Genomic DNA, 45,511 nt, shown 5'->3' with positions numbered 1-45,511 from the left:
CATCCACCTGGCGTAGCGCCGTCGCGATCTGCTCTTCAGAAAACTTGCTCTTCTTCAGACCGCCCTCCTCGGTTAGAGGGCTGCAGCGTAGCAAATCGTTCCAGTTTTGGCTGGTCGAGTTTTCTGGGAGGAGGTCCCTACTTCATGACTCACTGAAAAGGTAGCCTAACAACTGGGGGGATTCAGCAAGACCGAGCTGAATGCCCTGTCCCTAGACCGATTGCCAGCTTCACCCGGCCGACGAGGCCAATCCCTATGGATAGTTTGGAGAGTTAGGGGATCGTCTTGTTCACTTCGTTTGAGGAGCAGCTTTCTGCCACGATGTTATAAGCAGTGACCGAGAAATAGTAGGTTGTCCCACTCTTGAGGGTTGAAAACGCATAGGTGGTGCTCAGATTCACATCAATCACCTGCTGATAGTTTCTCGACGCGGTGCCGTAATACACCTTATATCCCCTCACTGAAGGATCGGTAGAAGGGTCCCAGGTTAAGGTTGCCTGGACTGTATTTGAGGGCATAAGTATTTCGGAAGACGCAAGTGGCCCTGTGTCCCCGAAGCCCCCGGCAACTAAGACAGTTCCGTTCGGCAGGAGCGTGGCGGTATGGCCGGCCCGGGCGACAGTCAGGTTACCGGTCGCGGTCCATTGCCCAGTGGCCGGATTATAAACCTCGGCGGAGGTGAGCAGTCCATTGCTCCCGTTGCCGCCCGCAACCAAGACAGTTCCGTTCGGCAGGAGCGTGGCGGTATGGTAACCGCGCGCGGAAGTGAGGTTATTCGTCTGAGGCAAGCTACTAGCAATCGGAGGATTACAAGTTGAGGCCACCGTTGAGCTTGTTCCCGATGAGCTTCCCCCGGAACAAGCTGATAGGTATGTCAAAGTCAGGTGGATCAGTCCAACTAGTAGGACCAGCTGTGCGGTAGTGCGGCTTGGTGGCTGCGGATTTTGATACCCCCTCTGGCAAATAACAGTTTTTTCCAACAGAAGTATGCCCGTAAGATAAGTGCGATTCTTGGGAATATGGGCCAAGAATGCGGGGCGATGATGATGAAGAGAAGGGTAATCTAGGGAGGACTTCAATGTCGGTAGTTTAGTTGAGTGAGAAGCATACCGCCCGGGTTTCCCACTGAATAACGTAAGGGGAGCCCCGGAGAACCACCTGGTAAGGCTGCGTATGAGCATGGCATATGGAGCACCAAGACAGGTAGAACGACAATTCCTCCAAGGAGTAGTCCCCCCCTATAAGGGGGGATGGGTGCTACAAGATGGGAGCTCGACCTGGACTACAAAATCTTACCTGTAGCGCGCCGGACTAGGATGGGCAGGTAGCATTTCTGAAAATGGCTCATTTTGTGCTTGTATCTTCCCCACTCATGCCAATCCGATGCTATAGGTTCACGGAAACGGAATCCGGGAGAGGGTCGCCGTTTTGTGCCTGAGGCAGATTCGCCATCCTCACAATTGAAATTGGCGCCCTAGCCCAGTGTCTATTGCTCGCACGGTATCCCGAGGCGAGGTTCACATCCTCGTATGGACAAGCCTGAGCGTGGGCACCGGCTCCGAGGCTTCCGATTTCTCCCGTCAGAGAGGAGGCCTATGTGCATCGCCGGGATCGACATGGCTGTGGAGTCTCATCTGGTGGCGGTGGTTGAGAAGGAAGGCAGAGCCTCGGTAAGCCAGTGATCTTCCGGAAGAATGCGAAGGGGTATCGACGCTTGCGAGAGGTGCTGGGCGCGCCGCAGGATCTCTTTGTCGCGATGGAAGCCACGGGATATTACTGGCAGAACGTGTTCGCGTTCTTGACCGCCTAGGGCTTCGCCGTGGCGGTGCTCAACCCGCGGCGGACTCATCACTTTGCGGGCGAGGAAGTCGCCTGGGCCAAAACAGATGTCCTCGATGCGACGGCCATCGCTCGCTTCACGGCTCTAAAATGACCAGCTCTGACACCGTTGCCTGATTCGGTGACGCAGAAGCTTCGCGAGCTAGTCCGGCTGCGAGATCAACTCGCCCAAGATTGTGGCGATCGACTGCGTCAGCTCCATCGCCTGGGGGATGTGGGCTTCCCCGAATTCACCCAGCATGTGCAGAGGCTCGACAGCTAACTGACCACGATGATTCTTCGGCAGCATCCGACAGCGATCGCCTTCCGGACTGCCTCACTCAAACGGCTGACCAACCTTCGTTATAATGGCTGCCACAAGGTGGGCGCGGACCTGGCGCACACACTCATCGCTGCGGCTCAGACCTCAGTCGGTGGGCACCATGAGCCTGCCTCTCACTGACGTCCCCCCCGTTGTTAGGCCACCTTTTCAGTTAGTCAGGGCATTGTTGACCCGCCCGTGTCAATATCCCCACCTAAATTGCCAAGGGGGAAGGGGTCGATATCTCAAGGAAAGTGACCTATCCTAGAGGTGGGTCAAAACACACCCATATTATGATAAGGAATGGGATGAAGTTCTCTCATATTGCTGGTCCAAATGACCTTTCGACTAGTTTGTTGTACCAATAGTGCATCGCTGAACTAAAAAGGATGTATATGAGGGTTTGTTTGCTCATCAACGTCATCATGCTTCTTTTTCTCTTCGGCTGCGCTACCAAGCACAGCCTAATAGAGGGTGCAAGTTTCGAGGCTCGATGCCATGCTCCAGAAGTTGTCAGGTGTATTGGCTTCGACTCACAAGCTGAGGTGGACCGATACCTCTACCCTCCGTGGGGAACAACGCAAAAAAGAGGGGCGGTGGCGATAGATGTCAAGGCCTCAGGAGATGGAGCCTTGCGATTCGAGGTTCCCTCGCTTTCAGGGTCAGATACGTCGGGCAATTTCTCGTTGAACTTCGCAGATGATCTCTCAACGCAGTTTGGTGAAGGAGAAGAATTCTACGTGCAGTGGCGGCAGCGATTTTCTCCTGAGTTTCTCGGTACATACTACCTGAAAAGCGGCGGTTGGAAACAGATCACTATTGGAGAGGGAGATCGCCCTGGATTTACTGCACCAGGCTGCACACAACTTGAATTAGTTGTGGTTAACAGTTACCAGGCCGGATTTGTGCAGATGTACCACAGTTGTGGTGGGAAGGATGGCCAATTTGAAGGTCTTGGTGGCGGCGGTAGATATTATGCCGACGAATGGATGACCTTTCAGGTCCATGTCAAAATCGGGACATGGTACAGGAATGATCGTAATTATCATCACGATAGCACGATACAGCTTTGGGTCGCTCGAGAAGGGAGACCGTCTCAGCTTGAAGTAGATCTAAGTCCCGAGCCAGCTACCGTTTTTGGCATTCAGGTTCCCGGAAGTGGCACCGGATACGACCTCGCTAATGACAACCCTAGTGCGAAATATGGCAAGGTGATACTCACCGTCTACCAAACAGGGAAAGATCCAACCCAGAACCATCCTAACGGCTACGTATGGTACGACGAATTGATCATTTCAAGGGCGAAAATTCCAGATCCGCAATGACTTAACTTCCCTGCATCTCATAGTGTGATGAAACATTTGACCCAAAACCCGAAAAGTAGACCAGAGGGCACTTGAGGAATAAGCCCGCGGGGTGGTCTTCTACTCATCCAAGGAGGACCCGACGATGGGACGACGACGGGGGCATACGGAAGAGCAGATCCTGGCCGCCTTACGGCAAGCCGAGAGCGGCACGACGGTGGCAGAGGTGTGCCGGCAAGTGGGGATCGCCGAGCAGACGTTCTATACATGGAAGCGCAAGTATGCGGGGCTGGGCCTGAGTGAACTGCGCAAGCTCCGGCAGCTGCGCGAAGAGAACACCAAACTGAAGCGACTCGTGGCTGATCTCTCGCTCGATCACCATATGTTGCAGGAGATCGTGCGGAAAAAGATCTAAGGCCTCGGGACCGGCGGGCCCTGGCCCGCTGGGCGCAAGCGACGTATCAGGTCAGCGAGCGCTGGGTCTCGAGGCTGGTGCTGATGGCACGGGCCTCCTTGCGGTATCAGAGCCATCGCGATCCGCAGGAGGCGTTGCGGATGCGTCTGCGGGAGGTCGCCGCGGCGCGAGTACGCTTTGGCTATCGCCGACTCACGGTGTTGTTGCGCCGGGAGGGCTGGCGCGTGAATGCGAAGCGGATTTATCGGCTGTATACGGAAGAAGGGCTCACGGTGCGGACCAAGGTGCGAGTGAAGGCCGCCCGACGGCACCGCGTGCCACAGGCCGTGGCCACAGCGCCGAACCAGCGGTGGAGCATGGACTTCATGAGTGCACGGGTCGCCGATGGCCGCTGGTTTCGGATCCCGACCGTCGTGGACCAGTTCACGCGGGAATGCCTGTGTTTGGTCGCCGATCAGTCGCTCACGGGGGAGAAGGTGGCCGCAGCCTTGGAACCCCCTGGTGCTCCAACGTGGCGCCCCACGTGCGATCACCGTGGACAACGGGAGCGAATTCGCCAGTCGCGTCATGGATGCCTGGGCCTATCGTCATCGGATCCAGCTGGATTTTATTCGACCGGGGAAACCCGTCGAGAATGGTTTCATCGAGAGCTTCAACGGACGGCTTCGGGATGAGTGCCTGAAGGTCGAGGTATTCTTCACGCTCGAGGATGTGCGGGAGACGTTGGCTCGTTGGCAGGAGGACTACAACCTCCTGCGACCGCACAGCTCGCTTCAGGATCAGGCGCCAGCATTCGTCGCAGCTGAGTGGCCGGCGGCCGCTCAGCCCGTCCACGCTCCCCATGCATTATTGGAGACACTGACGTGAGCTATGGTAGGTTCGCATCGCCGCATCAGCGGCTTCAACCGACCACGCAGCAGGCCAAATCCTCAGGTCCCAACTGGTCTACATTCGCGGGGCGGGTCAGGTCAACTGCGCGCCTGCGAATTCTGCAGCAGATCTAGAGAGCGTGTCCAGCGGTGATGCGCGGCCCAACCCTCACAGATGAGCTGGACCCGTTTAAGACGGGGAGGTCAGTTAGGGGTGGTGTGGTGGAGAAAAAACTTTCTGGACTTCGCTCGAAACGCACTTGGCTAATGCTGCGTTCACATGTCCCGTAAAGTGATTACCACTCGGCACATATCGATGTGGATCCGGTACTTCGGTCACGCAACCCGACACATCTAGGAATGGAACTTGAGCGAGCCGTAATGTCTTTAGACTAAGCTCCGGCGTTCGATTCCCTCTTGGCACCAAAAGCAAGATCGGAGTGACACCCTCTTGAACCATCAAGTTTCTCATTTTGACAAACAGCCGAGCATTGAGTGTTACGATTGCATCTTCTGAAAACTGTGGGTCTGGGGGACTCCATCGTGGTGACAAAGCAGCGATAACGCGCAGGACGAGAGGTCCTCTCTCTATCCAGGATGTCCACCAATCCCTCTTACTCCACGGGTCGTATGCTAGGTATGGAAGCTCTCGTGCATATTTGATCGACATTATTTTCTCATGTGTGATCAGTGGAACGTTGATTAATTGCGATTTTGTTAGTCCATTGTCGAATCTTGGTTTTACGAGATATCCAGGCCACCCTAGACTCAAAAATGGATACACAATCATCGTACGCCAAAGATCATGTTCAACAAACACAACGATTACTACGTCAGGGTGCCACGGTCTCACGTCACGCTGATAACGCAAGTAAATCTGATCAATCCCATAACCGTCAACACCAAAGTTCAGTACTTGGATATCGGCTCCTAACAGCTTTTGGAGGTAATGAGCAAGAGACTCCTGATATGGCACTTCCAAAGAGAACGCATTCGAGTCTCCAATTATGGCCACTCTTGCGCGTGGTGCTGCATCCCTAAGCCGTTCACCAGGTGAGGCGCTGCGTAGCCCTTCTTCACTGCTAGCATACATACCGTCGGTGGTTACGCGACTCCTCCCAACAGTCCATCCAAGGTCTGAATCATAGACAAAGTAGGAATCCCGATCCCTGCCAGCGCGACTTATTCGGTCGATCGTGTGACGGCTTCGATCCAACAGTTCGCTCTCTCCATATGGGACCACAAGGTTAAGAATCCGCAAACCAGCATCACTCTCGCGTGCTGTTATTCTGAAAATGCCTTCCAAAACGGCTGCTGTTAGTAAGATGGTAACCAAGTTGGTCACGATCGCAGTCATCCACATTCGCCGCGCTTCAGCGCCAAAGCGAACGGATTCTTTTGCCATTCGAAATCCTGCTATGAGTACTACGAGTGAGCCAATCAGGATGATGAATCCAGCACGCGTCCAAAACATTGCCCATTTAACCTCGGGAGATTTGTAAAGGCCGAAAGTTACTAGTGCGACACCTAATTCACTTGCGTAGAGTAACGTCACTATGCGGCCAGCAAAGCTGTAGCGACTCTCAGATGTATGGAACATAAGATGTTTGGTAGGGGTTCAGGTTTAAACCTTTGACAAACACATTGTGACGGGATTGCCCAGTAGGATCAATGGGTACTGCCCCACTTAACTGTGGACAGGTGGCGTGTTCTATTTTGAAGACTCCCTCCGCATAGAACCTGGTTGAGGATAGCACGTCTGATCTTCTCCCAGTTGCTAGGCCACCCTCCTAGTTAGTTATGCCGGGCCGGGCACACCTGATAAGACAGAATCACAAGTGGTCATCTCGTTTCCTGCTGACACAGTTTACTTGTCGGATCATCAATAACCAACGGTCCCGACCTTCTTATACCAGGATAGTCGCTTGCGAACATGATGTGGTCAGAAACTGCTTCGGTTAAATGTCGTCTGCTACGGAAGTTTCGATAGAATCCCTCAAAACTTCCACCATTCTCTTCAATTCATGTAGAGAAAGTGAAAGCGGCGGGATCAACACGATGATATGGCCGAGCGGTCGGATCAGAAGTCCTCGCAGGCGGGCTTCAGCTGCGATGCGATGACCGATTCTGGCTTCGGGCGGATAGACCTCCTTCGTGGTTCGGTCCTTCACCAATTCAATGCCGACCATGAATCCCTGTTGCCGAATCTCGCCCACGTGAGGCAGCGTCGCAAGCGACTGCATCAATCGCTTCAGTTCGGCAATCTTCGGTCGGAGCTTTGTGAGCGTCCTTTCTTTTCGAAAAATGGCTAGGTTTGCCAGGGCGACAGCGCAACCGAGGGGATTCCCCGTATAACTATGGCCGTGGAAGAAGGTCTTGAACTCTTCATATTTGCCAACAAACGCGTTGTAAATTTCCTCGGTAGTCAATGTGGCGGCCAATGGCATATAACCGCCGGTTAGGCCTTTGCTGATGGCCATCAAGTCTGGCGTAACATCTTCATGTTGGCAGGCGAACAACTTTCCGGTTCGGCCGAACCCTGTTGCCACTTCATCGGCTATCAAGAGCACGTCGTATTTGGTACATAGCTCGCGGATTCGTCTGAGGTAGCCGGGCGGCGATGTAATCATCCCGGCAGCGGCTTGAACCAATGGCTCGATGACGAATCCCGCCAACTCACGATGCCGAGTCCTGAGCGTTTGTTCGATGGGCTCAAGGCAGGCCATCTGGCAGGAAGGATAGGCCAACTTCAGCGGGCAGCGGTAGCAGTAGGGTGGATCGGCGCTGAGTGTCGGGAATAGTAACGGTCTAAATCGAGCATGGAACAACTCAATGTTGCCGACGCTGACTGCGCCGATCGTGTCGCCGTGGTAGGCGAGTTTCAGGTGGAGGAAGGTATTCTTGGGCCCTGTGCCTGGATGCCGTTGCTGCCAATATTGGACTGCCATCTTGAGCGCAACTTCAACTGCGGTCGATCCATCATCGGAGTAGAACACGCGAGATAACCCTTTGGGTGCGATGCGAATAAGCTCGCGCGCCAGTAGAATTGCCGGAGGATTGGACAGGCCAAGAAGAGTTGAGTGCGCGATCTTCCCGAGCTGCTTCGTGACTGCCCGGTCAAGCGCTGGGTGGCGGTGACCGTGGAGGTTGACCCAGATGGACGACGTTCCGTCGAGGTATTTTCGACCCTCTGTATCGATCACGTAAGAGCCTTTTCCTCGTTCGATGATGAGAGGCTCTTCCTCTTCCCATTCCTGCATCTGGGTGAACGGGTGCCAGAGGTATTTCCGGTCCCAATCAGCCAATGTATCGGTACGGTTTCGTTTGGCCATGATACCGTGAAGTCCCCGGAAGGGAGAGTGAGAGATCCCTGACGAAAGTCGCGAATTATCCTGTCGCGGCGCGGATTATACGAGCAGGTGATTTCTTTGACAACCTAGGAGCCGGCTAATATAATGAACCGATTTTGTTCAGAAATGAGCTAGGATTTGCAAAGCCAGATACGAAACTTTTCTATTATCGCCCATATCGATCACGGCAAATCGACCCTCGCTGACCGGTTCCTCGAAGCCACGGGTGCTGTCACCGCTCGAGAGGCCAAAGAACAGATTCTCGATGCGATGGACCTTGAGCGTGAACGCGGCATCACGATCAAGGCGCATGCAGTGGCGATTCGGTATCAAGCGAAAGACGGGAAGACCTACGCCCTTCATTTGATCGATACGCCGGGGCACGTGGACTTTACCTATGAGGTTTCTCGCAGTTTGGCCGCTTGTGAGGGGGCTCTCTTGTTAGTGGATGCAACCCAAGGCGTACAGGCCCAGACGATTGCCAACGTCAACTTGGCGATGGCGAATAAATTAACGATCATACCAGTGATCAACAAGATCGATCTGGCCAGCGCGGATGTGGAGGGTACGAAGCATTCGATCGCTGAAGTGCTGACACTCAATGCTAGCGATGCGATGCCGATCAGTGCCAAGGAAGGCAGGGGTGTGCCGGAAGTGCTCGAGGCGATCATCGAACGTATTCCTCCGCCGTCGGGCGAACCGCTGGCGCCGTTAAAGGCGCTCATTTTTGATTCCTGGTTCGACAATTATCAAGGGGTGATCGTGCTCACACGGATTATCGATGGATCGGTCAGACCCGGCATGAAGATCAAGGTGATGTCGAACGGCCGGACCTTTGAAGTCATGGAAGTCGGGCAATTCACACCCAAGCGGACGAAGAAGAATGAGTTATTGACGGGCGAGGTCGGGTACCTCTGTGCCAACATGAAAGAGGTGGCCGACGTCAAGATCGGCGACACGATTACCGATGCCGTCAACCCGACGAACGAGCCGTTTCCTGGGTACAAAGAGGCCAAACCGTTGGTGTTCTGCGGGTTGTATTCGACGGATACGGCGAAATATGAAGACCTGCGGGATGCGTTGGTCAAGTTGCGGTTGAACGACTCGTCGTTTGTCTATGAGCCAGAAACCTCGATGGCACTGGGGTTTGGGTTTCGGTGCGGATTTCTGGGGCTGCTCCATATGGAAATCATTCAGGAGCGGCTTGAGCGCGAGTACGGGTTGACTTTGATCACCACGGCGCCCACTGTTGTCTATCGCGTGTTGACGACAAAGGGCGACGTGTTGGAAATCGACAATCCGGCGAAACTGCCACCTCCCAATAGTATCGAGTCGTTTGAAGAACCCTTTATTCTTGCCACGATCATCACGCCGGAACGTTACATGGGCGCCATCTTGCAACTCTGCCAGGAACGACGCGGCATTCAGCGGGACATTCACTACCTCGATCCCACCCGGGTGATGATCAGCTACGAGATGCCGCTCAACGAAGTGATTCTCGATTTTTACGATAAGCTCAAGTCTCGGACCCAAGGGTATGCGTCGCTCGACTACGAGCTGCTCGGTTATCGTGAATCTGATCTCGTGAAGCTCGATATTCTGCTCAACGGCGAAGCAGTCGACGCCCTCTCCTTTATTACCCATCGCGATCGGTCGTATCAACGCGGACGCCAGTTGGCCGAGAAGATGAAGGAGTTGATTCCGCGTCAGATGTTTGAGGTCGCAATTCAGGCCGCGATAGGAAACAAAGTCATTGCGCGAGAGACCATCGGGGCCATGAAGAAGAACGTCACGGCGAAATGCTACGGCGGCGACATTACGAGGAAACGCAAGCTCCTCGAGAAGCAGAAGGAAGGGAAAAAGCGGATGAAAGCAGTCGGCAGCGTGGAAGTTCCACAAGAAGCGTTCTTGGCTATTTTAAAGGTCGGTGACGAATGAGCGCAGGCTCTGATCGATCTAAAACCGACGATGTCAGGACTGCCTCGTCTCAAGATACGGTCGAGTCGGTGTCGTCCTCGGCATCGGTGGAGAATCGTGCCGTGACGACACAAGTCGGTCGAAAATCGATGTTCCGCGAGTATGCGGAAGCCATCGTGGTCGCCATGTTACTGGCCTTCGCGATTCGGGTGTTCGTCGTGCAGGCATTCAAGATTCCGTCCGGTTCGATGATCCCGACGTTGTTGATCGGAGACCACATTCTGGTGAGCAAACTCTCATATGGATTGCAGTGGCCGACGCTCTGTAAATTCCAAATGGCTCTTCCGCCGGTCAATTGCTACGCCTCTCAGACACTCATTGAGTTCGGAAAACCGCAGCGCGGTGATATCATCGTGTTCCGCTTTCCGGAAGATGAGGAGAAAGATTTCATCAAGCGAATCGTCGGAACACCGGGAGATACGGTGCAAATCCGTAACAAAGTCGTGCTGGTGAATGGGCGACCGTTGGACGACAAGGGGTTTACGCAACGGATCGACCCGGGAATCATCGATGGGATGATCAACCCACGGGATAATTTCGGGCCGGTGACCGTGCCTGAAGGGGCCTACTTCGTCATGGGCGATAACCGCGATCAGAGTTTGGACAGTCGATTTTGGGGCTTTGTGCGTGAGGAGAAGATTCGTGGCAAGGCGTTCAGGATTTACTGGTCCTGGAGCGGCCAGGGAAAGTGGACCGACTGGGTGCGATGGGAACGGTTCGGCAAAGCCATTCAATAGGCACGCGTCGTCGCCAGACGGTGTCTCGTCAGGGAGTCAGTGACCAGGGAGGTAAGGTGCCTGCGAAAGCGCTCCGGCAATATATTCAGCGGTTCCCACAGGCTTCGGTGTTGGTCATCGGAGACTTGATTCTCGACCATTACATCTGGGGACGCGTCAGCCGGATCTCCCCGGAAGCTCCGGTTCCGGTCGTACACGTGGATTCTGAATCTTTGAAGCTCGGTGGAGCAGCGAACGTGTTCAACAATATTCTCGCTTTGGGAGGCAAGGCGGATCTCTGCGGCGTGATTGGCTCGGACGAAACCGGCCGGTTGCTGCTGAAGGAACTGGGAACAAAGCGATCGGGTCGTGGCGGGGTAGTCATCGATCAGGAACGTCCGACGACCAGAAAATCGCGGGTCATCGCGCACAATCAACAGGTTGTCCGCTATGACGTGGAACAGAGAGACGAACTTAAAAAGTCTTTACAGCAACGTATCCTGCGCTATGTGGAATCGCGTGTACGAGAACTCTCCTGTCTCGTCGTCTCCGACTATGCGAAGGGAGTGGTGACGGCAGCCTTGATGTCAGAGCTTACGCGATTGGCATCGCTTCGGCGGATTCCCGTGGTTGTCGATCCTAAAGTGGAACATTTCGGCTATTACAAGGGTGCAACGGTGATTACACCGAACCATCTGGAGGCCACACAGGCTGCCGGCGTGCACGGGGATGACGACCAGGCGATCGATCAAGCCGGGGCGATCATCCGACAACGGCTTGGGTGCCAGTCTGTCTTGGTTACTCGTGGCGAAAAAGGAATGAGCCTGTACGAGGCCGATGGGGTCTCCTGGCATATTCCCACGCAGGCTCGACAGGTTTATGATGTGACGGGAGCGGGTGACACGGTGATCGGGACGTTGGCGTTGGCATTGTCGACGGGGGCAACAATGAAGGAGGCGGCACAGCTGGCGAACCAGGCAGCAGGAATCGTGGTAGGGATGGTCGGAACGGCGACAGTGTCTGCACAGCAACTGTCGGAGGTCCTGGATGACTAACGTCCGGTCGTCCGTGAGCGTGGTCATTCCAGCTCGCTACGGGTCGTCGCGTTTCCCAGGAAAACCACTGGTGAAACTGGGTGCCAAGCCGTTGATCCAGCACGTGTACGAACGAGCTGCGGCCTGCGCGGTGGTATCCGACGTAGTGGTAGCGACCGACGACGAGCGCATTAAACAAGCCGTAGAGCAGTTCGGTGGACGAGTGATCCTCATGACGGGAGACTATCGGACTGGGACGGATCGTGTAGCAGCCGTAGCCAGCACACTTCCGGGTGAATATTTTGTGGATTTGCAGGGGGACGAAATTCCGGTAGATCCTGATTTGCTCACCGATCTCATCGAGCCATTCATTGCGAGTGGAGCCGAAATAGGAACGCTGAAGCGGGCGATCGAATCCAGGGGGGAGCTGCAGAATCCCGCCGTCGTGAAAGTCGTGACCGACCAGCAGGGGAAGGCCCTATACTTTTCGCGGTCTCCGATTCCCATGGTGCGAGAGGATTCCGGCCGCTGCTCGACACAGGGTTTGGGCTATATTCATTTAGGGGTGTATAGCTACAGAAGGAATGCACTCCTGAAGTTTGCCGCGCTGCCGACTGGGGTGTTAGAAGATGGAGAAAAATTGGAGCAACTGCGCGCCTTGGAACATGGGATGACCATTCGAGTGTGGGAAACGAAACGAAGCTCGCTCCGCGTGGATACACCGGAAGATGCGGTTACGGTATCGGAGCAACTTCGGTTCGCCGAGACTACGGCACAGAGTATGACCTTCAATCGGGCGGTGCCTTCTTGCTGACTATGGTATGCGGGTTCGAATCATTCGATCGAAAGGGATGGAACGCACGATGAGCAAGTTCATTTTTGTGACCGGCGGGGTCGTCTCATCGTTGGGGAAGGGACTCGCGTCGGCCTCGATCGGGAACCTGTTGGAAAGTCGAGGCCTCAAAATCACGTTCTTGAAACTTGATCCCTACATCAATGTTGATCCCGGTACGATGAATCCCTATCAGCATGGCGAAGTGTACGTGACGGATGATGGGGCGGAGACGGACCTCGACCTGGGTCACTATGAGCGGTACACCTCGTTGACGCTGACAAAAGAAAACAATTACACCACGGGGCGAATCTATCACTCCGTCATCACCAAAGAACGTCGCGGCGATTACCTCGGCGGAACGGTCCAAGTCGTGCCGCATGTCACGGATGAGATCAAGCAATGCATCGTGCGGATTTCGAAAGGGATGGATGTCACGATCGTGGAAATCGGCGGCACCGTCGGCGACATTGAGAGCCTGCCGTTCCTCGAAGCGATTCGCCAAATGCCGTATGACGTGGGCCGTGACAATGTCCTGTACGTCCATCTCACGCTGGTGCCCTATATCGGGGCAGCGGGTGAATTAAAAACCAAGCCGACCCAGCATTCGGTGAACAAGCTGCGCGAAATCGGCATTCAGCCGAACATTCTCTTATGCCGGACCGACCGGTACATTCCCCCGGAGTTGAAGGCGAAGATTGCGATGTTCTGCAACGTGGAGAAAGACGCGGTCATTACAGCCAAGGATGTGGACACGATATATGAAGTCCCGATCGTATTTCGGAAAGAAGGCCTGGATGAATTGATCGTTCGCCAGCTTCGTCTGGAAACGGGTCCACCCAATCTGCGCGAATGGGACGCGATGGTTCAGAAGATCAAGCATCCCAAACACGAAGTCTCCATCGCGCTGGTAGGGAAATATGCGGGGCTGAAGGAGTGCTACAAGAGTCTGGCCGAAGCGTTGGTGCACGGCGGTATTGACCATGAAACGAGAGTCAACATCAACTGGATTGAATCGGAGGACGTCGAACGCCAGGGCACCGAACGGATTCTTCGTGACGCTGACGGGATTCTGATTCCTGGAGGATTCGGATCGCGGGGAATCGAAGGGAAAATCACGACGATTAGATACGCGAGAGAACATCATGTCCCGTTCCTTGGACTCTGTCTCGGTATGCAGTGCGCAACGATTGAATTTGCCCGCAACGTGGCCGGCCTTGCGGGGGCGAACAGCGCCGAATTCGACGAGCGGTCTCCCCATCCCGTGATTCATCTGATGCCGGATCAGCACAGTGTGAGCGACAAAGGCGGGACTATGCGGCTCGGGTCGTATCTCTGCAAACTGGGCGAGGGCACGTTGGCGCACAAGATGTATGGTGTGGACGAAGTCCGCGAACGACACCGACATCGGTATGAATTCAACAATGCCTACCGCGATGTCTTGACGGCGAAAGGGTTGGTGCTCAGCGGTCTCTCGCCAGACGGACGATTAGTCGAAATCGTCGAATTGAGGAACCATCCCTGGTTCTTGGCGACGCAATTCCATCCGGAATATAACTCGCGCCCGCACCATCCTCATCCGCTCTTCAGCGGATTTGTTGGCGCCGCGTTGCGGAACAAGCTTGGACACTGAGCGGCCATGGCGAACGTCGTCGACATCGGAACGTTCAAAGCCGGTCAAGGGCAGCGGCCGTTTCTGATCGCCGGCCCCTGTGTCATCGAAAGCGAACAACTCGTGTTGGAAACGGCCAGCCGCATCGCCGAGATCACCAAGGCGCTCGGCATTCCCTATGTCTTCAAATCATCGTTCGACAAAGCGAACCGAACGTCAATCAAGTCATTTCGTGGCCCCGGCATCGAAAAAGGCCTGGCCGTGCTCAAGAAGGTAAAAGATCAGTTAGGTATCCCAGTCTTGACAGATGTGCACACAGAGGAGCAGGCCACTGAAGCCGGTGAAGTCGTGGATATCCTTCAGATTCCCGCATTCCTTTGCCGGCAGACGGATCTCCTGGTTGCCGCAGCCAAGACCAGCAAAGTCGTGAACGTGAAGAAGGGCCAGTTTCTCTCGCCTCAAGAGATGGGCCATGCGGTGAAGAAGGTGGAAGAGTGCGGGAATCGCCGTATTATTCTCACTGAACGGGGATCTTCCTTCGGGTATAACAATCTTGTCGTCGATATGCGATCGTTCCCGATCCTGCGCAGCTTTGGCTATCCGGTCGTCTTCGATGCGACTCACAGCGTGCAACTCCCGGGCGGCGGTGGGACACAATCAAGCGGCCAGCGAGAATTCGTTGAACCGCTCGCCTGTGCAGCAGCGGGAGCTGGTGTCGATGGGTTCTTCATGGAGGTACATCCGAATCCCGATGATGCCCTCTCCGATGGTCCGAACATGGTTCCGCTGCATCAGTTGAAGACACTGCTTGAGCGGGTGATGCGGATATGCGACGCAGCAAAACCGAAAAACTGAAAAACCACTCCACTGCGAAAACCTCCGGCGGACAGACCAGCGCGAGCCTCAATGAAGGCCGCCGGGTGCTCCAGATTGAGGCCCGCGCGGTCCAGACTCTGGTCGATCGTCTGGACGAACGTTTTACGCAGGCGGTGGATTTGCTCTACAACTGCAAAGGGAAAGTCGTCGTTTCCGGTATGGGTAAGTCCGGCCTCATTGGGCAAAAGATTGCCGCGACGTTGGCCAGCACCGGCACGCCCGCCTTCTTTCTCCACCCGGCCGAAGGTGTGCATGGCGATCTGGGCATGCTGGCCCGTCGCGATACCCTCATTCCGATTTCGAACAGCGGCGAAACGAAGGAAATACTCCAGTTGTTGCCGTACATCGAGCGAATGGGCGTTCCCACTGTGGCCTTAACGGGAAAGATGGGTTCGACCTTGGCCAAGCACAGCGATGTCGTGTTGGACGTGTCCGTATCGGAGGAAGCCTGCCCGATGGGATTGGCCCCGACGGCCAGCACGACGGCGACCTTGGCGATGGGGGATGCGTTGGCCGTGGCGTTGTTGCAAAAGCGGGGATTCAAATCTGAGGATTTTGCGCAGTTCCATCCGGGCGGCACGCTTGGCCGGCGCTTGCTCATCAAGGTGCGTGATCTTATGCATGTCGGTGACGAAGTCCCACGAGTTCAAGAACAGGCGACCGGTTCGGCGGCGATTTCGGAGATTTCAGCCAAGAAACTGGGCATGACGACGGTGATTGATCGGACTGGCGCCCTTCTCGGCGTGATCACCGATGGCGATTTGCGCCGGTTCGTCCAGCAGGGCGGCGAAATCATCAAGGCGACGGCTGGAACACTGGCTTCTCGCTCGCCGCGAACGATCGGACCGGATGACTTGGCGGCGCGAGCCGTTGAAGTGATGGAGCGCTACTCGATCACGACGCTCGTGGTGACGGAAGGGGAGCAGCGGATCGTCGGCGTAATTCACCTGCACGACCTCTTGAAGAACGGGATCGTGTAAGCACTGAGGCGGGAGGGACGGTGAACTGGGTCATCGACATGTGGAAACAGGTGGGGCAGGAATCGATCAACGTCCCCAATCTGCTCACGCTCACGAGGATTCTCCTCATTCCGGTCTTTGTCATGCTGTTCGCGACGCCGGATCCACATCGATCCATCATCGCCGCGATCGTGTTTGTCGTGGCGGCGGTGACCGATCTGCTTGACGGCTATCTGGCGCGCCGGTCTGGGCAGGTCACCAAGCTCGGCAAGTTGCTCGATCCAATCGCCGATAAGCTGCTCGTCTTGTCGGCATTGATTCTGCTGGTCAACGTGGATCGCGTGAGCGCGCTGGTGGCGATTCTGATCATCGCCCGTGAGGTCGCGGTCACAGGCATCCGCGCCATTGCAGCGACCGAAGGGATGATCATCGCGGCAGAAACGAGCGGCAAATACAAGATGGCGTTGCAAGTGATCGCGATCGTGTTGCTGATTCTCGAGGGGACAGCCCTGTCTGCTCTGGGTAATCTCCACTTGGCCGGGATCGTCACCCTTTACCTGTCGCTCATCCTCGGGTATGCGTCCGGTGCTCAATATGTGTGGAGCTTCTGGAAGCAAGTGGCGACCAAGGGACTCTAGCCGTGCCTGACCGGATGCGTCGTTTCTCCAATACCTCTTGATCCATGGACGATCGGTTTCTCTGGATTCTTATGGCTGTAGCTGGGTATGGGCTCGGCGCCATTCCGTTCGGCCTTGTCGTGTCAAAGGCGATGGGTCTGGCCGATCCGCGTACGGTCGGCAGCAAGAATGTCGGCTTCACCAACGTGCTTCGCGCATCCGGCACGAAAGCCGGTGTTCTGACTCTGCTTGGCGACATGGGTAAAGGGTGGGTCATGGGTTGGGCCGCCATGCAGTGGCTCACCGATGAGCCTCTCATCATGGTGGTCGCGATCTCGCCGATTCTTGGTCATGTCTTTTCGCCATTCCTGAGCTTCAAAGGAGGCAAGGGGGTGGCAACGGCGCTGGGATCGGTACTGGGTCTCTCGCCATCGATGGGGGTACTCTTGTTGTTGATCTGGCTCGGAACGGTGGCAATCTGGCGCTACTCCTCTGCGGGGGCGCTCGCAGCATTCGGGGTGTTTCCGGTGGTGGCGATCGTCAACGAACAGCGACAGGAATTTCTCGTTTTCTCAGTGATCGTCAGTGCGCTGATTTGGTTCAAGCACAAGGACAACATCGTTCGGTTATGGAAGGGAACGGAAGGTAAAATAGGGCAGCAGACGCAAGAGTAGGAGCGGTTCGATCGGCGTTCTTTCTCACGGAGACCACACGATTGTCGAAGAATTGACTCTGTTTCACCCCCTCCATATAATGAATTTTCACGAGTGATTTCAGCCGTCCTTCCACACGGTTATGATCTCCTTCGCCAAAGCGTCGCTCGCACAGACATGGACCAGGGTTCGTCAGGGGTTCGCGCATGCCTTTTCAACGACAATCGAAACCGAAGTCTTCACCACCGAGGATCTGGCATTGCTTGAGCGGGTCGCGGATGCCGTGGTAAACGGGAAGATGGCGGCTCCGGCGACGGTGTTTCTTGAATCACTCGGTCCCATGAACTTTCTCGGTAGCCAAGCGCTGCATTTTTTTACACCCATCATCGAGATCGCTTTCAACGCCCAAGACGTTTCACAGATCGCTCATCTACTCGAACGGCGCGAGACGATCCCTCGCCTCCTTGCCTTGATCGAGACCCGCACTGCTCTGAAAGGCGCGGCGGCTCAATGACGCTCGGGCGTGAATCGTTACTCGTGAAGCGTATCCCGTTCCGAACTTCTTGTGTCTCACGACTCATGAAAGTCGAGCAACGCGGTCTTGGTCAGGTACGCTGCTGATGGCATCTGAACACCCGGCCAAGACCATCTCTCCGTTAAACGTCATCGTTGCGACCGACTGCGGCAGCACCACCACGAAAGCCATTCTCATCGAGAAAGTGGGCGAAGAGTACCGTCAGACGTATCGTGGTGAAGCGCCGACCACGGTTGAGGCACCATTTGAAGACGTCACGCGCGGCGTCTTGAATGCGATTGCCGAAATCGAGGAACTCTCCGGGCGCAAGATCCTCGACGGCGACAAGATTCTGACACCCAACCGGGCCGCTCAAGGCGACCCGAAAACCGGCGTCGATATGTACATTTCAACCAGCAGTGCCGGCGGTGGCTTGCAGATGATGGTGACCGGAGTGGTGCAGAACATGACAGGAGAGAGTGCGCAACGGGCGGCCCTTGGCGCCGGAGCCATCGTGATCGATGTGCTGGCGTCGAACGATGGCCGGCTGCCGCATGAAAAGATCGAGCGCATTCGTTCCATGCGACCGGACATGATTCTGATGTCCGGCGGGACGGACGGGGGTGCCGTTACACACGTGGTTGAGATGGCTGAATATGTCGCGGCGGCAGAACCACGGCCGCGGTTCGGTGCAACCTACAAGCTTCCGTTGATTTATGCAGGCAATAAGGATGCGCAGGAGCAGGTGAGGACGATTCTCGGAGAAAAGGCGGCCTTGGAGGTGACGGAGAACATCAGGCCGGTCCTTGAGCGTGAGAACCTCGCGCCAGCTCGCCATAAGATCCACGATTTGTTTCTTGAACATGTCATGCAGCAGGCACCAGGGTACAAGAAGCTGATCGAGATGACCGACGCGCCGATCATGCCAACTCCTGCGGCAGTCGGCGTCATCATGGAGACGATCGCGAAGCGTGAGCACCTGAACTTGATCGGCGTCGATATCGGCGGAGCAACGACCGATGTGTTTTCGGTCTTCGGCGGGGTGTTTAACCGAACGGTGAGCGCCAATCTCGGAATGTCTTATAGCGTCTCGAACGTGCTGGCCGAAGCCGGACTTCCGAATATCATGCGATGGGTGCCGTTTGGGATCGATGAACAGACCCTGCGCAATCGTATCAAGAACAAGATGATCCGCCCGACGACCATCCCGCAGACACTCGATGAACTGCAAATTGAGCAGGCTATTGCGCGCGAGGCTCTTCGGCTTGCGCTGATTCATCACAAATCGCTGGCGACCGGTCTCAAAGGCGTGCAGCAGGAACGGACGATTTCCGACGTCTTCGAGCAGCAGACGTCCGGCAAGACCCTCATCGACATGCTGAAGCTCGATCTGATCGTCGGCAGCGGCGGAATTCTTTCGCACGCCCCGCGGCGGGTTCAGGCGATGCTGATGATGGTCGATGCGTACGAGCCGCTCGGCTTCACTATGTTGTCGGTCGATAGCATCTTCATGATGCCGCACCTCGGCGTCCTGTCGACAATCGATGAGAAGGCGGCAACTGACGTTTTCGTGCGAGACTGCATGGTCTATCTTGGCACCTGCGTGGCTCCGATTGGTCGGGTAAAGGACGGCGAGCGTCTGGCGGATTACGGGATGACCTTTCCTGATGGTCGGGTGGTGAAGGACCAATTGAAGATGGGCGAACTGCGACACTTCCCGCTCGGGCTAAATCAGAAGGCCACAATCACCATGCAGCCGGCGAAGCAGGTCGATCTCGGAGCGGGCCCGGGCGTCTCGGTTTCACGAGAAGTGCAGGGCGGCGTGGTCGGCGTGATGCTCGACGGTCGTGGACGACCACTGCAGCTTCCAGTTGATGAGCAGACGAGGATCGCGGCGCTGATACAGTGGTTCAAAGCGGTGGATCTGTACCCGAAAGTATAGGCGAGGGGCGCGAGGCTAGAGGCGATAGGACGGATTGTGTTTCCTCTAGCCCCTTGCCTCGTGCCTCTAGCCAAAAGTTTTGATATGGCTCATTCCTACACACCAGGTTTGACCGTTACCGAGCAGGCCGTGATCCGCCGTCGGCGCCAATTGCCGATTCCCGGAAAGGTCTTAGTGCAGGCCGGCGACCGGGTGCAGGCGAATCAACCGGTGGCGAGAGCCGAATTGCCGGGAAAAGTCTATCCCCTGAATCTGGCGAATCAACTCAGCATCGCGCCGGAAGAAATCAAGGAGTATCTGGTCAAGAAAGAAGGCGAATCGATTCAGAAAGACGAAATCCTGGCGGAGAACAAGCCGCTGATTAAATGGTTTAAGACCGAGATTCGGTCTCCTGTCACCGGGACGGTGGAATCGCTGTCGATTGTCACCGGGCAGGTGTTGCTGCGTGAGCCGCCTCAGGTTCTCGATGTCCTCGGTTATGTGGATGGTTCGGTCGTGGAGGTGCAGCCCAAACAGGGCGTGACCGTCGAGACAACCTGCACGTTGATCCAAGGAATCTTCGGCATTGGCGGAGAAACCTGGGGAACCGTGTTCGTGGCAGCGAAATCGCCCGATGATGTGCTGACCCCGAACCATTTGACCGCCGACATGAAGGGCAGGATCGTGGTCGGTGGCTCGTTTCTCCCGGCTGAAACACTGACGAAAGCCAAACAATCTGGTCTTGCCGGGTTGGTCGTGGGTGGGATTCATGATAAGGATCTGCGCGCCCTCTTGGGCTATGACCTTGGCGTGGCGATCACTGGTACGGAGCAGGTGGGATTTACATTGATTCTGACGGAAGGATTCGGCACGATCCCGATGGCGCAGAAGACCTTTGCCCTGTTGTCGGCGCATGTGGGGCAGAAGGCCTCGATCTCCGGCTCGACACAGATCCGAGCCGGTGTGATCAGGCCGGAGATTATCATTCCCAAGGAGGCCGGGACTGTATCGGGGGCGGCGACAGCAACTGTCCAGCGCGAAGGGATACGCATCGGCGATCCGGTTCGAATCATCCGTGATCCTCTGTTCGGCAAGATAGGGCAGGTTTCCGCGCTTCCTCCGGACTTGCAAAAGATCCCGACCGAAAGCGAAGTACGGGTGCTCGAGGTGAAGTTCCATGACGGACAGACGACTGTCATTCCACGGGCGAACATTGAAGTGATCGAGGGTGCATAGCGGCATGATGAGACGGTTGACCAGCGTTCCGGTCTTCCTGCTTCCACTAACCGTCTCGCTTCTCTTTCCCTCAGTTCCCAACGCTCAGACTTCGCTTCCGCCGCCACAAAGTCTTGACCTGTACGATACTCCCAGCGATGGCGGAGGAAGTTTGACGGTCTTGTGGCCCGCCGCCTCCTATGACGGGCCAGACGTACGATACCAGGTGCTGATGGCGGAAGGGACGACAGTAACCGATCCCGCCGCGATGAAAGTAGTCGCTGAATTTCCTGCGAATAGAAGTTTAGTTCAACAGACTCGGCTTCCCTGGTGGACCCGTAAGGGAGAGCCGACGGACCACTTGTTTGTCATCAGGAGCGGCAAGGGGATCGAGCTCAAGGACGGCAATGGCTACTCCGTAGCGGTCGCGACGATCAGGGGGGACACACGCACCTTCTCTCCGGTGATGCACGCGACCCCGCAGCCAAATTGGTTTAATTGGAACGAAGTCAATAATCTCCTGATAGCCCTGTCCTTCGGCGGGCTGGTGTTTTATACGATCAGCCAAGCCAAGCGGCGTGACATTTTTCTTCGCCGGATTCCCGGCCTCGACGCGGTGGATGAAGCGATCGGCCGGTCGACCGAGTTGGGCAAGCCGATTCTGTATCTGACCGGTGCGCACGATATGAGTGATCCGTCTACCATTGCGGCGGCCGTGATCCTGGGCCGGGTTGCAAAACGGACCGCCGCCTATGAAACGGAATTGATGGTGCCGCATCGTGATCCGATTACCATGGCTGTCTGCCAGGAAATCACCAAGCAGGCCTATCTCGAGGCAGGCAAGCCGGACCTCTTCAAGGAAGATGCCAACTTCTTTATTACCTCCGACCAGTTCAGCTATACCGCGGCTGTCGACGGCATCATGCTCCGTAAGAAACCGGCGGCGAATTTTTTCATGGGGGCGTACTTTGCCGAATCGCTGCTGCTGACGGAGACAGGGGCCAGCACCGGAGCGATTCAGATTGCAGGGACCGACTCTGATCATCAACTGCCATTCTTCGTGACGACCTGCGACTATACGTTGATCGGTGAAGAGCTCTACGCGGCGAGTGCCTACCTATCGAGAGAACCGATCCAGATCGGTACGTTGCGCGGACAGGATATCGGGAAGGCGGTGTTGTTGACCGTGATTGGAGTGGGGACCCTGCTGGCAACTGTCGGCGTCGTCTTCCAAATGGAGTGGCCGCAGCTGTTTCTGGATTTCTTTAAGGACGTGAAATGATCTTCTTACGCCGGCAAGTTCCGCTTTTCATCACCTTGATCACCGGGTTGGTGTTCGCGGCCCAATACTATGTACCGCATCCTTCGTCAGAATTGCTGCTCACCTCTGCGACGAAATGGCTCCAGATCATTGGCGGCTTTGCCCTGGTGCTTGGGGTGACGAGCCTGTTTCATCTCCATGCGGTGAAGATCCGGCGGAAAGAAGTGGGATGGGGCTACAGCGTCGTGCTCTATGCCGGCATGCTCGGCACGATTACGGTGGGACTCATCGCAGGCGGCAAAGAAAGTGGTGCCGATGGAGTTTCGACCGCCTTCGGATGGGTCTATAACTTCATGATGGTGCCGTTGCAGGGAACCATGTTTGCGATCCTCGCGTTCTTTATTGCCTCCGCCGCCTATCGATCCTTCCGGGCGCGAAGCCGGGAAGCAGCAGTGCTATTAATCGCGGCGGTGATCGTCATGATGGGACGTGTGCCGCTGGGAGAATATCTGATCCCGTTGAGCGGGGACGTTTCGCAATGGATTCTTAACGTGCTTAATGCGTCAGTCAGGAGAGCAATCTTGATCGGGGTCAGTCTTGGGGCCGTTGCCCTGTCCCTGAAGATTATCTTCGGCATTGAACGGTCGTACCTGGGCGGCGGCAAAGAGTAGGAGGGGGACGTTAAACGTTCTTTGTTAAACGCAAGAGGATTTCACGGTTAACGATTCACGTTCAACGATTCTATGGCTTTCGCCGAACGCATGCTCAAGATCGATCGACGGATCATCTTTTTGGTGATCGGTCTCTGCACGCTCTTGCCCTTGCTCTATCCGGTCGGACTCCCAATCAAGATTTCTCCTGAAGTGCGGAGTGTCTATGACTACATCGATAAGCTTCCGGAAGGGTCTGTCTTTCTCTTGTCGCTGGATTTCGATCCGGCATCGAAACCGGAACTGCACCCTCAGGCCATTGCCCTGTTACGCCATGCTTTCCGGAAGAACCTCCGCGTCATCGCCATGACCTTATGGGTATCCGGCACCGGGATGGCCGATCAGCTGGTGACTCAAGTTGCCAAAGAGACGGGAAAAGAAAAAGGCAAGGACTACGTGTTTCTTGGGTGGAGTCCAGGCGGCTCAGCCGTCATCATCAACATGGGGCAGGACCTCTACACCTCATTCCCGAGCGACTATAACGGAAAGCCGACGAAGGGTCAGCCGGTCTTGGACGGTGTGCAGAGCCTCAAGGATGTGAGCTATGCGATCAGCCTCGCGGCCGGGAATCCCGGAGTCGAGGCCTGGTACGTGTTCGGCAAGGACAAATACAAATTCGAGTTGGGTGGCGGGTGTACAGGCGTGATAGCCCCGGGCCTGTATCCCCTATTGCGGAGCGGCCAGATCAACGGCTTAATCGGCGGGCTGCGCGGCGCAGCGGAATACGAAAGCCTCATCGGACAGAAGGGACGGGCTGTGGCCGGGATGGATGCACAATCAGTTACGCACGTGGCGATCGTCGTGCTGGTTGTGCTCTGCAATATCTTCTACTTTTCAATACGGCAGCAGGGCCGGCAACAGGGACAGGTCCGATAAAGGAAGGATCAGCGATGGATGAGTCAATCTTGGGAGCATGGGTGGCAACAGGACTGACCCTGTTCATCCTGTCCTTCCTCTACAGGGACAATCCGCTCTTCAAATTGGCCGAACATCTCTATGTCGGTGTGTCGGTCGGCTATACGATTGTCAAGGCCTATGACACAGTGCTGGTCCACCTCATTCTAAAACCCATCTTTGAGCAAGGTGAAATTGCGCTGCTGATCCCTGTCGCCATCGGGTCGTTGATGCTGACACGCTATGCGCCCAAGGCCTCGTGGCTCTCTCGCTATGCCTTTGCCTTCATTGTCGGGGTCGGGTCTGGCTTAGCCATTCCACGAGTGATCTCATCGTACATTCTTAAACAGATAGAAGACACGGTTCGCCCATTGATGATGCTCGTGCCGGGAGAGGGCCTCACGTTTACCTGGAACGTTCTAAACCCTGCCAGTGGTCTAAACACAATAATTATTTTGCTCGGGGTCAGCTCCGTCCTGTTCTACTTCTTCTTCTCGGTCGAGCATACAGGGCCGGGTAAAGCGGTGGCCCGGACGGGAATTCTTTTCCTCATGATTGCCTTCGGCGCGGCGTTTGGCTACACGGTGATGGCCCGTATGTCCCTGCTGATTGGTCGGCTGACTGATCTGATCGAATTCTCCAATCCCTCCTATGGCAGACCCACCGTCTGGCTTCTCTTGCTGACCGTGGGAACCCTGGTCTACCTGAACGGACGCGCCCAAGGCACGCCTCCGGACAAGTAGTAACAGCCTCCTTTCCCGTTGCAGGTCAGAAAAGTGGTCCGTTACAATGGCCGCTCGTACCATGACGATGACCACCACGAACGATCCCAAACAGTATCCGGTTCTGCGGAATCTCCAGTTCTCCCCCGTTAAAGAGGGAGAGGAGCAATATATCGTCCTGTGGGATCCCTCCGGGTTGAGCAAAGACAAGCTCGTCCTCCCCCTCAATTATTTCTTCATCGTCCAGCATTTTGACGGCGAACACTCGCTTCAGGATATCGTCGGCCTCTACCTGAAACGATTCGGCGAATTCCTCATGCCGAATAAGGTGGAGCAGCTCGTAGCTGATCTGGATCAGAAACTGTTCTTGGAAGGCGAACGGGCTGAGGCAGCCAAGCAGCAGGCTCGCAGTTTCTATCGTCAGAGTCCGCTGCGTCCTGCGGCTTTTGCGGGAAGGAGCTATGAAGCCGATGGGGCCAAACTGGCGAAGCAGATCGAGAATTTCTTTACGTCGAAGGAGGGGCCGGATTTCAAGGCGTCCGAGCATCGGGGGAAGAAGATTAAGGGACTTGTCGCGCCGACCTATGACCTCAAGCAAGCCGGTCCCATTTATGCCTGGGCCTATAAGGAGTTGCAGGAGGCGACGCAGCCGGATTTGTACGTGGTCATCGGAACCGCCTACGCCGGATTGGACAATCTGTTCGCCGTGACGGACAAAGATTTTGAAACCCCTCTAGGCGTGGTGCGATCAGATCGGGCAGTTCTCTCGACAATCAAAGAAAGATTCCCAATGGTGTTTGCCGGAGACCTCTGCCATCAGGCGGAACATGCTATCGAATTTCAACTGCCATTTCTGCAACACGTCGTTGGAACCAAGAAGCCGTTCACGATCGTGCCGATCCTTTGTTCGTTTTCAGCACTCAGTCTCTCAGATCAACACGTGAGGCAGTCCGTGGAGACTTTCCTCGGAGGCCTGCGCGACATCTTAACCGGATCGGGGCGGGACCATTGCATGATTGCGGCGGCAGAACTGGCTCACCTCGGAATGCGATATGGGGACAAGGAACCGCCGACCGACTTTTCCTTTCACCGCGCAATGCAGCACGATTTGGAAATGTTGAAACCGGTTGAAGAGCGGAAACCGGACGAGTTCGCGAACTACATCATCAAGGAAAACGATCAACGACGCATTTCAGGGTTCGCCCCCATTTATTCCTTGCTGCGGTTGATCGAGGCAGAGTCAGGGCAGGTTTTGCGGTACGACCGCGGGATCACCGATCAATACAATTCGACGGTGACGTACGCCAGCATGGCGTTCTTCTAGCTGTCAGCAGTCAGCCCTCAACTATCAGCTAACAAAAATGGATCATACAGCTCTGCAATCAGAGCTGCCGGCTGATAGCTGATTGATGACCACGATATCACTCCTTCACCGTCATTTTTATCTCGATCGGTTCGACTGGATTGTCAAACTCGTCGCGCGGAACCGCGGCAATCTTGTCGACCACATCCATGCCACGGAACACTTCCCCAAAGACGCTATAACGTCGATCCAATCCGCTGTTGTCCGCCAGGCAGATGAAAAATTGTGAGCCGTTGTCGTTGAAATCGCGCGTGCTCGTGCCATCCCGCGGCGTCTTTGCCATGGAGACCGCGCCTCGTTTGTGCGGGCGGTCACTCGGTTCCGGGTTCAGCCAATAGCCGGGCCCCCCTGACCCGTGCCTGCTTCGATCCGGTTCTTTGCTCAAGGGGTCGCCGCCTTGAATGATGAAACCGGGAACGATCCGGTGAAAGGTCGTCCCGTCGTAAAACCCCATCTTGGCAAGCTTGAGAAAATTGTCCAAATGGCGCGGAGCGTCTTCTGGATAGAAGCGAATCTTGATCTCCCCGAATTTGGTCGTGATGGTGACACGCGGGTCGATTTTCTTGAATTCCATCGTCATGGCGGCACTGTATCAAGCGCGAGCTATGAGCGGCAAGAGACACTCGGCGAAGGGCAAGAGAAATAAGACAGGCTTTGCGTTCAGTTCCTCTAGCCCCTGGCCTCTAGCCCCTTGCCCGGATCAATCCTGAGCCACATCAGCGCACCAGCCAGTGCGATCAACGCCGCGACGAGGAGCGATACCGGCCATCCCCAGTGATCGGCGAGCCACGGAGTCACTGTTGGAGAAAGGGCGCCACCCAGGTTGGCGCCGGTGTTCATGAGCCCCGATAGCGTACCGGCGTATGTTTTCGATAGATCAGTGGTCGAAGCCCAATAGGCACCGACGGCGAAATATAGCCAGCCCGCGCCCAATGAGAGACTAGCTACGGCCAACCACGGCGAGTCGACATACCCGCCGAGTGCGACGGTCAGTCCGGCGAGGCCCATGCCGGTCATGCCTGCCCAGACACGTCCATTCCTGACGCCGTATCGTGTGGCCAGTCGATCGGTCATCCATCCGCCCAGTGGACAGAAGACGAGCATGACCAGGAAGGGCGCTGCTGCGTAAAGCCCGCCACGGAGGAGATCGAAGCCTCGTACGTTCACGAGATACAGATAGAACCATGACATGTAAATGTATGCGAGATAGCCGAGACAGGTGTAGCTAGCGACAAGCCACAACAATGTGGGGCTCCGCGCAAAGACTCTCCAGGGTACAGCAAGAAATAATCCCGGTGCAGCGACTCGTGGGATCAAGGCTCGTTCCGCCTCGTTCGTCCAGGGATGTTCATGCGGATGATTTCTTGCGACGATCCACCAGAGCAATGCCATGCCTAGTCCCATCAGTGAGGCAAGATAGAAGACCGTCTGCCATCGCCAATTCACCATGATCCAGGCCGCGAGCGGTGGGGTGATGGCCGATCCGAGCCCGATGCCCCCGATCGCCATACCGATACCGAACCCGCGCGAGCCGGCCGGCAACCAGTCGGCCACTGCCCGATTGAACGCGGGAAGTGCGACCGCTTCGCCGACACCCAAGCTGCCTCGGACGACGGCTAATGCGCCGACAATGCCGAACAAGGCGACAAGGGACGTGGTGGCGGCTATGGCGGTCAGCGCGGTACATACCGACCACCAGATCAGTGCGAGTGTGAGGACGACCCTGGTCCCGCATCGATCCGCCAACCATCCGCCCGGGATCTGAAAGAGGGCATACCCGATAACGAACGATGAAAAGATCAGCCCCATCTCCTGGTCCGTGAGCCCATACGCCGGCATCATCTGCCTTGCTGTTACAGAAATGTTTACGCGATCGATATAGGTCACCATGCTCACGAGGAAGAGGAGTGCAAGGATGATCCAACGGATCTTCGTGGCAGAAGCGGTGGGGGCAGTCATCACGATGAATTGGATAGCGAACACTCTATCGGAATCGGCGCAGGATTATACCCCCTCTCGCGGGCCATCACCAGTGCGGTCTCGGCGGATCAAAACGAGAAAAATCCCTGTGAGGACGCAGACTTGGTGGATTTCATATAAGTGATTCGGTAAGATGGCATAGCGTTGGTTGTGATTTGTCTACGGAGCGTGAGTGTCCCGACCGAGCGTTCTCGTTATCCTCTTTGCCCTCCTTCTCATCGCCGGTGTGTCTTTTCTTCTCTTTTCGCCGTTCCTGACGGGCGACGACTACCTGAAGCAATTCTTCCTGGAGCAGCTGGAACAGAATCTGGGACGTAAGATCGACGTCCACCGGATCAAATTCGTTTTGTTTCCGAACATTCGTCTCGAACTGACCCAGGTCGGCATCCACGAACGGCAATCTGATCAGGTTGTGTTGGCGGCCAAAAAGGTGGATCTCGTTCTGCGTCTCTTGCCGCTACTTCGTAAGCAAGTGGTGGGAAAACGGTTGGTCATCGAAGAACCGACCCTGACGCTCCGCCGGGATCAAACCGGGCATTGGAATGTGCTCGATCAGGTTGTCCAAGGGGCAGCCACAGACCAGGATGCGTTACAGATGATGAGCCGGATGTTTCGTATTCGAGAAGCGATGCTGGTGAACGGGACGGTCACTATCATCGACGAGGCACGTCCGGACGGCCCACGCTCGATCAAGCTCGAATCAGTGGAAGCTGCCCTCAGAATCTGGGCCGAACAGGGACAGGCTGACGTACATGTCTCGGCCGTCCATTCCGGAGAGACCGGCGTGTCTGCAGCGTCTCTCGCCGGCAGGATAGCTCGTGTCGAGCAACCTTCTCTCACGACGAATGCTCCATCACAGCTCGTGCTGCAATTTGACGGGAGTATGGAAGCAGCCAATCTCAATCTTCGCGACCTTGCGGATTTCTTCGGGCCTCGCCCGCTGCCGGAACAGCTGAAAGGGACGATCAATCTGAGTGGCACCGTCAGAGCTCAGCCCGGCGTTGCCGGATACGACGTACTCTTGTCCGATCTCTCCGGAAAAGCGGGAAAACTCGCGCTGTCCGGAAAAGCGAGCCTCTCCGGGTTGATGTCGGCCCAACCGACCGTTGCGCTGACGTTTGCTTCGGCTCCCATCCGGTTGAACGAACTGCTGACGGTCATCCCTGCCCAGTGGATCCATCCGGAGTTAGCGGCTGTGATTCATGACCGTCAAATCGATGGGCAAATCGAAGCCGTGTCCGCGACCATCACAGCCTCTTCCGTTTCAGGGCCGCAGCTCTCAATCACCGGTGAGTTTCACGTGCGCGACGGAGAGGCGTTGGTGGGAGAAGATCGTGTCCCGTCCAAAGACCTCTCTGCCATTGTGTCCGTCGAGGCAGGCCGCATTCGCGTCTCCAATCTGACGGGCGTATACGGCGCGATCCTGATGAGCGACGGGAAAGCGCTGGTGTCATTTTTGGAAGCCGGACCGTGGCTCGAGCTGGAAATTACTGGGACGATGCCGGCCGCCGACCTGCTTCAATTTCTGTCCAAGACCGTCAAATCAGAGCGACTGTCACGGGTTTTGGCGTCCTCCCGGGAAGTCGAGGGACAGGCGGCGCCGACGTTTCGGATGGTCGGCCCACTCAATCAACCGGGAGGCGTCACGTTTGCCGGTGGAGAAATTACGGCGCAACAGATCAGCCTGACGAATCCCTCGCTCCCCGAGCGGCTCACGGCGCTTCAGGGACAATTTGTACTGCTCGACGGAGAGACGCGATTTGAGCACGTGCGAGGACACCTGGGCGATCTTGTGGTGGAAGTTCAGGGTGGAATGACCGGAGGGAGTGCCAGCGCGTTTCAGGATTTTCTCGTCCGTGTTCGAGGCGATGCCATCCACATGACGCAATTGCTCCCGCAGAAATCGCTTCCAGACGGAACAATCGACGGGATCATCAACGGCGATGTCGTGCTGACCGGATTGACGGATGCGCCGCGATTACGAGGAGAGGTGGTTTTGAACGAGGCGAAGGTCTTCCTGCCGGGGATGATTGAGAAGCCGGTCGGTGCGCCGGCTTCGGTCCAATTTGACGGCGAACTGTCGTTGAGTTCAGTACTGACGTTGACGCGTGTTGAACTGCAGCTGCCATCTCTTCGCCTTCCGATTAAAGGGAAACTGCAATTGGGCGAGCGTTTCTCGATCGATGCATCGCTGGCGACGGGAACGTTGTCCCTTTCCAGCCTGCCCGAATGGATTGCCAAAGGAGGATTTGAGGCGGGGAATATCGAACTGTCGCTCGACATGAAAGGCAAGGATCGGGATTGGCGAACCTGGCGGACGACGGGATGGCTTGCTCTGACGAATGGACTCATGACAGCAAGGGGGGTGGATAGCCCGATTCAAGACCTGTATCTTCGTCTCCATCTCGTGCGCAGCGGGGCGGAGCTCAAGCGGTTGTCGTTCCGGGTGGCGGATAGCGATGTGTCCCTTGAAGGGACTATCCGGAACTGGACGGTGAAGCCGATCGTCGCGGCCAAGATTGAATCGAATAACATGGACATCGATTTGCTGATTCCCAAAGGAGCGCGGTCGCCCATTCGAGATTTTCTTGAGATGTTGGCCGCCACCAGCAAAGTGAATGCAACGGCCGCCATCGCGCGCGGCCACTATAAACATCTGAAGTTTGGGAGTCTCTCTGCCAGAATCACGATTCAAGACGGAGTTCTGGATATCGATCGGCTGTCCGGTCAATCGCCTGACGGAGAAATCGCCGGTCGCCTTGTGGTGCAGTTGCCCCGTAATCAGCCGGCTGACACAGAAATCTCCTTGCGTGCGACGGGATTGGTCGTGGAAGATCTTCTCAAGCTGGTCGGATCCAGAGGGCCGGTGACGGGAGAGGCGCGAATCAGCGGGACGATTCGCGGCCACGGGCGAAACCCGCACGGCGTCTACCCGACGTTAAACGGCAAATTCGACGCCTTGGTTCGAGACGGGCGTATCTTTAAGTCACAAGATCGGGCGATTTGGAAGATCATCAGCATTCTGAATCTGCCCGCTGTGCTCCAGGGCAAAGTCGATCTGGAGAAGGAAGGGCTGCCCTACGACAAGATCACAGCGACGGTGACAGTCCAGGATGGTCTTTTCGAAACGGAGAATCTCATCATCGATAGTCCCATCATCAAGGTGACCGCCGCCGGCAACTACGATTTGCCGACGGACCAGCTCGACATGGTCTGGGCCGTGAGTCCGTTTGGGTCCTACTCGCAGTTCCTGAAGACGATCCCCCTCTTCGGGCGACTCTTTGCCGGTGACCGAAAGGGATTTGCCACGGCAATGTTCTCGGTCAAGGGCGCGATCGAAGATCCGGAAACGACTTACCTGCCGATGAAATCGTTTGCCGTCGGGCTCACGGGGCTCGGACAACTGGCCTTCGATTTGTTGAAAAACACCGTCACGCTGCCTCTTGATCTGATGACACCGAACGAGGACAAAACGACGGACAAAGAAGGTCAATTCGCGCCGGAACCGGCTCCATCCGTTCCTTGACCGACTTTAGACCTCGTGTTAGATTCCGATTGAGCATCGTATGCCTGAATCTCCACCGCCAGCGCCTCGGGCCACGGTCTTCATCGCTGCCAGCGAGATAGATTCGAACCTCTACTACGCGACCAAATTCATCGCTCCGGACCCCTTCATTTATCTTGAAATCAAGGGTGAGCGCATTCTGGTGATGAGCGATCTAGAAATGGACCGGGCCAAGAGTCAGGCCTCCGTCGATCGTGTTTTGTCCTATTCGGAAATTGAACGGCGGGTCAAGACCCAGGGTGTCGCTGAGCCAGGGAGCGTCGACATCGTCCATGTTGTCCTACGCGATGCGAGGATTACGCAGCTTCTGGTGCCCGCCAATTTTCCCTTTAGCCACGCCAAACGGTTGCAAGCTCTGGGTTATCAGGTGGAGGCGAAGCGGGAGCCGTTTTATGAGCGTCGTGTGGTCAAGACAGCTGAGGAGATTCATCACATCGAAGCGACCCAACGGGCCACGGAGGCGGCCGTTGCGGCCGCGCATGACACGTTGCGCCGGGCGACGATCAAGGGCGACCAGTTATGGCTCGACGGGACGCGGCTGACGTCGGAACGAATAAAAAAACTTATCAACGTGAAGTTGATGGAATGCGAGTGTGTGGCGCAACATACGATCGTGGCGGGTGGCGAACAGGCCTGTGATCCCCACGATGAAGGCAGCGGACCATTGCCGGCCCACCGCAGCATCATCTTTGATGTGTTTCCCCGTTCGGCGGCCAGCCGATATTTTGCCGACATGTCGCGGACGGTGGTGCGGGGGAAGCCGAGTATAGAGTTAAAGAAACTCTACCAAACCGTGAAGGATGCGCAGGAAGAAGCGATCACGAAAGTGAAGGACGGGGCCGATGGCATGAGGATTCATCAAGGCATTTGCGAGCGGTTTGAGAAGGCCGGCTACAAGACGGGCCTCGTGAATGGACGGATGCAGGGCTACTTTCATGGCACCGGGCATGGAGTCGGTCTCGATATTCATGAGGCCCCGCGCATCAGCCGAACCGGTTCGTTGCTTCAAGAGGGCCATGTCGTCACCGTCGAACCGGGGCTCTACTATCCCGGGCTCGGAGCCGTTCGTATCGAAGACATGGTCTTGGTCACCAAAGACGGCTGCCGTAATCTGACGAACTTTCCCAAGACGTTTGAGCTGGATTAGCCAAGTGCTGATTCGTCTCAACCAGTCCCGCCGTCGGCGTTAACCTCGACTCTCGGGTATCCCATCACATGAAGAGACGGGTAAGCGCTGGTTGCTCGACGGTCAGTGTCATCGCATGCACAAGAGGGACAGAAGAATGGAAGCTTACGGACATTCGCCATCATTTTGCCCTGGATTTCATGGGCTTCGTCGGCCTGCTGCTCGATGGACTGAAGACCTTATCGGCGTTTTTCTTCTGTTCGTCCGACATGCTGTTATAGAGCGGTTCAAAAACCGATGCGAATTTCTTGAGCCCATCGGCATGGGCGTCGGCGATCGCAGCATAGGATTTGACATCGTCCACCGCCGTCATGGTTGCTGCTTGTTCTGCTCTGGACTTGTGGAGCGCATCCATCGTTTGATCATTTTCCCGCATCACCTCGACAACGCTCTTCCAGAGCTCTTCCTGTGCCGGCGTGATCCTGAGTTCTGCATGGAGCTTTTTGACATGTGCGTCGACACGGTTACCGGCTGAGCTCTCCGGCTTCATGCCTGGACGCGGCGGGTGTGTTGTCTCAGTGGGTGCCGGACTTAAGGGGGCCTGAGCCATAAGGATGTGCGGTGAGCTATTCTCAATTGTGGAGATCGGTTCGACATCGATCGAGGCCGCATCTGAGCCATTGGCCAGCGTCAGCAGTGTGAGAAGTAATCCTGTCGTATACGATAGTGCAAAGACCATCCGTTTCATATCTGTCTCCTTTGTAAGCCTGTCATTACACTCGCGACAAAAGTCCAGGCGCATTTGGTGATGAAGGCCCGCAGCTACCAGCGCCTAAAACGCCCCCCATACCAACGGCCCCCATACCTGTGACCATAGGGGTAGCCGAACGGCGGTCGAACAATAACGGCTCCTGGTCCGTAGTAGCCTGGAGCATAATAATAGGGGGGATAGAGATACGTGCCGACGTAGGGCGGAGGCGTGACCGGCGCCGCTACGACGGGCGGTGCTGCGAGGGGCTGAGTTGGGACTGGCTGAGAAGGTGATGGCGTTGCCACCGGAGCCGCGCTGGGGTTGTACTGCTCGTCATACTCCTCGCAATCATCTGACGCGTTTGGTTGGCTGGTCCAGATGTCTCCCTGTGGAGTGTGGCACTTCCAGACGTAAGCCTGAGCCGGAAAACTCGCCCATAGCACCAACACCACCGTGACGATGATGAGACGTTTCAGTAACATACGCTTCACCTCCCCCCGCTCGCGGCGCGTAAACAAATTTTCATTCTCGTGACATGCCGCATATTTCTCATTGGATGTTCGTCGGTGAAACTGGTCTCATCTTGCAATCGCTTGCCGGATCTCGCTATTCCGATGCCACAGCACTTCGAATGTGGACCTCCCTAAAGGTATTGATCAAGAATTGTGCCAACCGATGGGTGCCTCCGACACGCTTCGAGACCTGTTACCATCCTTGGGTCCGCCGATTCCAGATTCTGTCCAGAACATTCTGGGCCACTCCACCCACTATCGGCAGTCGCCATCCTGCTTATCGATCGGAATGACTCGCGCGTCCGCTTCTTCGGAGATCAGAGCGAATCATCTGCAGTCCTTGCTCGTGATAACGCAGAATCGACTCGACGGTGGACAAGGTTGCGTTGGCTGTGAAAAGATTTATTCGATAACGGCGTGACGAATTGTCACGGTGACGTGCAGGCTGTGACAAGATGTCACTATTTAATTGATGCCTAGGAGTTGGACCAGGAATGATTGCCGCGAGGCCATTATTTCTCCTATGGGCGCTTGCAATTGTCCTCCGTACCTGAAAGAGTAACTGCAGTTCTCAGCATTCAGATCACAGCACGTATTCATGCGCCTCACCTTTACCATCCAACGGTTCAACCCCGAAGTCGATGCGGCGTCACACGCAGAGGAGTTCCGGCTCGATGTCGGACGGGGTCTGACCGTCCTCGATGCGTTGATCCGTCTCAAAAATGAATGTGACGGCAGTCTTTCGTTGCGCTATTCCTGCCGCTCCGCGATTTGCGGGTCCTGTGCAATGGAGATTAACGGGAGCGAGAAACTGGCCTGCCGGACGTCCTTACGTAAGGAATTCGAACGACATGGGACGATCACCGTGGCGCCGTTGCAGAATCTGCCGGTGATCAAAGACCTCGTCGTGGATATGACTCCGTTCTGGACGAAAATTCAGGACGTTCATCCGTGGCTGGTGACATCATCGCGCGCGATTGAGGAACAAGTGCGCTCCACGGAGATGATGCACATGCGAGGGCGGCCACAGTTCCACAACGTCGATGCCTGTATCATGTGCGGAGCTTGTGTGGCTTCCTGCACCGTTAATGCGGTATCGAAGGAGTTTGCCGGGCCGGCGGCATTGGCGAAGGTCGATCGTTTTTTGGCCGACCCTCGCGAGTCGCCCTTTGCCAAGCGTGCCAGACTGTCGGCGCTTCAAGGAGACCATGGCATGTGGGATTGCACGCGCTGTAACTTTTGCGTACAGGTCTGTCCGAAGGACGTCAAACCGATGGAAGCCATCGTCCGTTTGCGACGCGCATCGATCGACCAGGGGTTGACCCATGTGGAGGGCGCCCGTCACATCATCGGGTTTAGTCGGCTCATCGAGCGAGAAGGGCGCTTGAATGAGGCGCTGATGCCGCTCAAAGTTGTGGGCAGTGAACCGCGTCGCTTGCTCCATGTCCTCCCGTTGGGTATCCGGATGTTTCTGAAAGGCAAGGTCCCCAATCCGTTTGGTCATCGTTTGCCGGGTCTCGATCAAATCCGTGCCATCTTCCAGCGCGCGCGGCGCACACCGCTTGCTTGACCGTATGTCCTATGCCTTTCGAATGCTGGACGACATCGCTCTGGCCGACCTGGCATTTGAGGCGGAGGGGGACTCTCTTGAGAACCTGTTTCGTGGGGCGACGCAGGCAATCATCGAAATCTTGGCGAATCCTGCGACCATCGGTAGTGCGTGGGAGCGAACGATTCATCGCCAGGATGTCGATGCCGCAACGCTCCTCTTCGACTGGTTATCGGACCTTGTGTATTGGAAGGACGCGGCAGGGGTCGTCTATCGGGATGTTCAATTGTCGCTTGCCTATCGGGCTGGGAAGTGGGAACTGGAAGCACGAATGCATGGTGCTCCGGTTGATCCGGTGACGCAGGAATTGCGATCCGACGTCAAGGGTGTGACCAAGCATCTCTATGATCTGAGCCAGCGAGGCTCTCGGTGGTATGCGCGGGTCGTGCTGGACGTCTAGAGGAGATGGGAGGCAATGGGCGGGTAGCTGAGATGAAACTCAATACCGACATGAAAGTGAATCGGATAACCGATCAGGTCTGGGAGATCCCCATGTCTGAAAAAGCCGGGATGCTCGTACCGGCCCGGATCTATGCGACCTCGACGATTCTCCAATCGATGGACTCAGGCGTGTTCGACCAGGTGACGAACGTCGCATGTTTGCCGGGGATCCGCCGCTATGCCCTCTGTATGCCCGATGGCCATTGGGGCTATGGATTTCCAATCGGCGGAGTGGCGGCCTTTGATGTGGACGGTGGAGTCATTTCACCCGGCGGTGTGGGATATGACGTCAATTGTGGGATGCGACTCATTCGCACCGATCTCACGCTTGAAGATGTCCAGCCTCACTTGGAGCGATTGATGACGGAGCTGTTTCGAAGGGTGCCTGCTGGAGTGGGGGCCAGCGGGTTCGTCAGGCTCGATCATGCCACGCTTGATTCGGTCATGACCAAAGGAGCTCGATGGTGTATCGAGCAGGGCTATGGATGGCACCGTGATTTGGGCCGCATTGAAGAGGGCGGCTGCATCGCAGGGGCCGATCCCGAGAAGGTCAGTGACCATGCGGTAAGCCGGGGGATCAATCAGCTGGGTACCTTGGGGTCGGGCAACCATTATCTCGAGGTGCAGGTCGTGTCGAATGAAAGAGTCTTCGACCGCGAAACTGCCGCGGCCTTGGGCATTACCGGGCATGATCAAATCGTCGTGATGGTGCATTGCGGATCGCGTGGATTCGGCCATCAAGTCGCTACCGACTACCTGAAGGTTTTTGAGAAAGCGATGCGGCGCTACGGCATCACGGTGAAGGATCAGCAGCTCGCCTGTGCGCCGTTTCGATCGCTCGAAGGACAGGATTACTTTGCCGCCATGAACTGTGCAGCCAACACGGCATTCGCGAATCGCCAGGTCATCACTCACCAGATTCGCGAGGCCTTCGCGACTGTGTTCGGCCGGTCGGCAGAAGAGCTGGGCATGGAACTCGTCTATGATGTGGCTCATAACATCGCCAAGGTCGAACGGTACCAAGAAGGAGAGTTGGTCGTCCATCGCAAGGGCTCCACGAGAGCCTTTGGTCCCGGCAGTCCGGATCTTCCTGACGCCTTCAAGCAGACAGGCCAGCCGGTGATTTGTGGAGGTTCCATGGAAACCGGGTCGTATCTCCTCGTAGGAACCGAACGGGCAATGCAGGAGACGTTCGGCTCGACGATGCATGGGTCCGGACGAACAATGTCGCGCGCACAAGCGAAGAAATCCGTACGTGGAGAACAATTGCAGCACCAAATGAAGCAGAAGGGCATTGTTGTGAAGGCCGTGTCGATGTCCGGCCTCGCAGAGGAAGCGGGCTTCGCATACAAGAACATTTCCGAGGTCGTCGAAACGGTGGATCGTGCAGGAATCACAAAAAGAGTGGCGGAATTGCGGCCGATTGGCAATATAAAAGGCTAGCAGTACACCGATCCACGAGGTCCTCCGATGGACAAACGGAAATGCCCGCGTTTTTTAGTGCGTTTTCGGAGTTCCTTCTCCACCATCAATGTGATCGGCGGAGAAGGCAACGTCGTTGATCTTTCCATTCGTGGCTGCCGGGTCGCCAGCCTGACCGACGTGCAGCCTGGCGCGTCCCTCGATGTCCTGATTGAAACGGACGATCACGAACCTCCTATTAAAATCCAACAGGCGGTCGTCCGGTGGAGCCGTGCCAAGGAGTTCGGTTTGGAGTTTATAACAATGGCTCCTGAAGAATGGGCGCGGCTGCAACACGTCGTGAAGGAAATCGAAATGGAACCATACCAGCGTCAACAACAGGAAGAACAGAACGTCTCCTAGCCGCGTGCCCGCAACGAGTTATCTTCTCTCCCTTCCTTAGGACGACTTACAGTGCATGGCTAATCGATGCGAACCTGTTGCGTCCTGTCGGACTGTTTTGCCGAGCGGATTGATCCATGTGCGTGCCGTGATCGACCGAAGCGCCGGCAGACCTAGCCCTGATGCCGATAGCCATAGAGCAGCGTGATGTTGATGCGCCGACTGAGATAGTCGTTCTTGAACGAGACTTCGTCGGTTTCATGAAACAGATCGGAGTTGAACACGACCGCGCGGTTGGCACGATAGGGAATCTTAACCGCCTGTGCATCGACCTCCTTGAGCCATTCCAGAATCTTCGGCTTATTGCGGTCGCTGTTGTAATCACGAAAGTTCCACGTTCGTGGAGCTTCCTTGTCGTACACCACTAACCCGCCGGTGTCCGGATTGAGATTGGCGTCGTCCGGTGTGATCCAGAAATTCACGTTTACTGCCGCAGCATCAGCGTGGATATTGAGCCCTCGCCTCGTGCTGTCGTGTTTGAAAGCCCAGGCCTGCGTCAGCCGATGTTGTTTGAAGACGCGAGGAAATTTCAATCGCAGTTCCTCGGCGATTTGAAACAGTAACGGCGTGGCAAACCCGTCTCCCAGGAACGCTCCGATATACCCGTTTTCATAATCCGCTTTCCAGATCGTCGACTCCCAGCAGAATCGTCGTAACGTGTCGAGCGCTTCCTGCGCAAGGAGATCGTCAATGAAGGTGACTTCCGGCTGCTTGAAGAGATACCTGGATTCAACTGCTGCCACGTCGAGCGCAGGATTGATCGCTCCATTCGGAAGGTGTTCGGCTGGCGCCCGAAAGAAGAGTCGATTGAACGACGGCGCCACGGGGGCAAGGGCGTCGGGTGAAATAGACACTCGATTACCGGCGGATGGACGGCGATCAAGTTCCTTCCGGAGCCGGTGAAGTTCATCAAGATAAGGGCGGTGCTCCTCTCCGAGAATTGACCGGTCGAGCAGGTACTGGATCTGCTCACAGTCATGGGCGATGCGCGAACGGTAGACCGTCGACTCTGAGACCGGACGGCCATGGTTATGCTTGATGTCGGCTACCTTCTGAAGACATGCCACAGCCGTTGGATCATCACCCGCCCAAGACCGTGCCACACCGAGATTATACAGCGCCTTCACGTAGCCGGGCATGATGGCGAGAGCCTGTTCGAATGATGAAATGGCCTCTCGCAATGTTCCCCGTTCCATCAAAGCGAGACCGAGATTGTTCAGTGCTTCGACATGCGTTGGCTTCAGCTGAAGCGCGCGACGATAGGAGTCGATGGATTCCTCCAGCCGGCCCTCCTCTTTGAACATCACGCCGAGATTGTTGTGGGTATCGGCGTGGGATGGATTGAGGACGAGGGCCTTCTGGTAAGCTTCTTTTGCTTCCGAAGCGGATCCGTGATCTTTCAGAACATTCCCGAGATTGATGAAGGCATCGAGGTAACGAGGGTTCAACGTGATCGCTCGTTGATAGGCTTGGACCGCATCTTCTCCGCGGGAGGCCTTTTGGGTGACCACACCCAGGTTGAACCAATAGAGCGGGTTGGACGGTCGTTGCTCGATGGCCGCATTGATGAAATGAATAGCCTCGTCAAAGCGGCCGAGTCGATACAGCAAGAGCCCCAGATAGTGCGAGGCATCAGGATGGTCGGGAGACATCTCGAGTGCGAGACGATAGGCTCGTTCGGCCTCAGGGAGCCGGCCAGCTTGATGATGGGCCTTGCCTTCATCAAGAAGAGTATGGACGGCTTCGGTGTCCGAAGGTCGTCCCATCTTTACCTGCTGCGCTTCGTGGCGTCGGCGGTCAGCGCGATTCATTGTGCTACTCAGTGAACGTCTTGCTGGACAACCAGCCTAGCTGAAAGCGCGGCTCAGCGTCAAAGCCACCTGATTTTGACCGCTCGTCTAGCATATACTGCCGTAAAGGATGACTGGCATCGAGGTGTGCCCATCATGAAGTATGCGTTATACCCCGGCTGTGCAGCGAAGGGGGCAACGCCTGAGCTATACCTGTCGACGATGGCCATCATCAGTCGATTGGGAATCGACGTTGTCGAGCTGGCGGCCGCGTCGTGCTGCGGGGCCGGTGTCGTGACGGAGGCCGATCCGGACGTCGCGTTAGCGCTCAATGCTCGGACGTTCGCACAGGCGGAGGTGTTGGGACTAGACGTGATGACGATCTGTGGCACCTGTCAGGGGGTGATGAGTGCCGCCAATCGGCGTTTGAAGACAGAATCAGGCTTGCTGGATCGGATCAACCGATTGTTGGAACCGGAAGGAGTGCAGTATCGAGGGCGGGTTCAAGTCAAGCATCTTTTGTGGATTGTGGTACGCGAGATCGGCTTGACGCGCTTGCGCGGACTCGTCTCCGTTCCCATGCGGGAGTTTCGCATCGCTCCGTTTTACGGCTGTTACATCTTGCGTCCGTCATGGGATCTGGGATTCGACGATCCGGAAAATCCTCAGTCGCTCGAGAAAGTAATCAGCGCTGTGGGTGGGGAACCGGTCGCCTACACGGGTCGCACGCAATGTTGCGGTTTTCCGATCATTCTTGAAAAGGAGGCGATCGCAGTGGCGATGGCGGGAAACCACATGAAAGAGGCCAAAGACGGAGGAGCTGATTTCATGGTAACCCCTTGTCCCTTGTGCCATATGAGTCTCGATATCTATCAGGAGCGGGCTGGTCGGGCAGTGAATACATCGCTCAATCTGCCGATCCTGCACCTTCCCCAATTGCTCGGGCTGGCCATCGGCGTCCCAGCCAAAAATTTGGGCGTATCGCACCACTTGATCTCAGTGGATTCCATCGTGAGACGAATAGAACGAAGGGTGCACCAGAAGTCATAATCGAGGAGGTTGGTGATTCGATGAAAATCGTGAATTTATCTGACTTTCAGCAGTTTAGCTCAGAGAAGATGAAGAAGAACAACATCTTCCAATCACCTAGATTCTTCTGCGATGTCTACTGCTTCGAGCCGGGGCAAGAACAAAAGGGCCATGTTCACGGAGAGCAGGATAAGGTCTATTTGGTTCTTGAGGGGCAAGGCATTTTTCAGGTCGGATCGGAAAAACAGGTGCTGGGACCGGGACAGGGAACGATGGCCCCTGCAGGCCAGGAACATGGGGTCAAAAATCACACGAGCCAGCGGCTCAAGGTGTTGGTGTTTGTCGCTCCCAATCCATAAGTTGACCGCAGCATCAACAGGGATATTGATGCAATGGCTTCCGTAACATCTACTTTATGCCTTCTTCCAAGTAATTGATTCCGTTCACTCGTTGCCGCTTCCAGTTACCGCATCCTGAGCACGTAGCGCATCGTCGTGCGCGCATCGCGAGTCTCGTTTCATTGACCAAACTGGGAAATCGAAGAAGTTTCCTCTGGGGTTTGTCCGATGGTCGTGCGAAGGTCTGCTGATATGCAGGACTTCATCCGTGTGACCCGGCAGGGAGGTTCCGCTTCGAGGAGGTTGTTCGCGCGAACGACCAATGAATCAGGGTCTACAAGAGCAGAATCTGCGTCGATGAGAATATGGTTTGGAACCGTATGGGAGTCGATCCGCGTCACGCCAGGAATGCGCATGAGGTTCTGCTCAAGCGTTGCATAACTGTGCTGACATGCCAATCCTGAGAATAGGAGTGTGATGCACTCATCTGCTGCACCGACGAGGGCAGGGATACTCACGACTCCGCAAGCGAATGCGAGGTGGAGAAGGAAGTGTCTGTTGACCACGTCTCGAACGAATCCTCGGCCCGGGCCGACCGGCCAAGGAACGCTGGCCGGCCCGCTGCTCTTTTTATGGCGTTGGGACTGGCGTAATCTCTGTTTGTGGTGTCGCAATTTTCCACGGCACCATCGGCATCAGTGGCGCTGGTTTGGCGTCAGGCGAGGCCAGGAGAACCGCAATCGCGCCACGGAGAGCGCCTGTCAATGAGTGGGTCACCAGCGGGTATGCACCGGCGGACTCGATCACCACATCGAAGGTGGCCGCGCTACCGGGCCCTACGACGTACGTCTGCACGCCCTTCAAACTATTGGCCGGATTGCCGCTCTCATAGACGTTGTCCCAAATCTCACCGATCGGGTGGAACGAGGAAAACTCGTTCGGTCCGGCGTTGACGAAGTAGATCCGGACCCGTTCGCCAGGCTTGGCATCCAGCTTCCCGCCACCAGTCACAAACGGATGGTACTTGAAGATGCCGCCATTGAACATCATGCCGTCGAACTTCCGGTCGAACATCGCCTGCACATCGCCGGGATTCTTAAAGTATTCAGACTGAATTAAAACATACTCGCGATCTGCCTTGGGCCAGGCTTTCGCCTCCTTTGGATCGACGATAATCGCGCCGAACATGCCGCGCGCGATGTGTTGGATCATCGGAGGCGCTCCGCAGTGATAGAAGAAGATGCCGGGCTTCTTGGCGACAAACGTATAGCTGATGGTTTCGCCGGCGTTGATTGCCCGATAGTTCTTGAGAAAATCGATTTCTGCAGCGTGAAAATCCATCGCATGAGGATTTTTGTTGGTCTCCGGGTTCCTAAGCGTGAAGTTGATCGTGTCGCCTTCTGTGACCCGCACAACCGGGCCTGGCATCTGGCCGTCAAATGTCCAGGCTGCGTACTTCTCACCGCTGCCGTCGATCACGACGTCGGTTTCTACGGCGGTCATCGTGATTTCGTGCGTTTTGGCCCATGCCGCTGGAGTGACTACTGCCCCTGCAACCAGCAGGCTCGCCGCGACAGCGAGTCTGCAAGAGGCACTTTGTGATTGCATCATCCCAATGCTCCTCCTATTGCTAATGGATTCACAGCCGAATACCTGAACGGCCGGGACTACTCGGCGGTTTTTCGTTCGCTCATGGTGGAGGGAGCATACACAGAATGCCAGGCCCGCAATATGACTAATGTCATATTTTGAAACAAACCGGAAGACCTGGCTTTGCACGAGAGCCGGCTGTCAGCCTGCGGCGAGGCCTTTCAACCGAGGGAGATCGCGGATAATGAGCCGCTTGGCGGTACCGGAAACGAGGCGACCCCGTTTAAATCGACTCATGATTCGGATGGCAGTCTCTGTGGTGATACCGACCATGTTGGCCATGTCTTCCCGCGTGAGCCGTATGTTCAAGCGAATACCGTGGGGGTCTTCGATGCCGTTCCGCGTGGCGAGGTCGACGAGGAGGGACGCAAGACGCTGGTCGGCCCGGTCCAACGCCAGAATCTTGGTTTTCTCCTGCGCTTCGTGCAGGCGGGTTCCCAGATATTTGATCACTTCTATTGCAGCCTCCGGGTTATGCCGCAACATGTCGAGGTAGGACTTCTTGCTTAGGCGGAGAATGCTGACGTTTCCCATCGGTTGAGCAGTGCCGGGGTGGCAGGCTCCCTCGAACGCAGCGGCGTCGCAGCAAAAAAGATCGCCGGGCATCAACATCTTGATGGTGCATTCTTTCCCGTCCGGCGTGGACTTCACGCACTTCACCGTGCCTTCTTTCACGATGTGAAAATATTCAGTGGGGTCGCCTTCCCGGAAAATCACATCGTTCTTCCCGTACTGGGACTCGGTGAGTTCTTGGAGCATGCGTTGGCGGTCTGATCGAGCCAGGATATTCAGCAGGGGAATACGGTCGAGTTCGCGAGGGAGGTCAGAACCGGACCGGCTACTTAAGGATTTGTTTGGCCGCTTCAACAATCGATCGCGCTCCGATGCCAAAGTGATCCACGAGTTCCTCTGGCTTTCCGCTATGGGGAATCGTACGGATGGCCAATTTGTGTACTCGAATGCCTTCCGATCCCACTGCACTGAGGACTGCATCACCCAATCCACCGTGGGGGTAGTGATCCTCCACGGTCAGGATTCTGCCCTGTGTGAGCCGGGCACTGTCCATTAAGGTGGCGCGGTCGATGGGGACGATGCTATAGAGGTCAATCACTCGTACAGAGATTCCAGCAGCCTTCAATTGATCATGGGCCTTGAGGGCTTCAAAAAGAGTGACACCTGCAGCGACGATCGTCAGGGTATCGGAGGCACTTTGGCGAACGAGCTTGCTTCCCCCGATTTGAAATTCTTCCTCAGGTCCATATAACACGGGCGACTTTGGACGGCCGGCACGCAGGTACACCATACCTTTGTGGTTCGCCGCAAGTTCAACCAGACGGTAGGTGGTGGTGGCATCTGAAGGGTAGAGCACGGTGACACCAGGCTGAGCGGCCATCATGGCGATGTCTTCTAAACCCATCTGGGACGGGCCATCTTCACCGATGCTGACACCTACATGGGTTCCGATGAGCTTGATATTCGATTGACTGATAGCCGCCATGCGGATGAAGTCGTACGCCCGTGTAAGGAAACAGGCGAATGTCGCCGCGAACGGGATCTTTCCGCAGGCTGCTAGGCCGGCTGCCGCACCGACCATGTTCTGCTCGGCGATGAAGTTCTCGAAAAAGCGATCGGGAAACTTCTTGCCGAATTTGTCCGTGTAGGTTGAGTTCTTGACGTCCGCATCGAGACCCACGACTAACTGGTTCACCGATCCGAGAGCCTCCAAGGCCACCCCGAATGCTTCGCGCGTCGCGGCGGAATCTCCTCGCTTGTATGGGGAACGCGGAAGAGGGTTGGCGGCGAAAGAACGGGGAGCTGATGCCGTCGGCGTCTGAATGCGTACCGATGCACTGATGGGTTTGAACTGTCTGGTCAGTTCGTCGATGGCCTTCTGCGTCTCTTCCCCTTTGGGAATTGGTTTTCCATGCCAGCTCGGGTGGTTTTCCATGAACGAGATGCCGCGGCCTTTCAGCGTCTTGGCCAGCAGGACGGTTGGTTTGCCTGCTACGTGCGACGCCTCGTCGAAGGCCGCAAGCAATGCGGAAAGATCGTGTCCATCCACGACGATCGCGTGCCAACCGAATCCGCTCCATCGTGAGTGATAGGCCTCCATATCGTGTTGCAGCATGGTGGGGTCGCTTTGGCCGAGACGGTTGATATCGACGACCGCGCACAAGTTATCGAGTTGGTGATGGCGAGCTGCTTCGACCGCTTCCCAGACAGACCCTTCGACGGACTCTCCATCACCCATGAGGACGTAGGTGCGATGGTCTAGCTTATCGATATATTTGGCATTCAAGGCGATACCGATCCCAACGGGCAGTCCTTGACCGAGGGAGCCGGTGGCCATGTCGACAAAGGACAGGCGGGGAGTCGGGTGCCCTTCCAAATCTGATGTCAAGGTTCGTAATTTCAACAGATCGCCCTTGGGAAAAAGTCCTGCTTCAGCCCAGGCGGCATAAAGCAAAGGCGCCGCGTGGCCCTTCGAGAGGACAAAGCGATCACTATTGCGAGCTTTCGGATTCTTCGGATCATAGCGCATGACGGAAAAGAAAAGTGCAGCCACAATGTCTGCGGCTGAACAGCAACTGGAGGGATGGCCGCTCCCGGCTTCAGAAGTAGCTCGCACGCAGTCGATTCGGAGCTGTGTCGCTTTGTTGTGAAGCTCGCTGACAAGCTCGGATGGTATCGTCGAACCAGCCATGCCATCTCCTTCCCGGGGATTTGTGGAAAAAGGGAAAAGCCGCTTTTGAAAAAGAGCTGCGCGAAGCCCAAGCAGCGGAGTGTGAGGCTAACAAACCCAGGGTAAGGGAGTCAATGAAAGATGGACGAATACGTCGGAAACTTGCAAAAGCCTATGCGGCTGGCTGAGTGACCGTCGACACTTCGTTCGAACAGGTGCT

The 45,511-nt window shown here is 56.0% G+C and carries 41 protein-coding genes and 1 pseudogene (1 of these 42 only partly in view); 29 read left to right on the top strand and 13 right to left on the bottom strand.

Annotated elements, in window-relative coordinates; translation table 11 throughout:
- Positions 1-272 precede the first annotated feature (272 nt).
- Positions 273-788, bottom strand: a complete 516-nt coding sequence (locus tag VEI50_06110; GenBank protein ID HXX74682.1) for a kelch repeat-containing protein — start codon at positions 786-788, stop codon at positions 273-275.
- An 890-nt stretch (positions 789-1,678) separates the two neighbouring features.
- On the opposite strand from VEI50_06110, the gene VEI50_06105 reads away from it, so the two are divergent.
- The 4 genes and pseudogenes from VEI50_06105 (at position 1,679) to VEI50_06090 (ending at position 4,726) form a co-directional block, all read left to right on the top strand.
- Positions 1,679-1,810, top strand: a complete 132-nt coding sequence (locus VEI50_06105; GenBank protein HXX74681.1) for a hypothetical protein — start codon at positions 1,679-1,681, stop codon at positions 1,808-1,810.
- A gap of 300 nt (positions 1,811-2,110) precedes the next feature.
- On the top strand, positions 2,111-2,281 hold the full coding sequence (locus VEI50_06100; GenBank protein ID HXX74680.1) for a hypothetical protein: 171 nt from the start codon (positions 2,111-2,113) through the stop codon (positions 2,279-2,281).
- A 266-nt stretch (positions 2,282-2,547) separates the two neighbouring features.
- Complete coding sequence (locus VEI50_06095; GenBank protein HXX74679.1) at positions 2,548-3,465, top strand: hypothetical protein; 918 nt, start codon at positions 2,548-2,550, stop codon at positions 3,463-3,465.
- 124 nt (positions 3,466-3,589) lie between these two features.
- Positions 3,590-4,726 (top strand): annotated as a pseudogene (locus VEI50_06090) (IS3 family transposase).
- Between the two features lie 210 nt (positions 4,727-4,936).
- Here VEI50_06090 and VEI50_06085 read toward each other — a convergent pair.
- Together VEI50_06085 and bioA are read right to left on the bottom strand one after the other, a co-directional pair.
- A complete protein-coding gene (locus VEI50_06085) occupies positions 4,937-6,133 on the bottom strand; it encodes an SGNH/GDSL hydrolase family protein (GenBank protein ID HXX74678.1) in 1,197 nt (398 codons plus the stop codon).
- 553 nt (positions 6,134-6,686) lie between these two features.
- Positions 6,687-8,060, bottom strand: a complete 1,374-nt coding sequence (gene bioA / locus VEI50_06080) for an adenosylmethionine--8-amino-7-oxononanoate transaminase (GenBank protein HXX74677.1) — start codon at positions 8,058-8,060, stop codon at positions 6,687-6,689.
- Between the two features lie 156 nt (positions 8,061-8,216).
- On the opposite strand from bioA, the gene lepA reads away from it, so the two are divergent.
- From lepA to amrB, 17 genes are all read left to right on the top strand, one after another.
- Positions 8,217-10,016 (top strand): translation elongation factor 4, encoded by a 1,800-nt coding sequence (gene lepA / locus VEI50_06075; GenBank protein HXX74676.1) that lies wholly within the window; start codon positions 8,217-8,219, stop codon positions 10,014-10,016.
- Positions 10,013-10,792 (top strand): signal peptidase I, encoded by a 780-nt coding sequence (gene lepB / locus VEI50_06070; protein ID HXX74675.1) that lies wholly within the window; start codon positions 10,013-10,015, stop codon positions 10,790-10,792. The genes lepA and lepB overlap by 4 nt, the downstream gene beginning before the upstream one ends.
- Positions 10,793-10,848: 56 nt before the next feature.
- Positions 10,849-11,826, top strand: coding sequence for a D-glycero-beta-D-manno-heptose-7-phosphate kinase (gene rfaE1 / locus VEI50_06065; GenBank protein ID HXX74674.1), 978 nt, complete (start codon positions 10,849-10,851; stop codon positions 11,824-11,826).
- Complete coding sequence (gene kdsB, locus VEI50_06060; protein HXX74673.1) at positions 11,819-12,619, top strand: 3-deoxy-manno-octulosonate cytidylyltransferase; 801 nt, start codon at positions 11,819-11,821, stop codon at positions 12,617-12,619. The genes rfaE1 and kdsB overlap by 8 nt, the downstream gene beginning before the upstream one ends.
- Positions 12,620-12,656: 37 nt before the next feature.
- Positions 12,657-14,270 (top strand): CTP synthase, encoded by a 1,614-nt coding sequence (locus tag VEI50_06055; protein ID HXX74672.1) that lies wholly within the window; start codon positions 12,657-12,659, stop codon positions 14,268-14,270.
- A 6-nt stretch (positions 14,271-14,276) separates the two neighbouring features.
- Complete coding sequence (kdsA, locus tag VEI50_06050) at positions 14,277-15,104, top strand: 3-deoxy-8-phosphooctulonate synthase (protein HXX74671.1); 828 nt, start codon at positions 14,277-14,279, stop codon at positions 15,102-15,104.
- Positions 15,077-16,105: a KpsF/GutQ family sugar-phosphate isomerase gene (locus tag VEI50_06045; GenBank protein ID HXX74670.1), complete on the top strand. Its 1,029-nt coding sequence runs from the start codon at positions 15,077-15,079 to the stop codon at positions 16,103-16,105. Before kdsA ends, VEI50_06045 begins: the two co-directional genes overlap by 28 nt.
- A gap of 20 nt (positions 16,106-16,125) precedes the next feature.
- Positions 16,126-16,722, top strand: a complete 597-nt coding sequence (gene pgsA / locus VEI50_06040) for a CDP-diacylglycerol--glycerol-3-phosphate 3-phosphatidyltransferase (GenBank protein HXX74669.1) — start codon at positions 16,126-16,128, stop codon at positions 16,720-16,722.
- A gap of 44 nt (positions 16,723-16,766) precedes the next feature.
- Positions 16,767-17,375, top strand: a complete 609-nt coding sequence (gene plsY / locus VEI50_06035; GenBank protein ID HXX74668.1) for a glycerol-3-phosphate 1-O-acyltransferase PlsY — start codon at positions 16,767-16,769, stop codon at positions 17,373-17,375.
- Positions 17,376-17,496: 121 nt separating this feature from the next.
- A complete protein-coding gene (locus VEI50_06030) occupies positions 17,497-17,868 on the top strand; it encodes a hypothetical protein (protein ID HXX74667.1) in 372 nt (123 codons plus the stop codon).
- A gap of 106 nt (positions 17,869-17,974) precedes the next feature.
- Positions 17,975-19,810 (top strand): glutamate mutase L, encoded by a 1,836-nt coding sequence (locus tag VEI50_06025; GenBank protein HXX74666.1) that lies wholly within the window; start codon positions 17,975-17,977, stop codon positions 19,808-19,810.
- A gap of 84 nt (positions 19,811-19,894) precedes the next feature.
- Positions 19,895-21,025 (top strand): hypothetical protein, encoded by a 1,131-nt coding sequence (locus VEI50_06020; GenBank protein ID HXX74665.1) that lies wholly within the window; start codon positions 19,895-19,897, stop codon positions 21,023-21,025.
- 4 nt (positions 21,026-21,029) lie between these two features.
- Complete coding sequence (locus VEI50_06015) at positions 21,030-22,286, top strand: DUF6754 domain-containing protein (protein ID HXX74664.1); 1,257 nt, start codon at positions 21,030-21,032, stop codon at positions 22,284-22,286.
- Complete coding sequence (locus VEI50_06010) at positions 22,283-22,936, top strand: hypothetical protein (GenBank protein ID HXX74663.1); 654 nt, start codon at positions 22,283-22,285, stop codon at positions 22,934-22,936. The genes VEI50_06015 and VEI50_06010 overlap by 4 nt, the downstream gene beginning before the upstream one ends.
- Positions 22,937-23,008: 72 nt before the next feature.
- Positions 23,009-23,851 carry a hypothetical protein gene (locus tag VEI50_06005; protein ID HXX74662.1) on the top strand — a complete coding sequence of 281 codons (843 nt, stop codon included), beginning with the start codon at positions 23,009-23,011 and terminating at the stop codon, positions 23,849-23,851.
- 14 nt (positions 23,852-23,865) lie between these two features.
- The gene (locus tag VEI50_06000; protein HXX74661.1) at positions 23,866-24,612 is read left to right on the top strand and encodes a hypothetical protein; all 747 of its coding nucleotides are present in this window, start codon (positions 23,866-23,868) and stop codon (positions 24,610-24,612) included.
- Positions 24,613-24,673: 61 nt separating this feature from the next.
- Positions 24,674-25,915, top strand: coding sequence for an AmmeMemoRadiSam system protein B (gene amrB, locus VEI50_05995; protein HXX74660.1), 1,242 nt, complete (start codon positions 24,674-24,676; stop codon positions 25,913-25,915).
- A gap of 97 nt (positions 25,916-26,012) precedes the next feature.
- On the opposite strand, the gene VEI50_05990 is transcribed toward amrB, so the two are convergent.
- Positions 26,013-26,534: a peptidylprolyl isomerase gene (locus VEI50_05990; GenBank protein HXX74659.1), complete on the bottom strand. Its 522-nt coding sequence runs from the start codon at positions 26,532-26,534 to the stop codon at positions 26,013-26,015.
- 89 nt (positions 26,535-26,623) lie between these two features.
- Positions 26,624-27,913, bottom strand: coding sequence for an MFS transporter (locus VEI50_05985; GenBank protein ID HXX74658.1), 1,290 nt, complete (start codon positions 27,911-27,913; stop codon positions 26,624-26,626).
- Between the two features lie 193 nt (positions 27,914-28,106).
- Here VEI50_05985 and VEI50_05980 point away from each other — a divergent pair, with 193 nt between their 5' ends.
- Positions 28,107-31,460 (top strand): AsmA-like C-terminal domain-containing protein, encoded by a 3,354-nt coding sequence (locus VEI50_05980; protein ID HXX74657.1) that lies wholly within the window; start codon positions 28,107-28,109, stop codon positions 31,458-31,460.
- 40 nt (positions 31,461-31,500) lie between these two features.
- The gene (locus tag VEI50_05975) at positions 31,501-32,646 is read left to right on the top strand and encodes a Xaa-Pro peptidase family protein (protein ID HXX74656.1); all 1,146 of its coding nucleotides are present in this window, start codon (positions 31,501-31,503) and stop codon (positions 32,644-32,646) included.
- A 160-nt stretch (positions 32,647-32,806) separates the two neighbouring features.
- Here VEI50_05975 and VEI50_05970 read toward each other — a convergent pair whose 3' ends face one another.
- Together VEI50_05970 and VEI50_05965 are read right to left on the bottom strand one after the other, a co-directional pair.
- Positions 32,807-33,373 (bottom strand): Spy/CpxP family protein refolding chaperone, encoded by a 567-nt coding sequence (locus tag VEI50_05970; GenBank protein ID HXX74655.1) that lies wholly within the window; start codon positions 33,371-33,373, stop codon positions 32,807-32,809.
- Between the two features lie 74 nt (positions 33,374-33,447).
- Positions 33,448-33,858 carry a hypothetical protein gene (locus VEI50_05965; protein ID HXX74654.1) on the bottom strand — a complete coding sequence of 137 codons (411 nt, stop codon included), beginning with the start codon at positions 33,856-33,858 and terminating at the stop codon, positions 33,448-33,450.
- 628 nt (positions 33,859-34,486) lie between these two features.
- Between VEI50_05965 and VEI50_05960 the strand changes: the two genes are divergently transcribed.
- From VEI50_05960 to VEI50_05945, 4 genes are all read left to right on the top strand, one after another.
- Positions 34,487-35,458, top strand: a complete 972-nt coding sequence (locus tag VEI50_05960) for a succinate dehydrogenase/fumarate reductase iron-sulfur subunit (protein HXX74653.1) — start codon at positions 34,487-34,489, stop codon at positions 35,456-35,458.
- Positions 35,418-35,897, top strand: a complete 480-nt coding sequence (locus tag VEI50_05955; GenBank protein HXX74652.1) for an archease — start codon at positions 35,418-35,420, stop codon at positions 35,895-35,897. Before VEI50_05960 ends, VEI50_05955 begins: the two co-directional genes overlap by 41 nt.
- A 92-nt stretch (positions 35,898-35,989) precedes the next feature.
- The gene (locus tag VEI50_05950; protein ID HXX74651.1) at positions 35,990-37,381 is read left to right on the top strand and encodes an RtcB family protein; all 1,392 of its coding nucleotides are present in this window, start codon (positions 35,990-35,992) and stop codon (positions 37,379-37,381) included.
- Between the two features lie 27 nt (positions 37,382-37,408).
- Complete coding sequence (locus VEI50_05945; protein HXX74650.1) at positions 37,409-37,762, top strand: PilZ domain-containing protein; 354 nt, start codon at positions 37,409-37,411, stop codon at positions 37,760-37,762.
- 152 nt (positions 37,763-37,914) lie between these two features.
- Here the strand turns inward: VEI50_05945 and VEI50_05940 are convergent, their stop codons facing one another.
- Positions 37,915-39,567, bottom strand: a complete 1,653-nt coding sequence (locus VEI50_05940; GenBank protein HXX74649.1) for a tetratricopeptide repeat protein — start codon at positions 39,565-39,567, stop codon at positions 37,915-37,917.
- Positions 39,568-39,747: 180 nt separating this feature from the next.
- On the opposite strand from VEI50_05940, the gene VEI50_05935 reads away from it, so the two are divergent.
- Both VEI50_05935 and VEI50_05930 read left to right on the top strand, forming a co-directional pair.
- Positions 39,748-40,641: a CoB--CoM heterodisulfide reductase iron-sulfur subunit B family protein gene (locus tag VEI50_05935; GenBank protein ID HXX74648.1), complete on the top strand. Its 894-nt coding sequence runs from the start codon at positions 39,748-39,750 to the stop codon at positions 40,639-40,641.
- A 20-nt stretch (positions 40,642-40,661) separates the two neighbouring features.
- Positions 40,662-40,979, top strand: coding sequence for a cupin domain-containing protein (locus tag VEI50_05930; protein HXX74647.1), 318 nt, complete (start codon positions 40,662-40,664; stop codon positions 40,977-40,979).
- A gap of 158 nt (positions 40,980-41,137) precedes the next feature.
- Here VEI50_05930 and VEI50_05925 read toward each other — a convergent pair whose 3' ends face one another.
- The 5 genes from VEI50_05925 to VEI50_05905 all read right to left on the bottom strand — a co-directional run.
- Positions 41,138-41,476 carry a hypothetical protein gene (locus VEI50_05925; protein ID HXX74646.1) on the bottom strand — a complete coding sequence of 113 codons (339 nt, stop codon included), beginning with the start codon at positions 41,474-41,476 and terminating at the stop codon, positions 41,138-41,140.
- Positions 41,477-41,588: 112 nt separating this feature from the next.
- Positions 41,589-42,569: a multicopper oxidase domain-containing protein gene (locus tag VEI50_05920; GenBank protein ID HXX74645.1), complete on the bottom strand. Its 981-nt coding sequence runs from the start codon at positions 42,567-42,569 to the stop codon at positions 41,589-41,591.
- Between the two features lie 180 nt (positions 42,570-42,749).
- The gene (locus tag VEI50_05915) at positions 42,750-43,478 is read right to left on the bottom strand and encodes a Crp/Fnr family transcriptional regulator (GenBank protein ID HXX74644.1); all 729 of its coding nucleotides are present in this window, start codon (positions 43,476-43,478) and stop codon (positions 42,750-42,752) included.
- A complete protein-coding gene (locus VEI50_05910) occupies positions 43,447-45,312 on the bottom strand; it encodes a transketolase (protein ID HXX74643.1) in 1,866 nt (621 codons plus the stop codon). Before VEI50_05910 ends, VEI50_05915 begins: the two co-directional genes overlap by 32 nt.
- A gap of 151 nt (positions 45,313-45,463) precedes the next feature.
- Positions 45,464-45,511: the 3' end of a fibronectin type III domain-containing protein gene (locus VEI50_05905; GenBank protein HXX74642.1), read on the bottom strand. Its footprint extends 339 nt past the window's final position; the window shows 48 of its 387 coding nt (coding positions 340-387); the start codon falls outside the window, past its right edge — the gene reads right to left on this strand; it ends in the stop codon at positions 45,464-45,466.

The organism is Nitrospiraceae bacterium, from assembly GCA_035623075.1.
Classification (GTDB): domain Bacteria; phylum Nitrospirota; class Nitrospiria; order Nitrospirales; family Nitrospiraceae; genus DASPUC01.
Note: the sequence above shows the minus strand (reverse complement) of the source record. Positions and strands in the feature narration are given on the sequence as shown.

Bases quoted from the DNA above. Each gene is read 5' to 3' on its own strand.
- bioA (HXX74677.1), bottom strand. From the start codon at position 8,060: ATGGCCAAACGAAACCGTACCGATACATTGGCTGATTGGGACCGGAAA.
- VEI50_05935 (HXX74648.1), top strand. From the start codon at position 39,748: ATGAAGTATGCGTTATACCCCGGCTGTGCAGCGAAGGGGGCAACGCCT.
- VEI50_05990 (HXX74659.1), bottom strand. From the start codon at position 26,534: ATGACGATGGAATTCAAGAAAATCGACCCGCGTGTCACCATCACGACC.
- VEI50_06000 (HXX74661.1), top strand. From the start codon at position 23,866: ATGGATGAGTCAATCTTGGGAGCATGGGTGGCAACAGGACTGACCCTG.
- VEI50_05965 (HXX74654.1), bottom strand. From the start codon at position 33,858: ATGTTACTGAAACGTCTCATCATCGTCACGGTGGTGTTGGTGCTATGG.
- VEI50_05920 (HXX74645.1), bottom strand. From the start codon at position 42,569: ATGATGCAATCACAAAGTGCCTCTTGCAGACTCGCTGTCGCGGCGAGC.
- kdsB (HXX74673.1), top strand. From the start codon at position 11,819: ATGACTAACGTCCGGTCGTCCGTGAGCGTGGTCATTCCAGCTCGCTAC.
- VEI50_06100 (HXX74680.1), top strand. From the start codon at position 2,111: ATGATTCTTCGGCAGCATCCGACAGCGATCGCCTTCCGGACTGCCTCA.
- VEI50_06025 (HXX74666.1), top strand. From the start codon at position 17,975: ATGGCATCTGAACACCCGGCCAAGACCATCTCTCCGTTAAACGTCATC.
- VEI50_06020 (HXX74665.1), top strand. From the start codon at position 19,895: ATGGCTCATTCCTACACACCAGGTTTGACCGTTACCGAGCAGGCCGTG.
- lepB (HXX74675.1), top strand. From the start codon at position 10,013: ATGAGCGCAGGCTCTGATCGATCTAAAACCGACGATGTCAGGACTGCC.
- VEI50_05975 (HXX74656.1), top strand. From the start codon at position 31,501: ATGCCTGAATCTCCACCGCCAGCGCCTCGGGCCACGGTCTTCATCGCT.
- VEI50_05950 (HXX74651.1), top strand. From the start codon at position 35,990: ATGTCTGAAAAAGCCGGGATGCTCGTACCGGCCCGGATCTATGCGACC.
- VEI50_06085 (HXX74678.1), bottom strand. From the start codon at position 6,133: ATGGCAAAAGAATCCGTTCGCTTTGGCGCTGAAGCGCGGCGAATGTGG.
- amrB (HXX74660.1), top strand. From the start codon at position 24,674: ATGACGATGACCACCACGAACGATCCCAAACAGTATCCGGTTCTGCGG.
- VEI50_05970 (HXX74655.1), bottom strand. From the start codon at position 33,373: ATGAAACGGATGGTCTTTGCACTATCGTATACGACAGGATTACTTCTC.
- VEI50_05940 (HXX74649.1), bottom strand. From the start codon at position 39,567: ATGGGACGACCTTCGGACACCGAAGCCGTCCATACTCTTCTTGATGAA.
- VEI50_06030 (HXX74667.1), top strand. From the start codon at position 17,497: ATGATCTCCTTCGCCAAAGCGTCGCTCGCACAGACATGGACCAGGGTT.
- VEI50_05930 (HXX74647.1), top strand. From the start codon at position 40,662: ATGAAAATCGTGAATTTATCTGACTTTCAGCAGTTTAGCTCAGAGAAG.
- VEI50_06005 (HXX74662.1), top strand. From the start codon at position 23,009: ATGGCTTTCGCCGAACGCATGCTCAAGATCGATCGACGGATCATCTTT.
- VEI50_06015 (HXX74664.1), top strand. From the start codon at position 21,030: ATGATGAGACGGTTGACCAGCGTTCCGGTCTTCCTGCTTCCACTAACC.
- VEI50_05910 (HXX74643.1), bottom strand. From the start codon at position 45,312: ATGGCTGGTTCGACGATACCATCCGAGCTTGTCAGCGAGCTTCACAAC.
- plsY (HXX74668.1), top strand. From the start codon at position 16,767: ATGGACGATCGGTTTCTCTGGATTCTTATGGCTGTAGCTGGGTATGGG.
- VEI50_06055 (HXX74672.1), top strand. From the start codon at position 12,657: ATGGAACGCACGATGAGCAAGTTCATTTTTGTGACCGGCGGGGTCGTC.
- VEI50_06010 (HXX74663.1), top strand. From the start codon at position 22,283: ATGATCTTCTTACGCCGGCAAGTTCCGCTTTTCATCACCTTGATCACC.
- VEI50_05985 (HXX74658.1), bottom strand. From the start codon at position 27,913: ATGACTGCCCCCACCGCTTCTGCCACGAAGATCCGTTGGATCATCCTT.
- kdsA (HXX74671.1), top strand. From the start codon at position 14,277: ATGGCGAACGTCGTCGACATCGGAACGTTCAAAGCCGGTCAAGGGCAG.
- VEI50_05960 (HXX74653.1), top strand. From the start codon at position 34,487: ATGCGCCTCACCTTTACCATCCAACGGTTCAACCCCGAAGTCGATGCG.
- VEI50_06045 (HXX74670.1), top strand. From the start codon at position 15,077: ATGCGACGCAGCAAAACCGAAAAACTGAAAAACCACTCCACTGCGAAA.
- VEI50_05945 (HXX74650.1), top strand. From the start codon at position 37,409: ATGGACAAACGGAAATGCCCGCGTTTTTTAGTGCGTTTTCGGAGTTCC.